Raw genomic sequence first — 56,106 nt, forward strand, 5'->3', positions numbered from 1 at the left:
CGCGGGCGCCGGCGTCTTCGGCGTACCCGGACTTGTCCATGGCCGCGACGATCCGCAGCCGGCGGGTCTCGACGCGGGCCAGGTCGGTGTCGGCCTGGTCGAGAGCGTGCGCCAGTTCGGCGTCGCTCATCAACTCAGGCGGCCTGTCCATGCAGCAAAGCCTAGACACCCCCACCGACAGTTTCAAAGCCGAATCCCCTTATTTTCAAGGGAATCTGTTATCCACAGATCTCCACAGGCTCTTGCGCTAAAGGCAGCTAGTGTGCGGTGAGGATGTCCGCGACCGAAGCTTGGCCGTTGCGGAGGGTGTTGGGGGAACGGCCAAGGTAGTAAGGGATTGCGATGATCACGAGGGACAAGGCCCAGCCGCGGGCGCGGAGCCAGGTGGCTTCGTCGACCTCAAGTGCTTCGCGGTAGGCCGCCCTAGATTCGCCTTCGAACAGCCACCACGCAGGCAGTACGTCGCCGGCCGGGTCGGCGGCACGCGCCGTACCGAAGTCGATCACCGCCGAAAGCTTGCCATCAGCAACTAGAAGGTTGCCCGCCATCAGGTCGCCGTGGATCCACCGGGGCGTACCGTCCCAGATGTCGGCCGCCAACGACTCTTCCCAGGCAGCCAGCACGCGCCCGGTGTCGAAATGGTCCCGCAGCTCGTCGAGTGCCTCGCGGAACATCTCGTCCCGCGGCGCCAACGGCGTACCGCGGCTGAACGGATCGTCGTCCGGGACCGGCGCACCGGTTGTGTCGACGTCTCGCAGGGACCGTACGAAACCAGCCAGGTCATGTGCCGCCTGTGTCCGGTCAACGGACTCCGGCGCAAATGGTGCCCCAGGCAACCATCGGTAGACGCCCCAGGTAAAAGGATAGGCCTCGGCCGGCTGCCCGAGTTCCAGCGGTTCCGGGATCGGCAGCGAGACGTGCGGCGCCAGGCGCGGCATCCACTCCAGGTCCATCTCGACCTGCCCCAGGTTCCGCGGCGTCCGCGGTAGCCGGACCGCCAGGTCGTCGCCTACGCGAAACGTCACGTTGTCGGTCCCCGACCGATCCACGACCCGCACCGGCAACCCAGCCCAGCGCGGGAACTGCTCGGCCAGCAATCGCTCCACCACCGCGGAGTCGATCTCCACCTCGTCGTCATGCAGCTTAGGAACACCCGTCACGGCGCGACCCTCACACTCCGACGACGTACGGTCAACCGATTTCGGCCGGTGCGTCGGATAGCTAGAGTATTGATTCCATGACCCATCTCCCGCTCCCCGAGGCGTGGCAGCGCGCCGAGGTTCCTCCGCTGCCGGCCATCGGGCCTGATGTCGTCGGTGAGTTCGCCCGCACGATCTACGGCCGTACGCCGGAAGGTGGCGAGCTGACCGAGCTGGTACTGCGTTCGCGGGACGACGGCGTCCTCGACGGGGCGGCCGACCGTCTGCGCCATCGCGCCGTGATCACCTGCCCGCTCGGCAACCTCGAACTCGACACCGTCACTCATCTCCCGGCCGGAGCGAGCGCCGAGCACCCCGTACCGGTCGTCGTCGCCCTCAACTTCAAGGCCAACGAGGAGCCGTCCGCGAAGGTGATGGACGCCGGGTACGCCGTACTCGCGGTCGACTACCAGCAGATCGAGCCCGACGACCCAGCACCGGCCACGCCCGGCGTACGCGCGCTGTTTCCCAAAGAGTCCTGGGGTGCCGTGGCCGCCTGGGCTTGGGGACTGTCCCGCCTGCTCGACGTCGCGGGCAGGATCGACGGCGTGGATCCGGCCGGTGCCGTGGTGCTCGGGCATTCGCGGTTGGGGAAGGCCGCGCTGTGGGCCGGCGCGCAGGACGAACGGTTCGCGGTCACCGTCTCCAACGGGTCCGGTTGCTGCGGCGCCGCGCTGTTCCGGCATGCGGGTGGCGAGGACATTGCCGCGATCACCACGAAGTTCCCGCACTGGTTCGTCCCGTCGTTCTCGTCGTACGCCGGGAAGGAGAGCAGCCTGCCCGTGGATCAGCATCAGCTCCTCGCGAGCATCGCTCCGCGCCGCGTGTACGTCGCCAGCGGCGAGGACGACGACTGGGCCGATCCGATCGGTGAGTACCTGGCCGTCGTCGCCGCGCGGCCGGCCTTCGGCCCGAACGGCATCGGTTACCACGTCCGCCCCGGCACCCACGACCTCCTCGAAACCGACTGGCTGCACGCTCTGGACTTCGCGAAACGGTGAAGTCTCATCCGCGGGAGTAGTCAGTTCCCGAACATCTCGTGGATGGCGGCTTCCTGGTCGTCGGTCAGGTCGGTGTGGATGAGCTTGGCCCGGAGGCCGGTCCTCCGGAAGGTTTCGCGGACCTTGTCCGCCACCTCGTCGCTGGACAGCAGGAACAGCGCCGACGTTCCCGGCGTGACCTGGGCGCGTACTTCCTTGATGAAGTCGTCGTCGATCCCGACGTCGATCAGGGAGCCCGCCACCGCTCCGGCCGCCGCGCCGATCGCAGCTCCCGCCCAGGGCATCAGGAAGATCGTTCCGAACAGCATCCCCCAGAACATCCCACCGACCGCTCCCGGACCTGTCATGTTCCGCACCTGCCGGGTCCGCGGCCGCCGCTTCTCCGGCTGCCACGACACCGAGGCCGCGTCATGGATCCGGATCAGCTTCTGCTTCGCCAGACTCTCCAACGTCCCGATCGCCTGGTTGGCCCCGTCCCAGGTCTCGAACTTCCACACCGTCAACGTCGCCATCGCTCCGCTCTCCTCGCGCCCATCCGCCGACTCCCGCGCAGCGCGTGCGTGCCGGGGTACGCCGACCCGCACCCGAACCCCCGCCGCCAGTCCACCCCGCGTCCGCCGCACACCCACCCTGCTGTGCACGATTCCCGCCGCACCGCGCGCTCCAGAACCCACTTCACCCACCCCGCTCGCAATCCCTACATCAACACTTCACTGGACGCTCCCTCTCCCCCATCAGTTGCCGACTTTCTCCCCAGATCAGAGTCCACCACCGCAAGCCACCCGGTGCCAGGTCTCACCCGCACCCGGCTGACGGATGTCATGGGTGGGTCGTGACGAGCGATCCAGGGGTGCGAAGGCCCGCTCCAGCAGGCTTCAGGTATGACGACAACGACTGCGGTCAGCCTGCGGGGTGTGACCAAGAAGTATGCGGAGGTGCAGGCCGTCGCCGGGGTGGATCTGACCATCCGGGCCGGTGAGGTAGTGGCGTTGCTGGGGCCGAACGGCGCCGGGAAGTCGACCACGATCGAGATGCTGCTCGGCCTGGTGAAGCCGGATCAGGGTACGGTGCAGGTGTACGGCGGTACGCCGACCGACGCGATCGCCAAGGGCCAGGTCGGCGTGATGCTGCAGAGCGGCGGGATCATCGAGGACGCCAGGGTCGGCGAACTCCTGAACCTGGTGGCCGGCCTGCACACCAACCCGATGCCGGTCGAGGAGGCGCTCGAGCGGGCCGGGATCGCCGACCTCACCAAGCGGACCATGAAGGCGCTGTCCGGCGGCCAGAAGCAGCGGGTGCGGTTCGCGATGGCGATCATCCCGCAGCCCGACCTGATCGTGCTGGACGAGCCGACGACCGGCATGGACGTCGAGGCCCGCCGCGACTTCTGGGCGTCGATGCACGCCGAGACCGCCCGCGGCCGCACGGTCCTGTTCGCGACGCATTATCTCGAAGAGGCGGATGCGTACGCCGACCGCGTGGTGCTGATGCGCAACGGCAAGGTCGTTGCCGACGGCACGGCCGCGCAGATCAAGGCGAGTGTCTCCGGGCGCACGATCCGCGCCACGATCCCCGGCGTCGATCTGGCCGCGCTCGCGTCGCTGCCCGGCGTACGGAATGTCGAGACTCGCGGCGACGTGGTGCTGCTGCAGTGCGCCGACTCCGACAACACCCTGCGGCACCTGCTGGGCAACACCGAGGCCCACGACATCGAGGTCACGTCGGCCGACCTCGAGGACGCGGTCCTCGCGATCACCGACCAGAACAAAGCAGACCAGAACAAGGCACAGGAGACCCTGGCATGAACCGCGACTATCTGATCTTCGACATCCGCCGCACGCTGCGGAACCGGCGGGTGATGATCTTCTCGATCCTGATGCCGCTGGTGCTGTTCCTGATCTTCGGGCTGACGATCCCGCAGGGCGCCAACGAGGCCGGGATCTCCGCGATCGCGTACGTGATGGTGAGTATGGCGATGTTCGGCTCGATGTCCGCGGCGATGAGCAGCGGCGGCGTGATCGCGACCGAGCGCGACGGCGGCTGGAACCGGACGCTCCGGCTCACGCCGCTGAAGCCGCAGGCGTACGTCGTGAACAAGGTCATCCTGAGCCTGCTACTGGCAGTCCCGCCGCTCATCGTGGTGTTCCTGTGCGGCATGACCTTCGGCCACGTGCACCTGAGTGTCACGCAGTGGCTGACGGTCGCGCTCGTGTCGTGGCTCGGAGCGCTGCCGTTCGCGGCGATCGGCTTGGTCATCGGCTACATCGCGAAGCCCGACAGCGTGCAGCCGATCACTGGTCTGAGCACGATGCTGATCGCGGCCTTCGGCGGTCTGTGGCTGCCGGTCGACCAGATGCCGTCGGTCATGAAGCACATCGCCCAGCTCACGCCGGCGTACTGGACCGGCCAGACCTCCCGCAGCGCGCTGACCGCCGGTGGCGTGGACACCCACGCGCTGCTGGTGGTGCTCGGCTGGACCGTCGTCCTCGGGTTCATCGGGCTGCGCCGGTACCGCGCCGACACCGCGCGCGCCTGACGGCGGCTGACCATCCGTGTCCGAAACATCGGTTGCCGAGGGTACGGGCGATAGCGTGACCACCGTGAAGACTTCGCCGACCCTGATGGACGCGCTCGCCGAGCGCGGAGGCCGCCCAGGACCTGGGCGGTGGGGTTGGCTGGCCGCCGGGGTCTGGTTGTTCTACCTGAACCAGCCGTTCGAGGAGATCGTCCGCCGGGAGGGGACGACCCGGGTCCTCGGTCTGGTCACGCTCGCCCTGTTCGCGCTGTCGTATCTCGGCTTCTTCGGGTGGATCCGCTGGGTCGGCATCGGCGAGCGAGGTATGCCGACCTGGCAGCGGCTGGTGTACCTCGGCGGGATGCTCACCCTGTGCCTCCTGCTGCTGCCGTCGGCGGGTCAGCAGGCACTCACCTGCCTGGTCTACATCTCCGCGGTCGCGATGATGGCGCTCGACCTCCGGATCGCGGTCGGCGTCGTCGCACTGCTGCTCGGCGGCGTCGAGCTCGCGATGCGGTTGGTGCCGGGGTGGAGCGACGACGGCAGCTTCGGGTTCGCGATCTTCCTCGGCGCGCTGGCCGTGTTCGGGATGCGGCGGGCGATCCAGCGCAGTATCGAACTGAACGCGGCCCGCAAGGACATGGCCGAGCTGGCAGTGCAGGAGGAGCGGAACCGGTTCGCTCGCGACCTGCACGACATCCTCGGCCACTCGCTCACCGTCATCACGGTGAAGGCGGAGCTGGCCGGCAAGCTGATCGAGGCGAACCCGGCGCGGGCGGCCGCGGAGGTCGCGGACGTCGAGAGCCTGGCGCGGGCCGCGCTGGCCGACGTACGGGCCGCGGTCGCCGGGTACCGCGAGCTGAGCCTGGCCGGTGAGCTCGTTTCGGCGCGGGCCGCGCTGCAGGCCGCCGAGATCAAGGCGGAGCTGCCGACCACGGTCGACGAAGTACCCGAGGAGAATCGCGAACTGTTCGCCTGGGTGGTGCGGGAAGGCGTCACGAACGTCGTACGGCACTCCGGCGCGAAGCGCTGCACGATCCGGATCACGGCGGCGCAGATCGAAGTACTGGATGACGGCAAGGGGCCGACGCCGGGCGGGGGCGCGTCGGGTCACGGGCTGATCGGGCTGCGAGAACGGGCCGACCAGGTCGGCGCGGGGGTTCAGGTCGGCGAAGCGCCCGGCGGCGGGTTCCGGCTCGCGGTGAAGGTCGGGCCGTGAGTATCTGTGAGGCTGGGCCTGTGAGGATGGGGTTGTGACCATCCGACTGCTGATCGCCGACGACCAGGCGCTGGTACGCGGCGCTCTCGCCGCCCTGCTCGACCTCGAGCCCGACCTGGAGGTGGTGTCCGAGGTGGGCCGCGGCGACGAGGTGATCGACGCCGCGAAGAACGCCCGGCCCGACGTCGCGCTCCTCGACGTGGAGATGCCCGGGCTGGACGGCATCGAGGCGGCCGCCGCGCTGCGGACCGCCGTACCGGGGGTGCGGGTGCTGATGGTGACCACGTTCGGCCGGCCCGGGTACCTGCGCCGCGCGATGGAGGCCGGCGCGGCCGGGTTCGTCGTCAAGGACACGCCCGCGACGCAACTGGCGGACGCGGTACGGCGGGTGCATCAAGGGCTCCGCGTGGTCGACCCGTCGCTCGCCGCCGAGACCCTGGTGGCCGGCACCAGCCCGTTGACGGGCCGCGAGTCCGACGTACTGCGGGCCGCCCGGGAGGGAGGCACCGTCGCCGACATCGCCAAGGAACTGCACCTGTCCGAAGGCACCGTGCGCAACCACCTCTCTGCCGCCATCGGCAAGACCGGCGCCCGCACCCGCGCCGAAGCCGCCCGCATCGCCATCGACAACGGGTGGTTGTAGCCGGTCGCTACCTCTAGGGCATGTCTCCCAATCCAGCGCCGTAGCGAGGAGGTGCTCGGTGCGGTGCATCGGCGCGCGGGGGCGAAGGTCTCGATGCGGAGCATCGTGGCCTTTGCACCCGTGCGGCGAGGTGCCGTGCCGAGTGCCCCGCAGTAGGCGTGGGATTGGGAGACATGCCCTAGGGTTGCCTCAGGGGAGGGATCTGCGATGTCGATCGAGAATTTCAGTGTGCGGGGGCGGTTGGCGGACACGGGCGAGGGGATCACGGCCGACGAGCTGCAACTCGCGGCCCGGAACCACGGGATGCCGCTCGAGGGTCTGCGGTACGACGTGACGCCGCCGGGACTGCACTACGTGCTGGTGCACTACGACATCCCGGCAACGAATGCGGGCGAATGGCTGCTGACCGTGGACGGGTGCGTCGAGCAGCCGTTGACGTTCGGGCTGACCGAGCTGCGCGCGATGGGACGGCGTACCGTCCGCGTCACGTTGGAGTGCGCCGGCAACGGCCGGGCGACGCTGCAGCCGCGGCCGATCAGTCAGCCGTGGTTGTCGGAAGCGGTCGGTACGGCGGAGTGGACGGGCGTGCTGTTGTCGGATCTGCTCCGGTTGGCCGGGATTCGCTCCGACGCCTTGGATGTGGTGTTCACCGGTGCGGACCACGGTGTGGAGCGCGGCGTCGAGCAGGATTACCAGCGCGGGCTGTCGGTGGAGGAGGCGATCGACTCCGGCGCGCTCGTCGCGTGGGAGATGAACGGTGCGCCGTTGCCGCCGCAGCACGGGTACCCGCTGCGCCTCGTCGTACCCGGGTGGTACGGGATGGCGAGCGTGAAGTGGCTGCGGTCGATCGAGGTGATCGACCATGCGTTCGAGGGGTTCCAGAACGCGGTCGCGTACCGGATCCGCACGGACGCCGACGACCCGGGCGTCGCGGTCACCCGGATCGAGCCGCGGGCGCTGCTCGTCCCGCCCGGTTTCCCGGACTTCATGAGCCGTCACCGGTTCGTTGCCGCGGGCACCGTTCCGCTGTTCGGCCGGGCCTGGTCCGGGTGGGCGCCGATCGAACGGGTCGAGGTCAGCACCGACGCCGGCGTGAACTGGCACGAGGCCAAGTTGGGTGCCCCGAGCAACGAAGACGAGCTGGCCTGGCGCGCCTTCGCCTTCGACTGGGAGGCGACACCGGGCGAGCACGTCCTCACGGTCCGCGCGTACGACGCCAGTGGTCGCGAACAACCCATCGAGGCCCCGTGGAACCGCGGCGGCTTCAGCAACAACACCGCCCAGCGCATCACGGTCCTCGTCACCTGATCCTGGGGCATCGGATCCTGGTCACCTGATCCGCCGCGTGTCGCTGGCGCGTTCCGGCGTACCTCGGTCACATCCTGGAGACGTACACGGTTCTCACTTCCAGGAGTGGTGCGGTGAACGACAATCAGCTGCACGCGCGGATCTTCCGGACGTCCGACGAGTGGTACGCCGACGTCGACGACGAGCTCGACCCGCAACCGGACAACCCCCTCTGGCACGGCTCCTACACCACCCAACGAGCCGCCCTCGACGCCGCCTGCGCCCACCTGGCCGCCCTCCAACAGGCCTCCTGACGTCACCCGAACGCGATCGCCAGGCCCATCCCCAGACACAGCAGCGTGATCACGACGCCGAGCGGCCAGCCCCACCATGGCATCGACCAGTCGACCGCCACGGCGACCACGTACTGCGGATTGTCCGGGTCGTCGACCACGTCGATCCGGTCCCCGACCGCGGGTCGCGGATCCAGTTCGTTGCCGCCGTCCACCTCGACCGGCTTACCGTCCCAGGGATCGGTCACCTTTACGGTCACGTCGTCGTACTTGGACCACTTGTCTTCCTCGACCGAGACAACCACGGCCGGCAGCACCGGGCCGTCGGCGACCAACCGCTGGTTGTAGTGGCCGGTCGCGATCCCCAGCGGCAGGATCGCCAGCGAACCCAGCGCGATCGGAAGACCGATGAGCAACCGGCCCGCCCTGATCAGTGCCTCACCCAGCCCGATCCGCCTCCGCCCCACCCGCCGATGTCTGCCCTCGGCGTCCGGCGGCCGTTGCCGGGCGGCCGCTTCCTGGGCGTCGGCCAAGTCGCGCCGGCGGCGGCGCTCGCGGCGCGCCTGAGTGCGCCTGCCCGGTTGCGCGAGGCGTCGCCACCACGTGAACCGCTCGGCGAGGAAGCGGGCGGGGTAGCACGCTCCGCCGGCGATGGCTGCGCAGATGAGTGGGTTGTCGTAGAGGAAGCTCGGGCGGGTCAGCCAGCCGACGAAGTACAGGCCGCCACCGACCACACCGAAGAAGGCCAGCAGCACGAACAGTTGCCGGCCGTGGAGGTCGTCTTCGGGACTGCTCACCGGAACATCATGTGGGATGGACGCGGCCGGGGGCCGCGCGGTTTCATTCCGGTTCGTTGTGGGAGTCGCCGCCGACGCGGTACGGGGTGGTGATGCCTTCGTACATGAGGTGGGTCATCAGGCCTTCGGAGGCGTGCGGGAGGTTGTGGCAGTGGTCCATCCAGAGGCCCGGGTTGTCGGCGACGAAGGCGATCTCGTACGTCTCCTTGTTGCCGACCTCGAGGGTGTCGACCCACCACGGTGAACCCGTCGACGCGACGCCGTTGCGGGACAGGACGACGGCGTGGTGGCCGTGCAGGTGCATCGGGTGCGCCTGGCCGCTGGTGTTGGAGATCGTCATCCGGACCACGTCCCCCTCGGCGACCATGAACATCGGTACGTCGGGGAACTTGTGGCCGTTGATCGTCCACCACAACCCGGGCACACCGTCGAGGAACCCGGGCTGCCGCCCGATCCGGTACTCGAAGTTACGGTCCGCCTTCGCCGGGTCGAACCCGATCGGCGCCGCCGTACCGTACGTCAGCAGATCCACCGTCTCCCCCGGCAGCTCACCGTTCGGCGGGTCGACCGGCCCGATCCCGACCGACAACGCCGACGTACCGGCCACCAGCCGCATCCCGCCCGCCGGGACCACGGCCTCGAGATCGACCCGCGCACCGGCCGACAGCGGGAACGCCGCCGTGACAGCCGTCGGCCCGTGGACGTCGCGACCGTCTACCGCGACCACCTTGTACGGCGTCCCGATCAGCCCGACCCGGAGGATCGCGTTGTCGGTGTTGATCACCCGCACGCGCGCCGTCGTACCGGCCGGCAACTCCACCCGCCCGGTCCCGCTGCGCCCGTTGATCGTCCGCTTCCCGTCGTACGTGTGGATCGCGGTCACCACCTCACCAGGCGAAGGCGGCGCGATCACGATCGGACCGAACAGCCCGCCCTTGACCTCGTCGCTCGACACCTGATGCGAGTGGTACCAGTACGTCCCGGCCTCCTCGGCCTTGAACCGGTACACATGCTTCCCACCCATCGGTACGGCGTCCTGCGTCACCCCGGCGACCCCGTCCTCGGCGTTCGGTACGTCGATCCCGTGCCAGTGCAACGTGGCGCCGTCCTTCACGGACTCGTTCACGAACGTGACCTGCACCAGGTCGCCCACCTGCGCGCGGATCAGCGGACCGGGCGACGTCCCGTTCACCGTGTACCCGTCGATCGTCTCCCCCGCCGCGAGCTGGAACTTCTGCTTCCGCGCCACGAGCGTCACGTCCACGTCCGGCGTACCCGTCGTGGGTCCCCTCAGGTCCGCGACGCTCATGCCGCTCATCGCATGGTGCTCATGACCCATCGACGGTCCGCCGCCATAGTCGGCGTACCCCATCTCCGCCGGGTTGTACTCACCCGGGACCAGGCTGGTCACCCAGAGGTACCCCAGCGGTACGAGTACCGCCAGGGTCACCCCCAGAGCGATCAGCCGGCCCCACCGACGGTTCTTGCCGTCAGCCACTGGTCACAGGCTGATTCGGTACGGCGGCCCGCCGCGCGCCCGCACTCGCCACACCGGCGATCACGAGCCCGTTGATCCCGTGCAGTACGCCGAGCGCCGGCAGCCCGAAGGACACCACCGCGAGCAGGAACTGCACGACCACCAGACCGACCACGATCCCGGCCAGCCCACGGCCCCGCGGTACGTCGGTCAGGAACGACACGATCAGGAACACCAGCGCGAGCAGCGCGATCACCGAACCGGCGATGCTGTGGTAGCTCTGCCCGAAGTTGCTGTAGTCGGCGCCGATCGAGGTGCCGTCGTCGGCGTCCTTCGCGATCGTGAACCCGGAGAGCGCGATCGAGGCGACCTGCAGCACGACCGCGATCGCGATCAGCATCCCCACGATCCGGTACACGTTCCTCATGCGCGCCGCTCCGTCCGGCGCTTCCGCACCACGAACACGGCCGCCACGATCAACGCCAACGGCAGGACCGGCGGATGCCCGCCACCCACCACACACGCAATCGAAGCCAGTACGCCGAACACCCCAAGCAGAATCAGCAACGGAAAGGGAACCCGCCCCAAGACCCCCCGACCCGCCCAAGCCGGCCGCCCCGGCCGTGCGGCGTTCTCCGGTGCTGTCCACGGGGGCCTGCGCCAGCCCCACGGACCGGCCCAGCCCTCGCCTTCCTGACCACCTTCACCAGCACCTGCCGTCTGGTGTGCGCCCGGCAGGTCCGCGAACAGGCCCTCCAGGTCGGCGCCGGTGCGCGCCCTCAGTGCCTGCTCGACGCGCTCGGAGTGTTCGTCCGCGCTCAGCCGGCCGGCTTCGTAATGCTCGCCCAGACGCCGGACGGCGTCCTCACGCTCACTGTCGCCGATACGGATCGATCCGCCCGGCCTTTCGTCGCTCATGACACTCCTCGGTGCTCGTAGGTCTTCCAACGGCACCAAGACTGTCTTTCGAACCCCTTTCACCGCGTCGCCTCAGCGGCGGCTCCTCCCCTACCCCCGGAGGAGCACAGTGCACCACTGGACGCAGTACGACGTACTCCCGCTGGCGTACGCGTCCCCCGGGGAAACCCCGATCCACCTTGAGCACCCACCAACCAGATTCCGGCGGCCGAAACGGTTGATGGGTGCTCAAAGCTGGTCATGCGTTGCGTCAGCTGTTCGCGGCGAGGATCTTGTTGACGTCGTTGTTGGCCTTGATCAGCGACGGCGGATCCGCCTCGAAGGACAGCACCGCGTCCATTGCCGGTGTCATCACCGCGGACACGTCCGCGGCGTTCGGGTTGGCCGGGTACGGGAACACGTCCCCGGCCTCGACCGGCTCCAGGAACGGTGTCACGTCCCACCCGTCGGCCGCGAACGCCGCCTTGGCCGCCGGCATACTGGCGGCCACCGCCGGGAACACCACGCCCGCCTTCGCCACGATGTCCTGGGCGGTCTGCGAGCCGAGGAACTTCACCCAGGCCCAGGACGCGTCCTGACGAGTGGTGCCCTTCCAGATCGTGTCGGCCAGCCCGTTCATCATCGACGTCCGCTTCCCGATCGGCCCGATCGGCAGCCGGGCCAGCTTGGTCTTCACCTGCTTCAGCCCGGCGTACGTCCCGAGCATCCAGGAGCCGTTCGGGGTGATCCCGTACTTACCCGCACCGAAGGTCGTGGTCACGTCGATCCCGGACTTCGCCTGCGCGTACGACGGCATGTACCCCTTGGTGATCAGGCCGCGCCACCAGCCGATCGTCTCGGTGAACTTCGGGTCACCGTAGAAGAACCTCGTCCCCCACGGCTCGCCCTCGGAGTATTTCCAGCCGTTGCTCGCGGTGTACCAGCTCCAGCTGGTCTGACCGTCCGAACCTCCGGCGTCGCCGTACCCGAGGCCGTAGACCTTGACGTTGCCCTTGTCGAACCCGGGCTGGTCGCCGCGGCGGCCCTTGGTGTCGACGGTCAGCCGGCGGACGATCTGCTCGAAGGTGCCGCCGTCCTGCGGGTTCCAGGTCATCGAGTTCAGCTGCTCGGTGCTGATCCCGGCCGCCTCGGTCAGGGCGCTGTTGTAGAAGTAGACCTCGGTGTCCCAGTCCTTCGGCAATCCGTACCGGTGGCCGTCGGCACCGATCCAGCGATCGGCGAGCCCTTTCTGGTAGATGCTCAGATCAACGTTGTCCTTGGCAACGAACTCGTCGATCGGCAGCACCTGGCCCTTGGCCGCGAACAGCGGGTACTTCGCCGAGTGCGACGTGAACACGTCCGGCGCGGTGTCCGAGATGAACCCGGTGACGAGTTTCGACCAGTAGTCGTTCCACCCGTACTGCTCGATCTTCACCGAGTACTGCGGGTTCTGTTCGTGGAAGAGCTTCGCGCATTCGGTGTACATCGGCAGCTGGGCCGAATCCCAGAGCCAGTAGATGATCTCGCCGTCGCCACGCGCCGCGGCACCGTTGTTGCAGGCGGCAACAGCCGGTACGGCGAGTGCGCCAAGTCCTGCCTTCAGCAGGGTCCTTCGTGAGAGATTCATCATTTGATCCCCGAGAAGCCGATGGAGTTGGTGATCCGCTTGGCGAACGCGAGGAACAGGATGATCATCGGCAGCGCCGCGATCAGCGTCGCCGCCATCAGCCCGGCCCAGTCCGGACCGCCCTGCGGCGTCTGCGACCGGAACACTCCGAGCGCGACCGTCAGCACCCGCACGTTCTCCTGCTGACCGACGAGCAACGGCCAGAAGTAGTCGTTCCACGAGTTGATGTAGGTCAGGATCGCCAGCGTCGCGATCGGCGCCGCGCTCAGCGGGATGATCATCCCGAAGAAGATCCGTCGGTGCCCGGCGCCGTCGATCATCGCCGCCTCCTCGAGCTCGCGGTTGATGCTGAGGAAGAACTGCCGGAGGAAGAAGATCGCGAACGGCGTCATGAACGCGCCCGGCAGGATGATGCCGGCGAAGCTGTTCAGCAGCCCGAGGTTCTTGATCAGCACGAAGTTCGGCAGCGTCGTGAAGATCGGCGGCACCATCAGCGCGGCCAGGAACAGCGCGAACACCTTGTCCCGTCCGGGCCAGCGCAGCCGGGCGAACGCGTACGCCGCCATCGCGCTGAAGAACACCTGGCAGACCGTCGTGATGGTTGCCACTACCAACGAGTTGCGCAGGTACAGCCAGAAGTTCACGGCCGCGCCGGAACCACCCTGCGCCTGCGCCTCCTCGATCGACGCCAGTCCGAGCACCCGCTTGAACGCGCCGAGCGTGGTCTCCACGGGCAGCAGCGAATGCGGGTGGCCAGGCAGTTGCGTGTTGTCGGAGAACGCCGTACGCAACATCCAGTAGAAGGGGAACAGCGTGACGATCAGCAGCACGAACAACAGGATCCACGCGACCGTACGCCCGACACTTGCCTGCCGCGTCATGCGAGATCACTCTCCTTCGCGCGCAGCAGCCGCAGCTGGAGCAGCGAAACGAGCGCGAGGATCGCGAACAGCACCAGCGCCATCGCGGACGCGTACCCGAAGTCGAAGCGCGTGAACGCTCGCTCGTAGATGTAGTAGTAGATTACCCGGGTCGCATTGATCGGACCGCCCTGCGTGGTCACCGCGACCGTGTCGAAGATCTGGAACGACCCGATCATGGTGACCACCAGGACCATCACCAGAACAGGCCGGAGCAGCGGTAACGTGATCCGCCAGAACGTCTTCCACTCGGTCGATCCGTCGACTTCAGCAGCTTCGTACACGTACGACGGGATCGTCTGCAGCCCCGCGAACACGAGCAGCGCGGTGTACCCCATGTGCCGCCAGACGTTGATCCCCGCGACCGTCGGGATTGCCCAGTGCGAGTCCCCGAAGAATGCGACCGGGTCGACCCCGACCCAGCCGAGGAACGTGTTCACGATGCCGACCTGGAAGTCGAGCATCCAGTACCAGACCAGCGCGACGACCACGTTCGCCACCAGGTACGGCGCGAGGATGATCGCGCGGACCGTGATCGACTTCGTCAACCGGTACATCAGCATCGCGATCCCGACCGCCAGCACCGTCTGCACCCCGATGTTGATCACGACGTACTCCACCGTGACCCCGAGCGCGTTCCAGAAGAAGCTGTCCTGGACCATCCGCTCGTAGTTGGCCAGCCCGTTGAACTTCGGTGCCTCAAGCAACGAGTACTCGGTGAAGCTCAGGTACGCGCCACGCAACGTCGGCCAGATGTAGAACACGACGAACCCCAGCGTGGCCGGGGCCAGGAAGATCATAGCGACCTTGAGGTCTCCCAGGCTGCGCCGCTTCCCTGGCGGAGCGGCCTGTCCCCCGTGACTTCGTGCGGTTTCCGGTGGAGCGTTGGTTGTGGTCACGGGGGATCTCCTCCTGTTGTCTCGCGATCGAGCGGGCTTACCCGATCGCAGTCACATCCAGCAAGATCGCGCTCTCGGGCCACTGCGCGGGCATCAGCACACCGACCGAGGCGAGGGCGGCGCCGTTCAGTTCCACGCTTCCACCGTCGGCCGACCAGGCCGCGGACCGCGACTCGGGTCCGGGTGTCGCGACCTTGCTGATCCGGTACGTCCGCTGCGGGTCGAGGCCGGGCAGCCTGACCCTTCCGACGGCGGACGTCACGGACTGCTTCATCTGTACGACGCTGAACACGCCCCGCTCGCCGTCCTGCGCAACGACTCCATGCACGAGCACGTCCTCCGGCCCGCGGTCACCGCGGACTACGCGACCGGTGTGCAGCAGCGGTCGCAGCTCCTTGTGCAGCGCAACCCAGCCTTTGAGTTCCTCGCGCTCCTCGGCGCTGGCCGACGCGATGTCCCATTCGATGCCGAAGTGGCCGAACAGCGCGGTGATCGCGCGGAACGACAGTGTCTGCGTACGGCCGGTGGTGTGCGCCCGCGGCGGGCCGACGTGGCAGCCGATCAGCTCCGGCGGCAGCAGCAACTGCGTGTAGCGCTGGATGGTCTGCCGCTCGAGCGCGTCGTTGCTGTCGCTGCCCCAGACCCGGTCGGTGCGCTCCAGGATGCCGAGGTCGACCCGGGCGCCACCGGAGGAGCAGGACTCGATCTCCAGACCGGGATGACAGCGCTTCAGCTCGTCGATCAGCCGGTACACGGCCAGGGTCTGCTCGTGAATACCCGCCGTACCCGTGTGCTGGTTGCCGCCGTCAACGAAGTCGCGGTTATGATCCCACTTCAGGTACGCGATGTCGTACTCGCTGAGGATGCTGTCCAGCCGCTCGAGGATGTAGTCGTACGCCGCCGGCACGCCGAGGTTCAGGCCCTGCTGGTGACGTGCGGTCGGCGGCATCCGGTCGCCGGTCGCGAGGATCCAGTCCGGGTGCTCGCGCGCCAGGTCCGAGTCCGGGTTCACCATCTCCGGCTCGACCCACAGCCCGAACTGCAGGCCGAGGCTCTTCACGTGGTCGACCAGCGGGTGCAGGCCCTTCGGCCAGATCCCCTCGTCGACGTACCAGTCGCCGAGGCCGGCGTGGTCGTCGCGGCGGCCGCGGAACCAGCCGTCGTCCAGCACGAACCGCTCGGCCCCGACCTCGGCGGCCGCGTCCGCGAGCGCCTTCAGCTTGTCCAGGTCGAGGTCGAAGTACACGGCCTCCCAGGTGTTCAGTACGACGGGACGCTCGGTCTGCGGGTGGTTGGAACGCGCGCGCAGGAAGTCGTGGAACCGGTGCGAGACCTGGTCGAGGCCGACGCCGTACGAGCCGTAGATCCACGGGGTGCTGTAGGTGCCCGCGGGCTGGAGGCGGCCTTCGCCCGGGAGGAGCAGTTCGCCGCCGCCGATCACGCCGTACCCGCTCATGCCGCGCTCGGCATACGTTCGGTGGTTGCCGCTCCACGCGGTGTGCACGGCCCAGATCTCGCCGTCGCGGAAGCCGAAGCTCTCGGTGCCGGCCAGCAGGAGGAGTGTTGCGTCGGCGCCAGTGCGGCCGCGGCGGTTGTCGCGGATGTGGGCGCCCTGCGTGAACGCGTGCCGCTGCGGGTGCCGCTCGCCGATGTGCCGGCCGGTCAGGTCGAGCAGCTCGGTCGCCTCGGTCGGCACCGGCAGCGCGAGGTGCAGCCCGTCGACCGTGTACGGCGTCGCGCCGGTGTTGATCAGGTCGGCCTTGGTCCGCACGAGACCCGAGTCAGTGAGCTCGACGGTGAGCCTGAGCTCGAGGCCGGCCTCGGTGTCGGCGGCGTCGATCTGCACGGCGTTGTCGGTCTGGGCGACGCTGGTGAGGGTGAAACTCGCCGAGAAGTCCTGGCCGTCGCGGTGACCGTTCAGGCCGGGGAGGCCGAACCAGCCGGACGAGTACTCGGGCACGATCGCGATCGGACGGTTCTCGTCCAGGCCGTTGCCGTCCTGGACCGCACCCGCGCCGCGACGCAGTTCCAGCAGAGCGTTCTCGGTCAGCTCACCCAGGTCCGCACCCCAATGCAGGACGGACGGAAGGGCCGGACCGGAGCAGTCGAGCACCAGGCTGACACCACCGGCGCGGAGCTGCAGAATCTCGATGTTCGACACTGTTGATTCACTCTGCTTTCTGATTGATTTCAGGACGGAACTATTTACCCCGCGAGCCCCGTTGTCAATGCTTCACGAAGTTAAGTAAATACCCTAGAGCCCTTTACAACGAAGGAAAAGAGGGCCTCGCCGCCATCAGCTCCGGCGGCACGACTCCGGTCCGCGGCTCGGCGGGGCGAGCCCGCGCAGGTCACGCGTCGCCGACGCTCCGCTTGCGGACTCGTAGCGGCGCCGGCCGGGGTGGGTGCACCGCGTCAGGGGCGGGGACACCTCGGTGACACGGCGGTGACAGGGCGCAAAGGTGTCAGTACTCTCGGTCTACCGGGCGTGGTTACCGGGAAGTACATTCTTGCCGACGGTGATCTGGTGGGGGTCCTGAGATCACCGACCTCCGGCGAGAGAGGCCTTCCGGATGAGCATTCCGCGAAGTCGTCGAGTGTCCGCAGCAATCCTTCTACTCTCCCTGACCGGGCTAGGCCTGGTCGCTCCCCCGGCACACGCCGACGGTCCCGGTTCGGGAACGCCGTACGTCGTGACCGTTGGGGACTCCTACATCTCGGGTGAGGCCGGCCGCTGGGCCGGGAGCTCGAACGACTCCGAGGCACCGGCCGACGTGCTCGGTGCCCACGCGTACCACGACAACGCGACCCACACCGCCGAGCTGATCCCGAAATGCCACCGCAGCCTCTCCGCCGAGGCGTACGTCGGTGGCGGGGTCGGCGGACTGAACCTGGCCTGCTCGGGCGCCCGCACCACGACCGGTACCGGCAGCGACTTCAAGCCGGGTATCGACTTCTACGACGACGGCGCGGGCAAGCAGGGCCAGGCGAAGATGCTGCAGACCTTCGCCGCGACCCACAACGTCAAGCAGGTGGTCGTGTCGATCGGCGGCAACGACTTCAACTTCGCGTCGATCGTCACCCAGTGCGTGCAGGACTTCCTGCTCTCACCGTCCTGGAACCCCGACTACTGTCGCGACGACTCGTCCGTCGTCGCCAACTTCACCGCCGCCAACATCAGCACGGTGCAGGGCAAGATCGCCACGGCGTTCCAGAACGTCCGGTCGGCGATGCGGAACGCCGGGTACGGCGACAGCGCGTGGAATCTCGTCGTACAGACGTATCCGTCACCGATTCCGGCCGCCAGCGGGTTCCGGTACGGGCAGAGCGGTTACACCCGGCAGAGCGTCGGCGGATGCGGCTTCTGGAACGCGGACGCCGACTGGGCGAACGGCACCGCCCTCGTCACGATCAACAAGACGGTCCGCGCCGCGATCGGCCAGTCAGGACTGTCCAACGCCCGCCTGCTCGAACTCCAGTCCGCGTTCAACGGCCGCCGGCTCTGCGAGAACACCGTCGGCCTGTACGAGGAGGTCGGCCTCAGCTCGTGGACCCAGCCCACCGCCGTCGACAAGACCGAGTGGATCAACCAGATCCGCACTGTCACGACGGTCGGCTCGAACTACTTCATCCAGGAATCCCTGCACCCCAACTACTGGGCCCAACTGGCACTGCGCAACTGCGTCCGCCAGACCTACACCCAGAACCGCGGCGGCACCTGCAGCATCGCCGGCACCGGCCTGGTGAACGGTGAGCCGCGCATGACCCTCAGCTGACCCTCAACTGACGCGAGACAAAGGCCGGCCGCCGCACCCCCGAAGGTGCGGCGGCCGGGTTCTCTTTCAGTGCATCAGCTCAGGTTCAGGCCCGTGTCGTCGATGACGAACGAGGTCTGGAGCGAGCTGTCCTCGGTGCCGGTGAAGCTGATCGACACCGTCTGGCCGGCGAACGACGAGACGTTGAACGACTTGAGCGAGTAGCCGCTCGCCTTGTTCAGGTTCGAGTACGTCGCCAGCGTGGTCGAGCCCGCCTTCACCGTGAGCGTGTCGTACTGCGTCGACGTGGTGGTCTCCGCAGAATCGATGTGCAGGTAGAAGGAGAGCGTCGCCGAGCATCCGGCCGGGATCGCGACCGACTGGCTCAGCGTGTCGGTGTGGGTCGAGCCGTAGCCGTCCAGCCACGCCTTCCAGGTGCCGCCGTGCGCGGCCTGGGAGGTGCTGTTGTCGATCACCCCGGCCGAGGCCGTCCACGGTGCCGCCGTACCGGTCTCGAAGCCCGGGTTGCCGAGCTTCTGGCCGGAGCAGTTGCCGGTGCCACCGCTGACGGTGATGGTGAACGACGTGCTGCCCGAGCCGCCGGCACTCGCGGTCGCCGTCGCGGTGACGTTGAACGTGCCGCTCGCGGTCGGGGTACCGGACACGGTGCCGGTGGACGAGCCGATGGTGACGCCGGCCGGGAGACCGGTCGCGGACCAGGTGTACGGCGCGGTGCCGCCCGACGCGGTCAGCGTGAACGACGAGATCGCCGTACCGACCGTGCCGGTCTTGTTGCCCGGGTTCGTGACCGTGACGCCACCCGACGTGGAGCAGGTCGGGTCGGCCGTCTGAGCCGGCACGCTGACCGCGTCCCAGGCCGCCTTCACGGTGTTGAACTCGGTGCAGCTACCCGGGTACAGGTTCTTGGCCGCGGTCAGCGTCCAGGTCCGGTACTTCAGGTACGAGCTGCTGCTGGTCTTCATCAGCATCGCGTTGTACATGATCCGGGCGGCCTTCTGGATGCCGAGACCGGTGACGGACGAGCTGTTGCAGGTCGTGCTGGTGGGCTGTCCGTTGGTCGGGTTCGTGCCTTCGGCCAACAGGTAGTACCAGTGGTTGCCGGGGCCCGCCGCGGCGTGCACCTCGGTGCCCGGGATCGAGCTCGAGTAGCAGTTCGGGTCGCCGAGGGCCGACGGGTTGTACATGTTCCGGATCGGGCCCTGGCCCACCAGGTTGATCTCCTCGCCGACCAGGAAGTCCGGCGGGTCGTACGCCGACGACTGGTTGCTGTACCACTCGGTGGTCGCGCCGAACACGTCCGCCACGAACTCCTGGGTGCCGTTGCCGGAGATGCCGCCCGGTGTGTGGTCGTCGATGCCGTGGCCCATCTCGTGCGCCACCACGTCGATCGAGCTGATCCACTGGTTGGCGTTGTTGTGGCCGATCTGCACCTGGGACCCGTCGTAGTACGCGTTCACGTCGGCCAGGCCGACGCGGATCGGCCATGCGCCGCCGTTGCCGTCCATGCCGTTGCGACCGAGCCAGTCGGTCAGCATGTGCTTCTCGGTCTCGGCGGAGAACAGTGCGTCGACGCAACCGGTCTCCCGGCTGGTGGCATTCCCATTGCCCCAGAGGTCGTCAGGACCGGAGAACGTGGTGTTGTTCGCCGCGTCCTGGCAGGACAAGTTGGTGGTGTTCGGGTCCTTCAGCGAGTACGTGCTGCCGGACAGCGTGGTGTCCAGGTGGACCGGGTTCGGTCCGCTGTACGCCGCCGTACCGTCGCCGGCCATCACGTGTTCCTTGGTACCGAGCACCTTGCCGCTCTGCGCGTCGACGTACACCGACAGACTCGACGGCTCGTGGCCGTCGCTGCCGCTGACCCGCGACTGCCACACGAGCTTCGGGGTGCTGTTCAGGGCGTAGACCGCGAGCGTCGGCGTGGTCGACGAGTCGACCCGCTTCAGCTGCGACTTGGCGGTCTTCTGCGCGGCCGCCGGGGTCACCTTCGCGGTCGTCGACAGCTCGGGTACGGCGGTGGTCTGGGCGACCGAGGTGTACTTCACGGCCCCCTTCGCGTCGGTGACCACGACGAAGTCACCACCGACGACCGGGAGACCCTTGTACGAACGCTCGTACGGGACGTACTGCAGACCGGACTGCTCCGAGACCACCGGCTTCGCGGTGAACTTGTCGTCCTTCGACGCGTGCAGGGAGCTCGGCCGCCCTGCCACCAGTGAGGAGGCGGAGTCGGCGGCGAACGCCTTCGACTGCGCCTGTGAGGGTCGCGGCGGAGGTGCCGCACTCGTCGCCGCGCCGGCCGACGAACCGAAGCCGGCGAATGCTGCCGCAGTGAGGCTGGTCACCCCGATAACGACGGCAGCTTTACGGGAACGCTGAAACAAGACCATTGATGTGGTCCCTTCGCGAGGTACTGAATTGATGAACTCGCTTCGCTCGTTCATCGGGTGCCTGGGCGGGTTGCGCCTCGCCGGACTGCAGACGGTGCACCACTCCGCCTGGAACCTCCGGCCTACCCATCGACCTCGGCTGTCCGGAAGACCCCTTTTCCATCCAGCCCCGATGGACCGCGCGGACGGACACTATGTCCCAGCCCGCACCCGAGCAAGGCGCTGTCGTGCCGTTGGCACCCCGATGACAACTGACCGCGTTGTCATCACTACCAAGCGCTGACAAACCCCCACGAACCTGAGAATCATCACAACCCGACCCACCCCGCAGCGAGCCCGCGTGGGCTCGTTGCGGAGGGTAGTCGGGCCGGGTGCGGGGCTGGTTGCGGACTGTGGTGGGGTTGCGGTGGGGTGGGTCTGCTGGTGGTCTGGGGCTGGTGCGAATGGCAGAATCGCGCAAACGGGTTGGCTGCCGCGGGGTGCGACACCCCGGCGGTGGGACCGGATCGCGATCAGGACGACGCCGGCTGGGGTGTGAGTGGAAACCGAATTCGTGCTGTCGCTCGGCGAGCAGCAGTGGACGCTGCCGGCCGGGACCGACACGATCACCATCGGCCGCGCCTCCAACGCCGACATCCGGCTGCAGGCGGACGACCAGATCTCCCGCATCCACGCCCGCCTCAACCGCGACGGCGCCACCTGGACCCTCCACGACGAGTCCCGCAACGGCACCGGCCTCAACGGCCACCGCCTGGCCGCCCCCACCCCCCTCACCACCGGCGACCGAATCCACATCGGCCGCTCAGTCCTCACCTTCCACAAATCCACCACCCCCACCCCCCACCCCGCAGACTCCCCTCCTCCTCCCGCTCCCGCCCTACGCCCCTCCCCGGCACCTCCCGCCCCACCCGAGCAGTCCGTGCAGCTCGCGCCGTCCGTGCAGTCCGCGCAGCCCGCCCCGCCTGCGCAGCCCGCCCCATCCGCGCAGCCCGCCCCGCCCCCGCAGTCCGCACAGTCGACACAGTCCGCGCCACCCGCACCGTCCGACGCGGACCTCCGTCAGCCCTCAGACGCACTGAACCGCCCCGCTGCCAGCACGCCCGCCAGCGCCCCCGCCCCGCCCCCGCTCCCCACCCGCCCCGCTCCGACCGCGTTCCCCAGCGCGCCCACCCCCGGAGCCCCGTCACCCTCCGTCGCACCCGGCACCGGATCCACCGCGCCGGCCGCAGAGGCGCCGTACGCCGACTCCCCGCCCACCAGCCGCCACAGCACCGAACCGCCACGGCCAGCTCAGCACGGCACACCTGACACGGCGAACGACCCAAACCCGTTCACCCCACCCAACCAACTCCCCGCCACCAGGACCCCCTCCCCACAACCAACCCAGCCACCCAGCGCCAGCCCGTTCGCCCAACCAGACCAGGCGGCCAGCGCGAACCCGTTCGGGCAGGTAGAGCAGGTGTCGGGTGGCAGTAACCCGTTGGCGCCGGTCGAGGGTGCAGAGGACGGGTCGACCAGGCGCACCGGTGGTGCGGCGGCGTACGACGCACCTTCGAACCTGCAGTACACGCCCAGCGCAGACGCTGACGGGTACGTGGTCGGCGCGGAAGCTGGTGGGCAGGACAACGACCGGGGAGCCGACGGCTACGGTCGCGGGACAGACGCGGACGGGTACGCGCCTGGTGCGGACCCCGACGAGTACCAGGTCGGGGCAGACGGATACGGCGCGGGAGCCGACGGGTACCAGGTCGGTGCCGACGGGCACGACGCGGCAGCCGACGGGTATCAGGTCGGGGCGGACGCGGACGGGTACGGCGGTGGCGCGGGAGCTGATGGGTACGGCTCCGACGCCGATGGGTACCCGGCTGGGGCGGATGTCGGCGGGTATGAGGCGGATGGTGGGTATGGGGCTGCGGGAGTGGTTCCTGGGTTTGAGGTGGGGGACGGGGGGACGTGGGCGGCTTATCCGTCGGCGGACAATCCGGAGCCGGTGCGGTCGCCGTGGGAGATTTCCGCGCAGATCGACCAGTCGGAAGCGAACTGGAATCAGCCCGCGAGCTGGCCGGACCCATCCGCTGCGGGCGCCGACCACCGGGTGGGTCGCGACCCGCGGACGGGTGGCGAGCAGCGGGCCGGTGGCGAGCAGCGATCGGTCGGGCGGGAGCGTCGTACAGCGGGACGCGACCGGCAGACCGAGGGAGGCGAGCGCCAGGCCCCGGGCGGCGAGCGTCAGGCGGCAGTCGGCGAGCGTCGGGCCCCGGGCGGCGAGCGTCAGGCGGCAGTCGGCGAGCGTCGGGCCGCGGGTGGCGAGCGTCAGACGTCACGGGGCGACCGGCGTGCGGTTGGGCGCGAGCGGCGGTCGGCTAAGGCGGGTCAGTTGGCTGGTGGCGACGACCGGAGGTCGGAGCAGGCTGGGGTGGAGCGGGGTGCGGGCGCCGGGGACGATGCCGTCGGGACGGTGCGGTTGTCGCGGGTGTTGATTGCTGCTGGTGCGGTGATTGTGCTCGGGGTGGTTGTGAACCTTGTCGTCACGTTCCTCGCCGACGGACCCGGCGGCGTGCTCCGGTGGTTGGTCCCGCCGGGTATCGCGCTCGTGGTCGCGATGGTTCTCGCAGTGGTTGATGCGGCGCTCCCGAAGTACCACCGACCGGGCCGGCTCGACGTGTCGGTAATCGTCGCGATCGCCGTGGTGCTCGTCGGCGTCGGGGTCGGCGGGTTCGCGCTGACGGCAGGCGCGCAGTCCCTCGGCGGTTACCTGACCGGCAACGAGACCGGCGAGGACCGCCTGATCAAACCGGTCTCGAAGCCCGGCACCGGTGTCACGATGACCGTCGAGAACGTCACGTATACGAGCCACTTCACCCGCGTCGAGGTCAAGCTGGTCAACACCGCCAAGCAGGCGATCACGGTCCCGATCGACGGTACGACGTTCACCGCCGCCGACGGCACCGCGCTGCGCGTCGACCCGGGCCGCAGCGCCTGGCCGAGCAAGATCGCGACCGGCGGCACCGAGCACGGCACGCTCACGTTCAAGGGTCACCTTCCGGACAGAGCCACTACGGCGGTGCTCACGTTCAAGTCCGGCACCACGTCGTTCGCCATCTCCAAGATCGCCCTCAGCAGCTGACCTCGAGCACCCTCCCAGCCGACTTACATCGAAAATTGATATAGTCGGCTGCAATGCACCGCCATGGTGCGCAGGGAGGAGCGACGTCATGCTGGACGTCGACCGGTTGACCACGGTCATCGAGGACTTCAACACGATCTTCATCCGCCTCCCGTCGGTACGTCGGCTCAACTTCTCGGCGCTCTCGGTCCTGCACACGCTCCACCGGCGCGGACCGCTGCGCCTCACCGACCTGCTGGCGACCGAGCAGCTGAAGCAACCCGCCCTCACCAGCCTGGTCGCGAAACTCGAGCAGGACGGTCTCGTCCAGCGCCGCCCCGACCCCGCCGACGGCCGAGCCAGCCTGCTGTCACTGACCGACACCGGCCAGGAGCTCGTCCGATCCCGGCACGCGAACCGCGTCGCGAAGCTGGCCGCGCTCGTCGAGCAGCTCACCCCCGACGAGCGCGCAGTACTCACGGGCTCGATCGACGTACTCCACCGCCTGACCACACTCGCCGAGGACACCCCATGATTCCCACGCCCATCGCCGTACCCGAGGAGGTCCTCGACGACCTCCGCCGCCGCCTGCGCGCGACCAAGTGGCCGCGCGACGCCGGCAACGACGACGGTTTCTACGGAGTACGCCGTACCCGCCTGCAGCCGCTCGTCGAGTACTGGGCGGACGGTTTCGACTGGCGCGCGGCCGAGCGGGCGATCAACGCGTACGACCACTACCGCGTCGACGTCGGCGACGTACCGGTGCACTTCCTGCGCCGGCCAGGTGTCGGTCCGCGGCCGATCCCGTTGATCCTGAGTCACGGCTGGCCGTGGACGTTCTGGCACTGGTCGAAGGTGATCGACCGGCTCGCGGACCCCGCGTCGTACGGCGGCGATCCGGCGGACGCGTTCGACGTGATCGTCCCGTCGCTGCCAGGGTTCGGGTTCTCGACGCCGACCCGGCCGGACATGAACTTCTGGAAGATCGCCGACGTGTGGCACGAGCTGATGACGGGCGTCCTCGGGTTCCCGAACTACGCCGCGGCCGGCTGTGACGTCGGCGCGCTGGTGACGGGGCAGCTCGGCCACAAGTACGCCGATGAGCTCTACGGGATCCATATCGGGTCGGCGCTGAAACTCTCGTTCTTCAACGGTGACCGCGGCTGGGACTTCAGCGGCGGCAAACCGATCCCGGACGGGCTGCCGCCGGCGCTCCACGCCCGCGTCATCGAGTTCGACCGCCGTTTCGCCGCGCACCTCGCCACGCACGTACTGGACCCGAGCACCCTCGGCTTCGGTCTCGCCGACTCCCCCGCCGGTATGCTCGCGTGGATCCTGGAACGCTGGCAGAGCTGGTCGGACGGCAACAAGGCGTTCACCGACGACGACCTGCTCACGCACGCGACGATCTTCTGGGCGGGCAACGCGATCGACACCTCGATCCGCACGTACGCCAACAACAACCGCTACCCGTGGACGCCGTCCCACGACCGTACGCCGGCGATCGAGGCCCCGACCGGCATCACGTTCGTCGGCCACGAGGACCCGCCCGGCGTCCACACTCCTGAGGAACGCGTGCAGAACTTCCTCGCGAGCGACCGCGCCGCCTGGTACAACCACATCAACATCACCGCCCACCCGAACGGCGGCCACTTCATTCCGTGGGAGCTGCCAACGGAATGGACCGACGACCTCAGGCGGACGTTCCGCGATCTCCGGTGAAGAACTGCATCGTACCGGCGTCCGCGGGCAGGTAGGTCTCGACCGCAATCTCCTCGAGCGTGATGTCGAACGCGGTGCCGAACGTGGCGACGGTGCCGAGGAACGCCAGGTCGGTACCGCGGTGCGGGTACGGCTCGTGCGCCCGGACGAACTGTTCGAGTGCCGCGCGGACCCGCGTCATGTCCGGAGCGTCCAGCGGTGTTTGCCGGTACACGGGCGCGTGGCCGGCCGCGACCAGCAGGCGGTTGCCACGTGGTCGTCCATTACCTGATGAGCACGCCCGAACCCACCCGGGCCATCACAATTGGGCGCCCGCCGCGAACCCCACGCTCGAGCGTGCCGACGGTGGGCAATTGTGATGGCCTGGCGATCCCGCGGTCAGTGATCGCGCAGCGCGCCGTGGTCGTGGCGTTCGCCGCGGACCAGGTGCAGGCGGAGCTGCTGGGCGATCGTGTCCGGCGCGTTCTCGTCGGGCGCGTTGTGGTCGAGGTCCGGGAGGATCCGGAACTCGGCGTTCGGCAGGATCGTGGCGAGGCGCGGCAGGACGCCGGTCAGGTACGCGGGCGACTTGGCGCCACCGAGGAGCAGTGCCCTCGACGCGATCCCGGCGTACCGGCTGCCGTCGGAGTCGAGGCGGAGGATCTCACCGATCTCGCCCGGGGTCGTCGGCATCATGTCGCGCATCTCACGGCTACCGGGCCCGCGGACGAGCAGCAGGGCGACCGCCCACAGCAACGGTACGGCGCGGAACGGCAACAAATCCGTGCCTTTCAGGAACGTGGCCATCGCGGCCACGCGCCGGCCCGCGTCGAGTTGCCGGGTGAACTCACCCAGCCAACTCCCGTCGAACGACCCGTCGATACTCACGCCGGGCTCGTACGCGATCAAGGAATCCAACGGCCGCCGCAACCCCACCTGAAGCGCAACCAACCCGCCGTAGCTGTGCCCGAACACCGCACGGGCCCCCGTGTGTTCCAGCACCGCGAGTACGTCGTCAACGTCGGTCTCCACGCTGTACGCCGGACCGCGCGCGGCACTCGCCCCACGCCCACGCCGCTCGACCACATGCACCGTATGGGCCCCCGCCAACGCCCGAGCCAGCCGCCCGTACTGATGCGCCCGACGATTGTTCCCCGGCACCACAACCACCCCGGGCCCAGCCCCCATGCTGAGGACCTCTATCGTCGCCCCGTCATCGCCCACGACGGCCGTCCGCTGCCACTCACCTGTCGGCACCCCACTCATGCGCGTCCTCCCCTTCTCCACGCCCCAGGGTCTCCCGGCCCACTGGCACCCGACTGACATCTGTCTGGCACAACGCGCCAGCAACCCGATATCTGCCCGGATCGGACACATTCATCGCCCGGGAGACCTTCCAGCGGCGGCAGGTAGGACTCGGCGCGAACTCAGGCGGTCGCGCCGAGCTGGCGGAGCAGGCCCAACTGGTCGACCAGCCCCCAGTGCTCGACGATCTGGCCGCCGGCGATCCGGACGATGTCCATCACCTCGAAGCGAACCTTCGCCCCGGTCGGCGCGACACCCAGGAAGTCCCCGGTGTGGACGCCCGTGACCACCTTGTACGTGACGACCCTGTCGCCCTCTGCGAGCTGCTCGAGCACTTCGGCGCCGAAGTTGTCGAAGGCCGCGTGGAACAGGTCGAAGATCGCCTTGACCTCGGCGGGCCCACCGGGCGCGTCCGGGAACATCGGGGTGTGGTTGACGAGCGACGGCGACACCGTTGCGTAGAGCACCTGCTGGTCGTCGCCGACCTGGTAGTCGTTGATGAAGCGCTTCATGATCGCCTTGTTGGTCTCGAGCAAACCGGTACGCACGGCGTCCGGCAGACCCAGCCGGCGAGCGACGGCCGCAGCCGTTTCACAATTCGCCAGCGTGTAGCCGGCCGTCATCCCGCGCGAGTGCAACAAGCCCGATCGAACCGTTCGCAACCGCTCGCCGGGCGGCGACTCGCGAGTGATCTCGGGCAGGTAGCCGAAGCATGATGTCCCGCGGCCGGGTGAAGTCGGCGGCCATCGAAGCGCGCTTGATCGACATCTCGTCCGCGAACAGCGCGGTCACCTCGTGTGAGTACGCCGTACACCCGATGTGCTGTAGAAGCGCGGCATAGAACACGTGGCTCACCGCGTCCTCGGACCACCCGCAGTTGCGAGCGAGCTGAACGGCGATCAGTGCCGTCCGGGCGGCCGAGCCGACCGGCAACCCCATCCCGAGATCTGCCACCGACGACAGCGCGACCACCAGCTCCGCCAGCCGAACCGCCGTCCCCCGATCGTCGCCCCTCGTCTTCTCCCCCACGCCGCCAGCGTGCGCCCCGTCCCGCGGCGGCCGCAATGCAGGAGCGTCAGCGGATCGCGGCCGCCTGTTGCTGGTACGCCGGAACGAGTTCGGACCAGCGCGACTCGAGGTCGGGGGGATCTTGGTGGGTGAGGTAGGCGGCGAGGTTCTCGGCGTGGACCTGCCAGCCGGCGCCGTAGTACTCGAGCTTGTCGAGGGGGAGGCCGCGGACCTCGATGGCGAGGATGGTTTGCGGGCCGTCGGGGGTGAGGGTCGCTTCGATGGTCTGCTCGAAGGGCGCCGGGCCGGTGCCACGGCCGGCGGACTCCTCCGACTCACGGCTGGTGATCCGGAGCCGTCGCGGCGGTTCGCAGGTGTCGACGCGGCAGATGCCCTCCAGGTCGGCGGACTCCAGGTACACGGTGAACGCGCCGCCGGGACGCAGGTTTCCCTCGACCTTCCCGTACCACCGGGCAAGCCGCTCCGGGTCGGTCACCGCCGCCCACAGGTCGTCGATATCGGTGTCGTAGCGGGCCTCGACCCGCACCACACCCTTACCCTCAGTCACTCCCAGTCGGCCCAGGATCCTGTTCGTCATCGCCCAACTCCCTCCGTCGGTCATATGTAACCACTCGCATACGTAACCGTCAAGGTACATACATGCCGGACCAACGAAAAACGCGCAGCTCAGCTCGGCTGACCTGCGCGTTCTCTAGGGGTGGAGGTGGCGGGAATCGAACCCGCGTCCTTCGGCGTCGCTTCAAGGCTTCTCCGGGCGCAGTCTGAATGGCGCTTTTCTCAGCCCCAGCGTTTGTACAGACGTCTCGCTGACAGGCTCAGTCACTGTAAATGTCCCGTACTAACCCCGTGACCGGGCTAGCAAAGCAAGCTCTCTAAATGAGGCCAGGAACCGGGGCGAGAGCATCCCCGGGCTGACCGCTTCTTTAAGTGCTCAGGCCGTCAGGCGGCGAGAGCGAAGCTACTGCGCTGTGAATTGGCAGTTATTGGTTTCCAGAGATCGTTTACGAGATAACCCTGGATCCTCGGCCCGCTTCCCTTGGAACGTACGTCCAAAGTCGAAACCGTTCACCCCCTGTTGAGTTGTCAAACTCCCACCCGTACCGCGGTGGAAGATCCACACTACCAAGTCCAACAGGCTGCCCGCACCTGACATTCCCCTACTTGATCAGCCGCACGGTGAAGGGGTAGCGGAACTTGCCGCCCGCTGCGGTGGCGAGGCCCCCGAGGCCGGTCAGCAGGAACCAGAGGATCCCGAGCACCGGGAACAGGAACGACAGGAAACCGTGCGTGACGCCGGTCGCGATTCCCAGCAGCGCGAACGCCCCGAACGCGGTCAGCTGGAAGTTCAGCGCCTCGACGGCGTGCCGGCGTACGGCGGGATTCTTCTGGCCGGCGACGACCAGGGCCGGGCCGACGAACGACGTCGGGTACCCGAGCCAGTGCGCGATCGTGCCCATCCCACGCCCGTCGCCGCGGTAGGTCTGCAGCGGCGCCGGCCGGGTGAAGGCGGCCGGGGCGAACGTCGGGACCGGCCGGGAGACCAGCCCGTCGAACGAGCTGTTCAGCTCGGCCCGAGTGCGGGACTTCAGGGCCTTCTCGAGCCGGAGGTCGAACTCCATGTGGTCCAGCCGACCGTCGGCGTACATTTCTTTCAGGATCTCGACAGCCCGGTCCCGTTGGGCCGGCGTCACCAGCAGCTCTGATGTGGACATGCTTCCACTGTGCGCGCCGCCGGCCGCCCACCCCATCGGGTTCGCCCCGGAGCGAGCCCTGACCGAACCCGGAAGGCGCTAAAGACCTCGCACTAGAGCCCTCTACTGCCGTCTGCGGTCCGAGAGGGCGCGTTGGGCCTCGCGGTTTGCCTGGCGTTCGGCGAGGGCGTGGCGTTTGTCGTAGTCCTTCTTGCCGCGACCGGTGCCGAGCTCGACCTTCGCGTAGCCGTCCTTGAAGTACAGCGACAGCGGGATCAGCGACACCCCTTGCTGCTCGACCTCGCGGATCAGTTTCTGTACTTCGTCCTTGTGCAGCAGCAGCTTGCGCGTACGACGGGGCTCGTGGTTCGTCCACGTGCCGTGCTTGTACTCCGGGATGTGCATGCCCTGCAGCCAGAGCTCGTTCCCGCGGACGGCGGCGAACGCGTCGACGAGGGAGGCCCGGCCCTGCCGGAGGGACTTGACCTCGGTCCCTGTCAGCACCAGCCCGGCCTCCACCACGTCCTCGATGTGGTAGTCGTGTCGCGCCTTACGGTTCTGCGCGATCGGCTTCTCCCGGCCGGACTGTTTCACCATCCGCCCATTATCGCAGGTAGCTCACAGCCACTTCATCGGATTAACCACGCGGCCGTCCTGGTAGACCATGAAGTGCAAGTGGCAGCCGGTGGAGTACCCGGTGGTTCCGGCGTACCCGATGATCTCGCCCTTGCTGACCCGCTCGCCGACGTGCGCCTTGTACCGCGAGAGGTGGTTGTAGACGGTGGTGATGGACGACCCGTCGATCACACCATGTGACACGAACAAGCGGTTCCCGTAACCACCGTTGTAGTACTTGTCCGTCACCACCCCGTCGGCTGCCGCATGGATCGGCGTACCGCAGGGAGCGCGGAAGTCGGTGCCGTCGTGCAGCTTCCAGTAGTGCAGAACCGGATGAAAACGCATTCCGTACGGCGACGTGATGTAGCTGCTGACCGGGTAGCTCAACCCGCCGCCTCCGGAGGACGGCGGATCGTCCGGGATGTTCCGCGGCTTGCGGTTCTCCTTGCGTGCCTTCGCCCGCTCCGCCGCCTCGGCGGCAGCCTTCCGGCGCGCGGCGGCCGCCTTCTCCGCCTTCGCCCGCGCGATCAGGAGCTGTTCGACCCGGTTCCGCTCCCGCAGCAGCGAGTTGTACTGCGCCAGCTCGGAGTTCTTCTCCTTCTCGGCGGCCTTGAACGCGGTCAGCTTGACCTTCGCGATCGCCGCGGCCTCGGCCCGGTCGGCCGCGACCTGCTTGGTCAGCTCGGTGACCCGCTTCACCGTTGCGGCCGCCTCGGCGCGCGCGGCCTCGGACTCCTTCTCCGCGGCCGCGACCTTGACCCGCTTGCTGGCCAGTTGCGCCTGCGCGTTGTTCAGGTTGGTGATCGCGTTGCTCTGGATGCCGAAGACGTTCCGCTGGACCTGCATGCCGGTCGCGATGTCGGCCGGCGCAGCACCACGCAGCGCGATCGACAGCCCCACCAGGCCGTTCTGCTGCTGGTACGCCGACCGTACGGCGCGACCCGCGACGGACCGCTTCTCCGCGATCAGCTTCTCGCCCGCCTCGACGTCGGAAACCGCTGTACGCAACGCCGCCTCGGCCGCGGCAAGCTTGCCCGCGGCAACCGCATCGGCGGCCTTCGCGGCGGCGAGCTGCCCCTGCGCGGCGGCGTACCGGACCTGGACGGCCTGGTACTTCACGACGGCTTGGTTGTATGCGGCAACGGACTTGCCGAGCTGGTCGGACGCGTCGTCGAGATCGGCCTTCTGCTGGCCGAGCTGCGCGTCGAGTTGCTTCTTCTTGGCGGCTGGATCGGGCGGTTTCGCCTCCGCGGACGGAGCGGACGGAACCGCCGCCAGGACGCCGGCGGACAGGGACAGGACAAGGCAGCAAGCGGCAACCACAGTCTGCCGGCCCGGCGGTCGCTTGCGTGATCGCGGGTACGGCGTGGTGGAGGTGCCGGTGCTGTCGTCTCGCTTGATGCTCCCCCGCTCACGCGGGTTCGCACCGGGGAAGTGCGGGACCACAGGTCGACCCCTTGCTCTGGATGAAGTTTTGAATTAACAACGGGTGTGCGGTGCAGGAGTGACTGCTGTTACTCCTGTTACTGCACGATAGGTCACCCGGGTCAGACTTTGAGGTATTTCCGCGTTGTCAGGAATGTCGGGATCACGGCCAGGACCAGGCCGACGACGACCATGATCAGCGTGGCGCGGAAGGTTTCGGTCGCGCCGACCCACTGCCAGACGCGGAACGTCTCCGCGGCCCGCTGCATGACCACGAAGTACACGCCGATCCACAAGGTGCCGCAGGCAAAGACCGCGCCGATCAGCGCCGCCAGCACCGCTTCGAGCAGGAACGGCAGCTGGATGTAGAAGTTCGAGGCGCCCACCAGGCGCATGATGCCTATCTCCCGTCTCCGGGCGTACGCCGCCAGCCGGATCGTGTTGGAGATCTGCATCAGGGCCGCGACCAGCAGCAAGCCGGCCGAGATCAGCGCGCCGACCTGCAGCCCGTTGAGGGCCTTGAAGAGCGGATCGAGGTACTGGCGGAGGTCCTGGACGGTGTCGACTCCGGGGAGACCGGCGACGGCGCTGACCAGGTTCTGATATCGCTGTGGATCTCGCAGCTTGACCCGGAAGGACTCCTGCATCTGGTCCTCGGTGACCGTGCTGACGATCGGCGAGTCCTTGTACAGCTTCTTGAACGACTCGAACGCTTCCTTCTTCGACTCCGCGAACACGCCGTCGGGCGCGGTGTCCGGGTTCGTCTGGATGACCTGCTGGATCCGGTTCTTCTGCTCCTGGGTCACCTCGGCGCCGGAACAGCCGCGGCCGCCGGAGTCCTTGGTGCACAGGAACACCGAGATCTGGATCTTGTCGTACCAGTTCCCCTTCATCAGGTCGACCTGCTCGCGGGCGAGCAGCGCGCTGCCGAACAGCGACAGCGAGACCCAGATGGTGACGACGACCGCGATCGTCATCGAGAGGTTCCGCTTCAGGCCGATCCCGAGGTCGGAGAGGATGTAGTTCAAGCGCATCAGTCAGTCAGTCCCCTGGTCAGTGCTGGTAGCCGTAGACGCCACGCGACTCGTCGCGGACGACATGGCCGTTCTCCAGCTCGATCACGCGCTTGCGCATCTGGTCGACGATCGAGACGTCGTGGGTGGCCATCACCACGGTCGTCCCGGTCCGGTTGATCCGGTCCAGCAGCTTCATGATGCCGACCGACGTACCGGGGTCGAGGTTTCCGGTGGGCTCGTCGGCGATCAGGATCATCGGCCGGTTCACGAACGCGCGGGCGATCGCGACGCGCTGCTGCTCACCGCCGGACAGTTCGTCCGGCATCCGGTCCTCCTTGCCGTCCAGACCGACCAGCTCGAGGACCTCGGGAACCGTCTTGCGGATGTGCGCGCGAGGCTTGCCGATCACCTGCAGCGCGAACGCGACGTTCTCCGCGACGGTCTTGTTCGGCAGCAGCCGGAAGTCCTGGAACACGGTGCCGATCTGGCGCCGCATCTGCGGGATCCGCCAGCTGGCGAGCCGGTTCAGGTCCTTGCCGGCCACCATGATGTGGCCCTTGGACGTCCGGTGCTCACGCAGTACGAGCCGGAGGAACGTCGACTTGCCGGACCCGGAGGTTCCGACCAGGAAGACGAACTCGCCCTTCTCGATCTCGACGTTGACGTTCAGCAGAGCGGCCTTGGACTGGCCCTCGTACGTCTTGGACACATTCTCGAAGCGGATCACGGGATCATCCGGCCGTGGTCGGGAACAGGGAGCGGCGCGACGGTAACCACGAAGTGCACCGTACGCCACCGGAGCGGCCGGCGATCAGTCTAGGCGCTCCACGGCGTGCCGCCGACCAGACGTGCCGGTCCGTACACGCCCGTCCGATACCCGGTGCGTTTGAAACGGGTGTCTGTCAGGCCGGGGCCGGGGAGGGCGAGCCGTTGCCGTTGTCGGGGCGGGCGTCGGCGATCCGGGCCACGCCGGCGTCGGGTTTGCGGCCGGCCCGCCGGGCGGCCTCGACGTGCAACCTGGCGATCTCGACAGCCTGGCGGGAGACCGTCACGGTCTTCTTCTCAGCCATGGTCACTGTCTCCCTCGACGACCTCGATGTCTGCGTCCGCGATATCAGCGTACGCGGCCGCGCCGACCCGGTCGATCGCTACCGCGGCGGTCAGCGCGGCGACCAGATCGTAGTCCTCGGGCTGTAACAGCTCCGACCTCATGAGTGAACGCAGCGTCACCACACCGGCATCCGTCCCGGCGTCCTCGCCCTCGAGAATCTGCTCCACCGCCCACCGGACCATCCGCATGGTCTCCTCACGGTGCCGCCAGGTGTCGAGCTCCCGGTCGGACTTCCGCGTCAGGTACGACCCCAGGAACACGCCGCCGAGCGCGAGCAGTGGACTCAGCACCGTCATCACGACGCCGACGATCGAGATCCAGGTAGGGATCACGGACACGTCCTCCCAATTCCGTGGTCTTGATCGGTTGATGATGCTACGAAGGAGCATCCCACCCACCACCGACAAGGGTGTGGCGCCCAGGAGACACACCCTCACCAGGATGACAAGGAGCAAGGTCACTGTGACGGACGAGCAGGACTGCTACGACGTGTTCGTGCAGGGGACGGTGTTCCTCGACATCGTGATGACCGGTCTGACGACCGCGCCGACCACCGGCACGGAGATCTTCGCCGAGGGTATGGGGTCGTGCCCGGGCGGTGTCGCGAACTTCGCGATCGCGGCCGCGCGGCTCGGTCTGCAGACCGGACTCGCCTCGGTGTTCGGCGACGACGCGTACGCCGACTTCTGCTGGCGGACCCTCGCGGACCAGGAGGGCGTGGACCTGTCGCACTCGCGGCGGATCGGCCACTGGCATTCGCCGGTCACCGTGTCGATGTCGATCGATCGGGACCGCGCGATGGTCACGCACGCACACGAGGCGCCGGGCGATCCGAGCAAGCTGGTCGGGCCAGGCCTGAAGACGCGGTCCGCCATCGTTCCGGTGGCGGAGGAGCTACCGGGCTGGACGGTCGAGGCGCGGCAGTCCGGAGCGCTGCTGTTCGGCGACGTCGGCTGGGATCCGACCGACGAGTGGTCCCCGGCCGTGCTCGACGTACTGGAGGGCTTCCACGCGTTCACGCCGAATGCGGGTGAGGCGATGGCCTACACCCGCACCGACACCCCGAAGGCCGCGCTGCACAAGCTGGCCGACCGCGTTCCGCTCGCGGTCGTGACGAACGGCGCGGACGGCGTACTCGCAATCGACTCGGAGACCGGCGAGGAGGAGCAGGTGCCGGCGCTGCCGGTGCGTTCGTACGACCCGACCGGCGCCGGCGACGTGTTCCTCGCCTCGCTCGTCCTCGGCACCCTCCGCGGCTGGCCGCTCGCCCACCGCCTTGCCTTCAGCAACCTGTGTGCGGGCCTGTCGGTCCAGCACTTCGGCGGCTCCCTCGCGGCGCCCGGCTGGGGCGACATCATCGACTGGGTCCGCGACCACAGCCGGCACCGCCCCGGCGACGTCGACCCCGCCGTACTCCAGCACTACGCCTTCATCGGCGACGTCCTCCCCGCCGGTCCGGTCCCGATCGTCCGCCGCGCCTCAGCCACGATCGCGCGCCTGTCGGACGCCTGAGGCGCTGACCGTCACGGCGACGAGGGCGAGCAGCAGGCCACCGGCCAGGAACCCCAGCGACGGCGCGGCGTGTTGGAGCACCAGCCCGGCGGTCGCCGATCCGGCGGCGGAGCCGAGGTTGTTGGCGGTGTTGATCCAGGTGCTCGCCTCGGTCCGTTGGTGCGGCGGCGTCACGTCGTCGGCCGCCAGGTACGACACCACGAACAGCGGGGCCACCGCGGCACCGGCAAGGCCCAGCACAGCCCCGAGCACGATCAGGTCGGTCACGAACGACGCCGCGAGCAGCCCGGTGCCCAGTACAGCGATCAGCCCGCCAAGGTGAGCCGACCAGGAGCGGGTATGACGCCGGCGCGCCCAGAGCATACCGCCGACCACACTGCCGGCCGCGATCGCCGCCTCGACGTACCCGGCCGCTCCGGGGCGTCCCGCGTGCTGCGCGACGCCCGCCACGCAGACGTACGCCGCGCTGATTCCGGACGCGGTGACCATGATGACGAGCAAGATCCGGCGCAGACCGGAGATCACCAACGGCCCCAACGGATGCCGCGCCGGCGCCGATCCTGACATCGCAGTCGTCACCGGACTCGTCACCATCGCAAACGTGCCGACGACCATCAAAGCGGCCGAGCAGCCGAGCGCGGCAGGCGCTGATACGAGACTGATCAGCGTGCCGGCGATCAGCGGTCCACCGAGGAACAGACATTCCTCGGAGACCGCGTCGAGGGCGTACGCGCGTTCTTTCAGCGCGGAGCCCTCCGTGAGGAGTCGCCAGTTCGACCGCATCGACGGCCCCAACGGCGGCGCGAGCAGGCCGGTTGCGCCGACGAGGAGCAGTACGGCGACATCCGTCGTACCGGATGCTGCGATGGCAACCAGACCCGCGGATGCCCCGAGTGCGAGGAGCGGCAGGACGCGGCGCTGGCTGTACCGGTCGGCGAGGCGCGCCTTGTAGGGCATCGACAGCGACGCGAAGCCGAACACCGCGACCGCGGCGCCTGCCGTCGCGAAGGAATTGGTGGACTGCTGGACGGTGAAGAGCAGAGACAACGGGAGCAGGCCGTACGACAGCCGGCCGAGCAGCGCAGGCACGAACGTGCGCAGCGCCGACGGCAACAGCAGGACGTCACGGTAGCTCCCGGCACGAGTTGTGCCGGACACGAGAACGCTCCTAGAGATTCACGACGGAATGGGCTCGAGACCACGCAAGGCGTGGGAGCCGTCTCTAGTCACGTGGGGAGAACATGCGGACCAGCTTACATCGTAGGGTCTGGGGTGGTGCGCGGGCTGTGGGACCGCGCTGGACGGAGAGGTGCAGGCGATGACGATCAGTCGGCGGCAGGTACTCGGGCTCGGAACTGGATTGGCCGCGATGGCCGTGGCGGGATGTGGATCGAACTCCGGGCGGCCGTCGTCCGGCGGATCGGGCGGGTCGAAGCCGGCGCTCCAGCAGTGGTACCACCAGTACGGCGAAGCGGGCACGCAGCAGGCGGTGGAGAAGTACGCGAAGGCCTACCCGGATGCCACCGTCACGATCCAGTGGTCGCCGGGTGACTACGAGAAGAAGGCCGCGACGGCGCTGCTCACCGATCAGGGCCCGGACGTGTTCGAGTACCCGAACGGGCCGACGATCGACATGGTCAAGAGCGGTCAGGTCGTCGAGCTGACCGACCTGCTCGGCGACGCGAAGAGCGACTTCAACGCGGCGCTGCTCGAGCGGATGTCGTACCAGGGCAAGCTGTACGCGATCCCGCAGGTGATCGACATGCAGCTCCTCGTGTACCGCAAGAGTCTGCTGAGCGCAGCCGGCGTACAGCCGCCGCAGACCGTCGACGAGCTGCTGGCCGCCGCGAAGAAGCTCACGAACAACAAGACCAAGGGTCTGTTCGTCGGCAACGACGGCGGCGTCGGCGTGCTGGGCGGCCCGGCGCTCTGGTCGGCCGGTGTCGACTACCTGACCAAGGACAACCAGTTCGGTTTCGACGACCCGGCCGCGTTCGAGTCACTGCGCAAACTGCGCGAGTTCTGGACGTCGAAGGTGTTGTTGCTCGGGGCACCGACCGACTGGTCGGACCCGTCCGCGTTCACACAGGGTCTGACCGCGATGCAGTTCACCGGCCTGTGGACGCTTCCGGTGATCGAGAAGGCGCTGCCCGGTGACTACGGCGTACTCCCCTGGCCGAAGCTGAACGCCACCACCGGCGCGCCGAGCGTCCCGGTCGGTGCGTACGGCGCCTGCGTGAACGCCAAGTCGAAGAACCTCGACGCCGCGAAGAAGTTCGTGAAGTGGCTGTGGGTGGATCAGACCGACGACCAGCTCGACTTCGCGCAGTCGTACGGCTTCCACGTCCCGGCCCGCAAGAGCCTGTCGGCGAAGGCGGACAAGCTGAAGTCCGGCCCAGCTGCGGACGCGGTCAAGCTGCTGAACGAGAACGGCCGCCCGCAGAACCCGATGCTCTGGTCGCCGAAGGCCAGCTCGGCGTACTCCGACGCGCTGAACAAGATCATCCGCAGCGGCGCCGACCCGGCCGCCGAGATCAAGACCGTCAAGTGGGTGACCGAGGCCGAGCTCAAGCGCATCACCGGCTGACAACCGGACGCGGCCCCCCACCGACAGGTGAGGGGCCGCGTGCCGAGCTGAAATCAGACGACGTTGACGTTCTCCGCCTGCTGACCCTTCGGGCCCTGGACGACGTCGAACTCGACGCGCTGGTTCTCGTCGAGGCTACGGAAGCCGTCGGTCTGGATGGTGGAGTAGTGGACGAACACGTCCGCTCCGCCGCCGTCGACGGTGATGAAACCGAAGCCCTTTTCGGCGTTGAACCACTTCACAGTTCCCTGTGCCATGTTGTTGCTCCTTCAATGAGGATGGGGCGCACCGCGGTCGCGGTAGACCCGGCCGTTGTCGCACCGGCGGCACACCATCTCTCACAAGGAAAGATCGTAAGAAACCACAGCTACTGAAAATCGACCTGCCCCATCCAACCACGGATCCGGCCCATTCATTCCCATCGGGCGCGCCGGGCGTGGCAAGGTAGGCCGCATGGTGACCCTGCAACCGCTGTCCGAGGACGACCGCGAGCTGATCGAGCTGGCCCGCCGTACGGTCGACGCGAACACCGACGGACCCGACGGCGTCTACACGATGGGCGCCGCGGTCCGCGGGGCCGACGGCCGGATGTACGCCGGTATCAACCTGTACCACTTCACCGGCGGCCCCTGCGCCGAACTGGTCGCCCTCGGCCGCGCCCGCGCCGAAGGGGCCCGCGAACTCACCACGATCGTGGCGGTAGGCAACGAAGGCCGTGGCGTCGTCGGCCCGTGCGGCCGCGACCGCCAGGTCCTGGTCGACTACCACCCCACGATCCGCGTCATCCTGCCGTCGCCCGACGGCCCGGGATCGCTCCTCGCCACCGACCTGCTCCCCAGCGCGTACCGCTGGACGCCGACCCTCTAGAGGAGACACAGCGGAAGGGCGGACGAAGGGGCCTCATGTCAGGCCGAGTTTCAGGCGACCTTCCAGGTCCTGTCGCCAAGGGTCGCCACCAGGTCGACGGTGCCGCCGAGCGCGGTGACATAGGCACGAATGACATCGACACCAGAGATCTCACCGTGCTCGATCTTCGAGATGCGGGCCTGCGAGACCTTCAGCTTCGCCGCCAGATCTGCCTGCGTGACGCCTGCCGCCTTTCGCATCTCGGCCAACTGATGGCCGCGGACGTAGGCATCCAGCCGCTCCCGAGCCGCCTGCTTGCTCTCCGCACGCTCTGCATCACTCCGGGGATCGACGGCACGGCCCTTGGCCTTGGCGTGTTCCCACTTCACGTAGCCACTCATCGTCGCCCTCCTCCTTCAACGCGATCAGATGTTCGGCAAACCGCTCATCTGCCAGCGGAATCGCCGTCCGGTACCAGCTCTCCCACCGCCCAGACTTGTCACCTGCCACCAAGACGATCGCCTCACGAGCCGGATCGAACGCAAACAGCAGCCGGATCTCACTCCGCCCCGACGACGGCGGTCGCAGCTCCTTCATGTTCTGGAACCGGCTGCCTTTCACCCGGTCGACCAGTGGCCGCCCCGCTGTCGGTCCCTCATCAGCCAACTGATCAATCGCAGCCTCGATCAGCGTGCCCGTCTCCGGCTCGCTCTCGCAGATCGCCAAATACCAGGACTCGACATCCTGATGAAGGCTGATCTCCCATCTCACCCGTCAGAGTATAACTGATCTGTCATATCTGGGGCTCAGAACGCTGGGATGATGTCCTTGCCGTACGACGCCAGGGTCTGCTCCTTGGCGTCGTGCTGGAGGTACAGGGCGAACTGGTCGACGCCGAGGTCCTTGAGCTCGGCCAGCCGCGCGAGGTGGTTCTCGACCGGTCCGAGGATGCAGAACCGGTCCACGACGTCGTCCGGCACGAAGTCGGTATGCGTGTTCCCGGCGCGCCCGTGCTCGGCGTAGTCGTACCCCTTGCGCCCCTCGATGTAGTCGGTCAGCGCCTGCGGCACGGCGCCCGACGTCCCGTACCGCTCGACGATGTCGGCGACGTGGTTCCCGACCATTCCCCCGAACCAGCGGGTCTGCTCCCGCTGGTGCTCCAGGTCGTCCCCGACGTACGCCGGAGCCGCGACGCAGAACTTGATCGCCATCGGATCCCGCCCGGCCTGCTCCGCGGACCGACGTACCGCGGCGATCATCCACTCCGCGATATCCGGATCCGCCAGCTGCAGGATGTACCCGTCGCCGACCTCACCCGTCGCCTTCAGCGCGCGCGGGCCGTACGCCGCGACCCACACGTCGAGCGCGCCGTTGTCGACCCACTCGAACTTCAGCTGCTGCCCGCGGTAGGAGACGGTCTCGCCGCGCGCGAGTGACCGCACCACTTCGACGCACTGCTTCAGCTCGTCGATCGTCCCCGGCTTCGCGCCGAGCGTCCGCAGCGCCGAGTCGCCGCGCCCGATCCCGCAGATCGTCCGGTTGCCGAACATCTCGTTCAACGTGGCGAACTGGGACGCGATCACGGTCCAGTCCCGCGTCCCCGGGTTCGTCACCATCGGGCCGACGATCACCCGCTGCGTGCTGGCCAGGATCTGGCTGTAGATCACGAACGGCTCCTGCCAGAGCAGGTGCGAATCGAACGTCCACACGTACGAGAACCCGGCGTCCTCCGCCTTCCGGGCCAGCTCCACGACCGTGGACGCGGGCGGATCACACTGGAACACCACACCGAAGTCCACGCCAACCCCCTACATCAGATACGACGACAGGCCGCGCTTCAGGAACTTCCCCCGGCCCTTCCGGCCATGGTAGTTGCCGTCAGCCACGATCACCTCGCCGCGCGATACGACGGTGCCCACCCGGCCCTGGATCTCGACCCCTTCGTACGCCGAATGGTCCATGTTCATGTGGTGCGTCGCGACACCGATCCGCGTCGTACCGTTCGGGTCGTAGATCACCAGGTCGGCGTCCGATCCCGGCTGCACGATGCCCTTCTGCGGATACAGCCCGAACATCCGGGCCGGCGTGGTCGCGATCGTCTCGACCCAGCGCTCCAGCGACAGCTTCCCGTCCACCACGCCCTGGTAGACAAGGTCGACGCGGTGCTCGACGCCGCCGATACCGTTCGGGATCTTGGAGAAGTCGCCGAGGCCGAGTTCCTTCTGGTCCTTCATGCAGAACGGGCAGTGGTCGGTCGACACGATCGCCAGCTCGTTGTTCCGCAGGCCCTTCCACAGGTCCCGCTGGTGCGGCTCGTGCTTGCTGCGCAGCGGCGTCGAGCAGACCCATTTCGCGCCCTCGAACCCGGGCGCGCCGAGCTGGTCCTCGAGCGTCAGGTACAAGTACTGCGGACAGGTCTCGGCGAATACATTGCGGCCCGCATGCCGCGCCTCGGCGACCTTCTCGAGCGCCTGGCTCGCGGACAGGTGGACGATGTACAGCGGGCAGTCCTGCGCGACCTCGGCGAGCGCGATCGCCCGATTCGTCGCCTCCGCCTCGAGCGCGGCCGGGCGAGTGATGCCGTGGTAGATCGGGTCGGTCTGACCCCTCGCGATCGCCTGCTGCACGAGGACGTCGATCGCGATGCCGTTCTCCGCGTGCATCATGATCATCGCGCCGTTCTCGCGCGCGGTCTGCATCGCGCGGAGGATCTGCCCGTCGTCGGAGTAGAAGACGCCCGGGTAGGCCATGAACAGCTTGAAACTCGTGATGCCCTCGTCGGCGACCAGCTGGTCCATCGCCTTCAGCGCGTCCGCGTCGACACCGCCGAGGATCATGTGGAACGCGTAGTCGACGTGGCACTCCCCGTCGGCCTTCGCGTGCCACGCGGCAAGCCCGTCCTGCACGACCTCCCCGGTCCGTTGTACGGCGAAGTCGATGATCGTCGTGGTCCCGCCGTACGCCGCCGCACGGGTGCCGGTGTCGAACGTGTCGCTGGCCGCCGTACCGCCGAACGGCAGCTCCATGTGCGTGTGCGCGTCGATCCCGCCCGGTATCACGTACTTGCCGGAGGCATCGAGTACCTCGTTGACCGTGATCGTCGGCGTGAACGACGGGTCGAGGACCGCGACGATCTTCTCGCCCTCGACCAGCACGTCCGCTGTTCTGGTTCCGGTCGGTCCGACGACGGTTCCACCCTTGATCAGCAACGACATGTGCGTCCCCTTAAGGCTTCGTCAGGTCTCCGTACGCGTCGGGACGGCGGTCGCGGTAGAACTGCCAGCGGTCCCGGACGGTGTCGAGCAGGCCGAGGTCCAGATCGCGGACGATCAGTTCCGGATCGTGGTCGTGCCCGACGTCGCCGACGAACTTCCCCTCCGGGTCGACGAAGTACGACGTACCGTAGAAGTCGTTGTCGCCGAACTCGGCCTCGATCCCGACCCGGTTGATCGCACCGATGTAGTACTCGTTCGCCACCGCACTCGCGGGCTGCTCGAGCTTCCACAGGTACGCCGACAGCCCGCGACTCGTCGCCGACGGGTTGAACACGATCTTCGCGCCGGCCAGGCCGAGCGCCCGCCAGCCCTCCGGGAAGTGCCGGTCGTAGCAGATGTAGACGCCGATCCGGCCGACGGCGGTGTCGAAGATCGGGTACCCGAGGTTGCCGGGACGGAAGTAGAACTTCTCCCAGAAACCCTTCACCTGCGGGATGTGGTTCTTCCGGTACTTGCCCAGATAGGTGCCGTCGGCATCGACGACCGCGGCGGTGTTGTATAGCACGCCCGGCTGCTCCTGCTCGTACATCGGCAGCACCATCACCATCCCGAGCTCCCGCGCCAACGCGGCGAACCGCTCGGTGGTCGGTCCCGGGACGGACTCGGCGTACTCGTAGTACTCGGCGTCCTGCTTCTGGCAGAAGTACGGCCCGTAGAACAGTTCCTGAAAACAAATCACCTTGGCGCCGGCAGCGGCAGCCTGCCGCGCATAGTCCTCGTGCGCCTTGATCATGGACTCCTTGTCACCCGTCCACGACGTCTGCACCAAAGCAGCCCTGACAACGTCCGCCACAAGACCTCCCCAAGTAGAGGTCCCATGCTCTATCCGCCCCGGCCCACCCGTCAACGGATGCGGGTAACGCGATCAGATCGTGAGGGTTCTTGGTTCGGCGGGGAGGACTTGGCCGCCTACGGTGGCGTGGGTGGGTGGGTGCCAGGTGGTGTGGAGGCGGGAGCCGTTGCCTTGGATGACCAGGAGGTCGCGGGCTAGCTGGGCGGTGAGTTGGGTTACCGCGGAGCCGGTGGCCTCGTCTTCGACTACGCCCATGGCGGGGGCGAAGGCTCGGGCTCGGATGGTGCCGGCGGATTCGTCCTGCCAGGACCAGAGATAGGTGTGGCCGGACGTGTAGGAGGTCGGGTCGGCGGCCAGGACCTCCTCGGGTGAGGAGAGTTCGTGCCAGTCCCAGGGGCTGCCCCAGGTCGTGTCGGCTCGGACGGCGAAGAGGTCGCCGGAGCGGGTGACGGGGATCGGGCCGGCGGGGACGTGGAGGGTGTCGACGGGGTGGCCGTGGGTGTGGAGCCAGGCGGCGGCGCCGACGGTGGGATGGCCGGCGAAGGGCATCTCGCCGGTGGCGGTGTAGATACGGAGCGTGCCGGTGGCGGGGTCGTCGACGTACACGGTCTCGCTGTAGCCGAGGGCCGCGGCGATCTCCCGCCGGTCGGCGGGTCTGACGAGGCGGCCGGCGACGATGCCCAGGGGGTTGCCGAAGCGGCCGTCCGGGTCGGTGAAGACCCGTACGACCTCGACTTGGAGATCTACCAACTAGAGAACGGCGATCGCGGCGATGATCGCGATCAGCAGGACCGCGGCGCCGACGATCGCGAGGACGCGCCCGTTCACCTTCGGTTCGCTCGCGGCCTCGGTCTGGCCCTCGTTGACGAAGGCGCGGAACATCTGGGTGTTCGCGCCCGGGTCCTGCTCGTTCTCCACGTTCTGCGGGACGTTCTGGTCAGCCATGGGCCAAGACCCTACCGGCACCCCGGACCCCAGCCACTCACCAAGGGCCCGGTTTTACCGAGTACTCACGCTCCGTTCAGAGTCGGGCGACGGTCGGCAAACGCGTTGGTGAGTGCCTCAGGTCCATGTACCATTTGGTACATGCGCTTCGATCATTCCAGTACGATCCAGGCCCCGGCCGACCGGGTCTGGGAGGTTTTCAGTGACGTCGAGCGGTGGCCCGACTGGACCCCGACCGTCGATTCCGTCGAGCGGCTGGACGCGGGCCGGATCCACGTCGGCGCCCGCACCCGGATCCGCCAGCCCAAGCTCCCGGTCGCCGTCTGGGAGGTGACCGAACTCAAAGAGGGCGAGTACTTCGAGTGGGTCTCGAAAGCCCCCGGCATCAAGACCACCGGCCGCCACCGCGTGATCAGCACACCGGAAGGCACCGTGGCGACCGCGACGATCGTCCAGGAGGGCCCGCTCGGCTGGCTGTTCGGCAGGCTGTACGCCAAGCTCACTCGGGACTACATCGCCACCGAAACCGCAAAGCTGAAGGAAGTCAGTGAGTCGAGCAAGCCTGCTGGGTGAGGCCGTCGAGCATTTCGCGAAGAACGGGATCGGCGACGCAAGCCTGCGCAGTATCGCGACCTCGATCGGCACCAGTCACCGGATGCTGATCTACCACTTCGGCTCCCGCGAGGGCCTGCTTGCCGAGGTGGTTCGCACGGTCGAGCAGCAGCAGCGGGACCTGCTCGCAACGCTCTCGGATCTTCCGATCGCGGAGCAGGCCGAGGAGTTCTGGCGCCGCGTCACCGAGGCCGCGCTCGTCTACGGCCCGCTGTTCTTCGAGCTCAGCGCGCATGCGATGCAGGATCTGCCGCACACCGAGTCCCTCAAGGCCGACCTGATCAACGTCTGGCTGCCGCCGTTGGTCGAGCTCTGCGTACGCGCGGGCATCCCGCCGGCCGAGGCCCCGGCGTACGCGCGGCTCGGCCTGGCCGCCTCGCGGGGCCTGCTGTTCGACCTGCTGCTGACCGGTGATCGCGCGGGCGTCGACGAGGCGTCCGCGCTGCTCAACCGGCTGTTCACGCTCCCGGCTCAGTAGGCCGCTCGACCCGGCCCGCCACGATCGGGAGTCGCGAGTCCCGCAGTACGGCGATGAACGCGAACGGCCTGTCCAGCGTGAGCTCGAGGCGACGCTCCTGGCGGGTGACCATCGCGGCCCGCGTCATCGCGATCGCGGTCACCGCCGCGGCCTCGAACCCGGTCGCGAAGAACCGCGCGAGCACCTTCTGCTTCGCCTGCCCGACCTGGAGCGGGGTCGGGCTGAGCGCACTGAAATGCCCGTGCGCACCTGGATCCGAGGTGACCGCGGTCAGCCCGAACAGCTCACGATACTTGAGCAGATCGTGCTCGACCTCGATGCTGAACGACGGCAACGACACCTTCACATCCGGCCGCGACGCGGTGTTCCGCCCGATCCGCAACCCCGGCCCGGGCTCGTCTTCGGCAATCAGCTGACTTCCAGGTACGCCGTCGTTCGGCCGGGCGGCTGCGTCGAGCAGAGCCGGAAGGGCATCGTCACCGATCCCCAGCAGTACGTCGACATCCGCGTCGCCGCGCACCGTGACCACGGTCAGGTCGTCGTACCGCCGTACCGAATCCAGGTCGAAATCCGTGCGCTCGAGCCAGTGCCACGAGCCCGCCCACGGGCCGTTGGCGACCCGGCGGATCTGCTCGGTGAACGGGCGGACCCAGGTGGTGCGGAGCAGGATTGCCGAGGCGAGTACGAGCATCACGTCGCCGTCGAGGTCGAGGGGCATCTTGCGGATCAGGTCGTCGGTGTGTTCGGCGGCCCAGGCGTCGAGTTTCGCCTTGTCGACGGCCGGGTTGCCGGTCAGCAGGCCGACGAGTGGCGCGGGCATCACGGTGTCGAACGACTCGGCGAGCTTGAGCTGCTCGCTGACCCACACGCCGAGTGCGGCGTTCAGATCGGCGGAGGCTTCGATCGCCTCGATCAGGCGGACAGCGTCGGTCGATCCGGTCGACGGATCCACTCCGGCGGCTGCTGCGAGTTCGGTGCGGCCGGGCTCGTCCGCACCGGTCGCTAGCAGCGCTAGCAGGGGCCAGAGGCCGAGGCCGGCGACCACGGTGTTCTCCGCCGGCAGTGTCCGTGCCCAGCGGGTGGTGAGGTCGTTGACTGCGCGCACCACGTCGGCATCCATACCCCCAGCCTGCCACACGCGAGTATTTGCCGGAATGACGCTGATTTTCATTTCAGGGATGCTGTGGGTGGTCGTCCGGGCGCACTCTGTTGTGTCAGTATGCGCACCGTGAGTACGCCAACCGAGGTCGAGGAATTGCCCGAAACGACGGAGAAAGAGCCGTCCGGGTCCTCGATCGCGTTCACCGGAACGCTCGTGCTGCTGGTGGGACTCGCGCTGTTCGGGCGGCGCTTGTTCAACGCGTGGTTCACCGGCGACGGGATCCGGACCTGGGCGACGATGTTCGTCGGCGTGACCGTGCAGGCGCTGCCGTTCCTGGTGCTCGGCGTACTGCTCTCGGCCGCCCTCACCGCGTTCGTCCCGGCGTCGTTCTTCGCGAAGGCGCTCCCGAAGCATCCCGCCCTCGCCGTACCGGTGGCCAGCGCGTCCGGCGTCATCCTCCCGGGCTGCGAGTGCGCGTCGGTCCCGGTGTCGGCGGCGTTGATGAACCGGGGCGTCACGCCGGCCGCGGCGATCGCGTTCCTGTTGTCGGCGCCGGCGATCAACCCGGTCGTGCTGGCGTCGACCGCGGTGGCGTTTCCGGGGCAGCCGAAGGTCGTGGTCGCCCGCGCGGTGACCTCGCTCGCGGTGTCGATGATCCTCGGCTGGTTGTGGTTGCTGACCGGCAAGGGCGGGTCGTGGCTGAAGATGCCGAAGAACCGGCACGCGCACGACGACGGCAAGTTCGACGTGTTCCGGTCCGCGATGCTGCACGACTTCCTGCACGCCGGCGGCTTCCTGGTGGTCGGCGCGGCGGCCGCGGCCACGTTGAACGTCGTCGTACCGCGCGCCTGGCTCGACCACGTGGCGGGGAATTTCCTGCTGTCGGTGCTGCTCCTCGGGCTGCTCGCCGTACTGCTGGCGATCTGTTCCGAGGCGGACGCGTTCGTGGCGGCGAGCCTGACGCAGTTCTCGCTGACCGCGCGGCTCGCGTTCATGGTGGTCGGCCCGATCGTGGACGTGAAGCTGATCGCCTTGCAGACCGGGACATTCGGCCCGAAGTTCGCCGTACGGTTCGCGCCGGCCACCTTCGTGGTCGCGCTCCTTGCCAGCCTGCTCATCGGATGGTGGTTGTTGTGAAGCGCAACGTTGCCGGGTTGGTGATCGTGTTCGTCGGGGCGGCGATCGTGCAGCTCGCGACGTCCGGGACGTACTTGCGGTACGTGAAGCCCGGGATGCGGTGGATGCTGCTCGCGGCCGGCATCGTACTGATCGCGCTCGCGGTCACCGACGTACTCGTGAAGTCCCGTCAGGCCCATGACCACGGGCTGCCGCGGGCTGCCTGGCTGCTCCTGGTCCCGGTCTTCGCACTGCTCGTCGTGGATCCGCCCGCGCTCGGCGCGGATGCCGCGCAACGGCAGTCACCAGTAGCCGCGAAACCGGCCGCGCCGCAAGGGAATGCGTATTGGGAGGGCGACGAGTCGCACGGCCCCAAGCCCATCGCGGTCCGGGACTACGCGGTCTGGGCGGTGTGGGAGAAGGAGACGATGCAGGGCCGGTCGTTCCAACTGACCGGTTTCGTCACGCCGGCGAAGAACGGCGTCTGGTACGTGACCCGCATCGGGCTCACCTGCTGCGTCGCGGACGGTACGGCGTTCATGGTCGAGGCCCGCGGTCAGGTCGCGCCACCGAAGAACCAGTGGGTCACGGTGACGGGCAAGTGGGCCGAGCCGACCCGGCGCGTCGACGGCGATGTCGCCGCACTCACAGTCGAGACGGTCAACCCGGTGGCCGCGCCGGTCAACCCCTACGAGTAGTTCACCCAGCCAACGACGATGGGCACTCCGGTCGGCCGATGTACGGCGATAAAGCCGAACGGCCGCTCGAGATTCACGGACAACGCTTTCGCGCCCAGCGCAGCGCCCGCGGCCATCGCCATCGCCGTGACCGCGGCCGCCTCGAACCCGGTCGCCGAGAACCGCGCCATCACGACCTGCCGTGCCTGCCCGATCGCCAACGGCTGCGGGCTCAGTCCCGGGAAGTGCCCGCTGCTCGCGTCCGATGCGGCCGTCAGCCCGAACACCTCCGGATGCTGCAGCAGATCATGCTCCGCTTCGATCTCGAAGTACGGCATCGACAGTACGACGGTCGGCCGCGTGGACTCGATCACCTCGACACCAGGCGCCGATCGGTTCGCCGCCAGCAACTCGGTCCCGCTCACGCCCTCCCCGTCGAGCTCCAGCGCCGCGGACAGCACGGCCGCACGCCCACCATCACCGACCACCAGCCGTACGTCGAACTCGCCGGTCCCCTGCACCGTCACCACGGTCAGCGGGCCCGCCGCGCTGTCGTACACCTGCAAGCTGTCGAGGTCAGTATCCGCCCGGCTCAACCACCGCCGATCGTTCCGCGGGTACTCCTCGAACGGCAGCACCCACTCCGTCTTCAGCACCAACGCCGACGCGAGCACCAGCAACACCTCAGGCGTGAGCTGGACCGGCATCCGTTGCAGCAACCCGTCCGTCTGCTCGACCACCCACGCATCGAGCGCGGCGCGATCGGTCAACGTCCCACGCACCTCGGGCGGCAGGAACCGGTCCACGCCCGGCTGCAGTTCGATCTCCGGTCGCGTCCACAGCCCCAACGCCATCCGCAGTTCGGGCGCCTGCAGCAGACCGCCGTACCGACCGCCCGCAGCCTCGGCCAGTTCGGTGTGGGCAGGCTCGTCCGCGACCTCGGCGAGCATCGCCAGCAACGGCTGTACGCCGAGCCCGGAGATCACGGTGCTGTCCTCGCCGGGCAGTTCGGCGATCCAGCGCGCGGTCAGGCGAGCGACTTGAGAAGCGTCCACTCACACATCCTGGCGCATCGCCGTTTAATTCACATGAAACGCACAGTCGAGCCCAAGGTCCTGTACTTCGGTACGCCGGTAGTCCTGATCAGCTCCCGCAACCCCGACGGCACCACGAACCTCGCCCCGATGTCGTCGGCCTGGTGGCTCGGGTACACCGCGATGCTCGGGATGGGGACGAGCGCGCAGACCGTGAAGAATCTCGTCGAGCGGCCGGAGATCGTACTGAACCTGGTCGACCCCGACATGGTCGCGGCGCTCGACCGGATCGCACTTCTGACCGGGTCGGAGGAGATGTCCGACGCGAAGCGGGCGCGCGGGTACCGGTACGTGCCGGACAAGTTCGCCGCCGGCGGGCTGACCCGCGAGCCCAGTGAGCTGTCGAGTCTGGATTCCGTCGAGGAGAGCCCGATCAACCTCGAGGGCCGGATCGAGGCGATCCACGAGATCGGCGGGCCGGATTCGCACCTGTGTGCGTTGGAGATGAAGGTCGAACGGGTCCGGGTTCGCGAGGACCTGCTAATGAGCAACGACCGCTACATCGACCCGATCCAGTGGGATCCGCTGATCATGAAGTTCACCGAGTACTTCGCGGGCGGCGCACCGGCGTACCCCTCGTCGCTCGCCCGTGGCTGGCAGATGCCACCGCTCAAGCAGCTGACTTGACCAGTTCGCCGGACTCCGTCGCCCGCGGGGTCCGGCGCCGGATGATCGTGCAGGCCATGCCGCCGATCACCAGCACTGCCGCGATCGCCTGTTGCAGGCCGACGGCCTCACCGCGCAGGATCCACGCCGCGGACATGCCGACGATCGGCACCAGCAGCGAGAACGGTGCGACCGTGCTGGCGTCGTACTGCCGGAGCAGGTAGCCCCAGGTGCCGAACCCGAACAGGGTCGCGGCGAAGGCCAGGTACGCGATCGCGCCGATGCCACTCAGATCGATCGCGCGGATCGCGTCGACGTCTGTCTTCGGCCCTTCGGTGAGGAGGGAGAGGATCAGGAGCGGTACGACGGCGACGGCGCTGACCCAGACCATGAAGCGCAACGTGTCCGGCGGCTTCGCGTACCGGGTGATCGTGTTGGCCACACCCCAGAACCCGGCCGCGACGATCACCAGCATTAGCGCTGCCAGCGGCGCCGACAGCTTGCGGTCGAGGACGATCAGCAGGATCCCGACGCACGCGATGGCGATGCCGATGATCTGCGCGGGCCGCGGCCGCTCCCGCAGTACGGCGATCGCGAACAGGACCGTGAAGATCACCTGGCTCTGCAGCACGAGCGACGACAGCCCGGCCGGTACGCCGTGATCCATCGCGATGAACAACAGCCCGAACTTCGCGACGCCAAGGGCGAGGCCGACGCCCACGACGTACCGCCAGGCGACGCGTGGTTTGCCGAGCAGGAAGATCGCGGGGACGGCGGCGAAGAAGAACCGCAGCGCGGACAGCAGGAGCGGCGGGACGCCTTCGAGGCCGACCTCGATCACGACGAAGTTGATGCCCCAGACAACGACGACGGCGAGCGCGAGGAGCAGGTCACGAGGCTTCATGCGGTCCAGTGTGTGCCGGAGTACACTTAAGGACCAGCACTGATTGCTACCGCTAACGATGTAGGAGTGCTTCATGATCGATCTCGGGCGGCTGCGCGCGCTGCACGCGGTGGAGCAGTACGGATCGGTCAATCGGGCCGCCGAGGTGCTCGGCTACACACCGTCCGCGGTGTCGCAGCAACTGGCGAAGCTGGAGCGGGAGACCAGGACGACGCTGATCGAGCGGCAGGGGCGCGGGATCGTGCTGACCGACGCGGCCCGGCAGCTGGCGGCGACGGCGGCGAGGATTCTCGAGCTGGTCGAGGATGCCGAGCTGACTTTGGAAGAGCAACGCGGTCAGGCGATCGGGACGCTCGGCATCGCCGCGTTCCCGACCGCGGCGCGCGGACTGTTGCCGCCTGCGCTCGCGCGACTCGTCGACGATCATCCTCAACTGGATGTCCGGGTGCTCGAGACGGACCCGTTCGAGGCGGTGGCCGCCGTTAACCGCGGCGAGATCGACGTCGCGATCGTCCACGACTGGCACAACACCCCGCTCGGTCTGCCCGAGGGGTTGTCGCGGGTGAAGCTCGGCAGCGATCCCGCCGACGTACTGGTGCCGGCGACGCATCGCCTGGCCGGCAAGGAGTTCGTCCGCGCGGAGGATCTCGTCGGCGAGCGGTGGATCTGCCAGCCGGTCGGGTCGATCTGCCACGAGTGGCTGATCCGGACGATGCGCCGCGCGGGTGTCGAACCAGAGGTCGCGTACTCGGTCGCGGAGTACCAGACCCAGCTCGCGATGCTCGCCCGCGGCCTCGGCATCGGCCTGCTCCCCCGACTCGGCCGCGGCCCGGTCCCCGACGGCGTGGTCGTCGTACCACTGCAACCTGCGCCGAGCCGCCGCCTGTACGCCGTCTGGCGCACGACCACCTCGCGCCGCCCGGCGATCACGGTCACGCTCGCGACCCTCAAAGCAGCCTGGCCGGACCGAGACACTGCCTAGCCTTCGGAAATGATCACCTTGCGCAACCGGTTGACAGCGTTCCGCACCTGCCGTTAGGTTCGGCTGAACTGTTAGGAAACATTCCTATTCATCCTCCCCGACGCCCCTCGGAGGAAGTTCATGATCCGTTCGCTCTTGGCCGGCGTACTGCTGGCCGCTTCGACCCTGCTGCCGACACCGGCTCAGGCCGTTCTGGATGACACCCCGGTCGGCCGCAACGGCCAGCTGCATGTCTGCGGCACCAAGCTCTGCAACGAGCGCAACGAGCCCGTCCAGCTGCGCGGCATGAGCACCCACGGCCTGCAGTGGTACGCCAACTGCGCCAAGACCGCCTCGCTGGACGCGCTGGCGAATGACTGGAAGGCCGACATCCTGCGCATCTCGATGTACGTGCAGGAGGACGGCTACGAGACCGACCCGGAGAAGTTCACCAACCTGGTGAACAACTACATCGAGGAGGCGACCAAGCGCGGCATGTACGCCCTGGTCGACTGGCACCAGCTCGACCCGGGCGACCCGAACGCGAACCTCGCCCTCGCGAAGACGTTCTTCACCGAGATCGCCGAACGGCACAAGGACAAGTTCAACATCATCTACGACATCGCCAACGAGCCGAACGGCGTCAGCTGGGCCGGCATCAAGTCGTACGCCGAGCAGATGGTGCCGGTGATCCGGGCCAAGGATCCCGACGGCGTGATCTTCGTCGGCACCCACGGCTGGGCGTCGCTCGGCGTCTCCGACGGCGGCAGCGAGGCCGACGTCATCGACAACCCGGTGAACGCGACGAACCTGATGTACACGTTCCACTTCTACGCGGCGTCGCACAAGCAGGAGTACTTCGACGCCCTGTCCCGCGCCGCGGACCGGATCCCCTTGTTCGTCACGGAGTTCGGCACGCAAACGTACACCGGTGACGGCGGCAACGACTTCACCTGGTCGCAGAAGTACCTGGACTTCCTGGACAGCAAGCAGATCGGCTGGACGAACTGGAACTTCTCCGACGATTTCCGCTCCGGTGCTGTCTTCAAGGAAGGCACCTGTGCCGGCGAGGATTTCACCGGCACGTCGATGCTCAAGCCGGCCGGCGTGTGGATCCGCGACCACATCCGCAACCGCACTGCGTCGACAGTGACCACCGACGTCAGCAACGCCACCGAGCTCAAGGCGGCCCTGACCAACGCGAAACCTGGCGACGCCATCAAGCTTGCCGACGGCACCTACACCGGAAACTTCAAGACAACGGTTTCCGGAACCTCCTCGGCGCCGATCACGCTGACCGGCTCCGCGAACGCCGTACTGAAGGCCAGTGGGGGGTACGGCCTGCACCTGAACGGCGCGTCGTACTGGAACGTCCGTGGCATCACCGTCACCGGCGGCCAGAAGGGCATCATGATCGACAGCGCCACGCACGTCACGGTCGACGGCGTGACCGTGCACGGGCTGGACATGGAAGGCGTGCACTTCCGCAACAGCAGCACGTACGGCGTGCTCAAGAACTCGCGCATCTACGACACCGGCAACGACGGTCGCGGGATGGGCGAGGGCGTGTACGTCGGCAGCGCGGGCAGTACCTCGGACAAGTCCGACCACGTGCAGATCCTCGGCAACACGATCGGCCCGGACGTCGGCGGCGAGGCGGTCGACCTCAAGGAGGGGACGACCGGCGGACTCGTCTCCGGGAACAGCTTCGACGGCCGCGGCCTCACCGGCGCGAACTACGACGACAGCTGGATCGATGTCAAGGGCAACAACTACGTGATCGAGAACAACACCGGCAAGAACACCACGAACAACGGGTACGAGACGCACACCCAACAGTCCGGCTGGGGGTGCGGCACGGTGTTCCGCGGCAACAAGTCCGACCTGACCGGCGCGACCGGGAGCGGGCGGTACGCGTTCAACATCACCAACTACAACGCCTCCAGCTGCAAGGTCACGGTCGACCGCAGCAACACGATGACCGGCGGGAAGGCGTTGACCAACCCGGGGATCCCGGTCACCTAAGGAAAGCTCCCCGGCCGCCCCTGCCCGGGCGACCGGGGCCCTTAGGTCCGGCTGACCCGCCCCGTCAGCCGGGCCGACAGGCAGCGTTGCGGTCCGGCGCGTCGACGATCTGCCGGAGTTTGACCTCGGTCTCCTCGTCGAGCGCGGTGTACACGGTCGCCCGGGTCGGCCCGAGTTGCGACAGCCACAGGTTGACCGGCTCGATCCGGAGGATGCCGTACCCGTCGATCTCCAGCATCTTCGTCCGCGTGCTCGGCGCCGCCACGTCGTACCGCTCCCAGAGCTCCGCGAAGTACGGCGAGCCGTTGAGCAGGCCTTGGATCAGGTCCTGCCAGAGCGCCTCGCCGACGTGCTCCGCGGACGCTGCGCGGAACGCCGCGACCATGTGGTGCTTGGTCATCTCCGCATCGACGAAGCTGCACATCCAGCCGTCGGAGACGAAATTCAGCCAGAGCAAGTTCCGCTCCTCGACCGGCACTTCGTTGAGGTCGAGGACCACTTTGCAGTACGCGTCGTTGAACGCGAGGATGTCGTACCGCGTGTTCAGCACCAGCGCCGGGTACGGCGAGACAGCGTCGAGCGTCTTCTGGACCGACGAGGGCAGCGCCGTACACGGGCCCGGCGACGGGCCGAGCCGGAGCCCGGCCAGCCGGTACAGATGGTTGCGCTCCTGCCGGTCGAACCGCAGCGCCGTCGCGATGGCGTCCAGGACCTGGGCGGACACGTTGATGTCGCGGCCTTGCTCGAGCCACGTGTACCAGGTGACGCCGACTCCCGCGAGCAGCGCGACCTCCTCGCGCCGCAGTCCCGGCGTACGGCGGCGGCCACCTGGGGCGAACCCGACCTCGTCGGGCCGGATGCGCTCCCGCCGGCTGCGCAGGAACACCCCGAGCTCCCGCCGCTGCGCCGTGACGGTTCTGTCGGTGGCTACTGGGACAGTGGTCATGGTTCCATCATGGACACTGGCGCAACCGGGTGCCAGGTGCTGCGAGTAATAGGATAAGCAGGCTCTCACCACCAGGCTCGGAGCGCGCGCAGGCTGGACCCATGACAGACCAGCTCCACGCTGCCACCACACCGGTCACCGCCCGGCCGCAGGCCGCTGCGGTGCCGCTGAAGCCGGTGGCACTCACGACACTCATCTTCGGCGCCTTCCTGCCGATGCTCTCCTTCTTCGTCATCAACGTCGCCCTGCCCGCGATCGGCTCCGATCTGCGTGCCACCTCCGGTGAGCTCCAGCTCGTCGTCGGCAGCTACGGCATCGCAGTGGCGACCTTGCTTGTGGTCGGTGGTCGCCTCGGTGACACGTTCGGCCGCAAGCGCCTCTTCCTGATCGGCCTGATCGGTTTCACCGTGATGTCGCTCATCTGCGCCATCGCCCCGACCATCGGCGTACTTCTCGTCGCACGGGTCGTGCAAGGCGCCGCAGGAGCGGCTGTGACACCACAGGTGCTGGCAACGATCACCAGCCTGCTGACCGGCGAACACCGCGCCCGCGCTATGGCCATGTACGGCGTGGCGGGCGGCGCTGCGGCAGCGTTCGGGCAGATCCTCGGCGGCGTACTCGTCGAGGCAAACGTGTTCGACCTCGGCTGGCGGGCCGTGTTCCTCGTCAACGTACCGGTGGGCCTGTTGGGCGTGGCTGCCGCGATCCGGCTGATCCCGGAAACCAAGGCAGACAAGGCACAGCGCGTCGACCTCGTGGGGGCCGCACTACTCGCTCTGACGCTGGTCCTGCTGCTCCTGCCACTTACTGAGGGCCGCCCGCTCGGCTGGCCGCTCTGGACGTGGCTCTGCCTCGCAGCAACGATTCCGGCCGTCGTACTGCTCGGTGTGCACCAGCACCGGTCTGAGCGGTCCGGTGCCGCTCCGCTGATTCCACCCACGGTCCTGCGGCTGAGGGCCATGCGGATCGGTCTCCTGCTGGCAGTGGCGTTCTTCACCACGTTCGGCGGCTTCATGTTCGTTTTCGCGCTCGCCACCCAGGGTGAGGCTCGCATGTCCCCGCTGGAAGGCGGTCTGAGCCTGCTGCCGATGGCTGTCGGCTTCCTGATCACCTCGATCTACGGGCCGCGCCTGCAGGTACGGTACGGCGCGGGCCTCATCGTGCGCGGCTGGATCATCCAGGGCGTCGGGTACGCCGTCCTCGCGGTCGTCGCCCTCACCCTGTGGCCGGACGTGAACCCGCTGAAGCTCGCCGTACCGATGCTGATCGCCGGCTTCGGCTCCGGCCTCGTCATGGTCCCGCTGATGGGCGTAGTCCTCAGCCAGGTCCCACCAGCACAAGCAGGCCTAGGCAGCGGCATCCTCCTCACCAGCCAGCAAACCTGCCTGGCCCTAGGAGCCGCCACAGTCGGCACGGCCTACCTAGCCCTATCCAGCACCCCCTGGGACCAGGGCGGCGCACTAGCCGCGGTAGCCCTCGCAATCACCGCAATCTCGCTGCTGATGGTTCCGGTCACCCACCAGCTGCGTCGATAGAGTTGACCGACAACTCAGCCGCAGCGGGAGCCCCAGTTGGACAGTGGTCGCCGACTTCGCAGGCGGGTCGCCGCCGTCGCCAGGACCATCCTGAGCGCTTTCTATCTGGCCGTAGCCGTCTTCATCCTCGTGATCGCCCTCGTCGACCTGCCC

At 68.1% G+C, this 56,106-nt stretch carries 59 protein-coding genes and 1 other RNA gene (1 of these 60 only partly in view); 23 read left to right on the forward strand and 37 right to left on the reverse strand.

The genetic code is table 11. The features are described 5' to 3' along the window. Positions 1–257: 257 nt before the first annotated feature. Complete coding sequence (locus tag ACWF0M_RS05980; RefSeq protein ID WP_452234491.1) at positions 258–1,160, reverse strand: aminoglycoside phosphotransferase family protein; 903 nt, start codon at positions 1,158–1,160, stop codon at positions 258–260. Positions 1,161–1,237: 77 nt separating this feature from the next. Between ACWF0M_RS05980 and ACWF0M_RS05985 the strand changes: the two genes are divergently transcribed. After that, complete coding sequence (locus ACWF0M_RS05985) at positions 1,238–2,200, forward strand: glucuronyl esterase domain-containing protein (RefSeq protein WP_452234492.1); 963 nt, start codon at positions 1,238–1,240, stop codon at positions 2,198–2,200. A 20-nt stretch (positions 2,201–2,220) separates the two neighbouring features. Here the strand turns inward: ACWF0M_RS05985 and ACWF0M_RS05990 are convergent, their stop codons facing one another. After that, positions 2,221–2,712 carry a DUF1269 domain-containing protein gene (locus ACWF0M_RS05990; protein ID WP_452234493.1) on the reverse strand — a complete coding sequence of 164 codons (492 nt, stop codon included), beginning with the start codon at positions 2,710–2,712 and terminating at the stop codon, positions 2,221–2,223. Between the two features lie 369 nt (positions 2,713–3,081). Here ACWF0M_RS05990 and ACWF0M_RS05995 point away from each other — a divergent pair, with 369 nt between their 5' ends. The 6 genes from ACWF0M_RS05995 (at position 3,082) to ACWF0M_RS06020 (ending at position 8,178) form a co-directional block, all read left to right on the forward strand. Continuing rightward, a complete protein-coding gene (locus tag ACWF0M_RS05995) occupies positions 3,082–4,005 on the forward strand; it encodes an ABC transporter ATP-binding protein (RefSeq protein WP_452234494.1) in 924 nt (307 codons plus the stop codon). Further along, the gene (locus tag ACWF0M_RS06000; protein ID WP_452234495.1) at positions 4,002–4,736 is read left to right on the forward strand and encodes an ABC transporter permease; all 735 of its coding nucleotides are present in this window, start codon (positions 4,002–4,004) and stop codon (positions 4,734–4,736) included. Before ACWF0M_RS05995 ends, ACWF0M_RS06000 begins: the two co-directional genes overlap by 4 nt. A 64-nt stretch (positions 4,737–4,800) precedes the next feature. Continuing rightward, positions 4,801–5,934 (forward strand): sensor histidine kinase, encoded by a 1,134-nt coding sequence (locus ACWF0M_RS06005; RefSeq protein ID WP_452234496.1) that lies wholly within the window; start codon positions 4,801–4,803, stop codon positions 5,932–5,934. A gap of 34 nt (positions 5,935–5,968) precedes the next feature. Continuing rightward, on the forward strand, positions 5,969–6,577 hold the full coding sequence (locus tag ACWF0M_RS06010) for a response regulator (RefSeq protein ID WP_452234497.1): 609 nt from the start codon (positions 5,969–5,971) through the stop codon (positions 6,575–6,577). A gap of 207 nt (positions 6,578–6,784) precedes the next feature. After that, a complete protein-coding gene (locus ACWF0M_RS06015; RefSeq protein WP_452234498.1) occupies positions 6,785–7,885 on the forward strand; it encodes a sulfite oxidase in 1,101 nt (366 codons plus the stop codon). Between the two features lie 113 nt (positions 7,886–7,998). After that, positions 7,999–8,178: a hypothetical protein gene (locus ACWF0M_RS06020; protein WP_452234499.1), complete on the forward strand. Its 180-nt coding sequence runs from the start codon at positions 7,999–8,001 to the stop codon at positions 8,176–8,178. A gap of 2 nt (positions 8,179–8,180) precedes the next feature. Here the strand turns inward: ACWF0M_RS06020 and ACWF0M_RS06025 are convergent, their stop codons facing one another. The 8 genes from ACWF0M_RS06025 to ACWF0M_RS06060 form a co-directional block, all read right to left on the reverse strand. Then, positions 8,181–8,954: a hypothetical protein gene (locus ACWF0M_RS06025; RefSeq protein WP_452234500.1), complete on the reverse strand. Its 774-nt coding sequence runs from the start codon at positions 8,952–8,954 to the stop codon at positions 8,181–8,183. Positions 8,955–8,997: 43 nt separating this feature from the next. Further along, positions 8,998–10,452 (reverse strand): multicopper oxidase family protein, encoded by a 1,455-nt coding sequence (locus ACWF0M_RS06030; RefSeq protein ID WP_452234501.1) that lies wholly within the window; start codon positions 10,450–10,452, stop codon positions 8,998–9,000. Beyond that, complete coding sequence (locus ACWF0M_RS06035; protein WP_452234502.1) at positions 10,445–10,858, reverse strand: hypothetical protein; 414 nt, start codon at positions 10,856–10,858, stop codon at positions 10,445–10,447. Before ACWF0M_RS06035 ends, ACWF0M_RS06030 begins: the two co-directional genes overlap by 8 nt. Further along, entirely contained in the window at positions 10,855–11,349 is a 495-nt protein-coding gene (locus ACWF0M_RS06040) for a DUF1707 SHOCT-like domain-containing protein (protein WP_452234503.1), read from the reverse strand. Before ACWF0M_RS06040 ends, ACWF0M_RS06035 begins: the two co-directional genes overlap by 4 nt. Positions 11,350–11,599: 250 nt before the next feature. Continuing rightward, on the reverse strand, positions 11,600–12,955 hold the full coding sequence (locus ACWF0M_RS06045; protein WP_452234504.1) for an ABC transporter substrate-binding protein: 1,356 nt from the start codon (positions 12,953–12,955) through the stop codon (positions 11,600–11,602). Further along, positions 12,955–13,836: a carbohydrate ABC transporter permease gene (locus ACWF0M_RS06050; RefSeq protein WP_452234505.1), complete on the reverse strand. Its 882-nt coding sequence runs from the start codon at positions 13,834–13,836 to the stop codon at positions 12,955–12,957. Before ACWF0M_RS06050 ends, ACWF0M_RS06045 begins: the two co-directional genes overlap by 1 nt. Then, a complete protein-coding gene (locus ACWF0M_RS06055; RefSeq protein ID WP_452234506.1) occupies positions 13,833–14,675 on the reverse strand; it encodes a carbohydrate ABC transporter permease in 843 nt (280 codons plus the stop codon). The genes ACWF0M_RS06050 and ACWF0M_RS06055 overlap by 4 nt, the downstream gene beginning before the upstream one ends. Before the next feature lie 136 nt (positions 14,676–14,811). Beyond that, positions 14,812–16,935: an alpha-galactosidase gene (locus tag ACWF0M_RS06060; protein ID WP_452234507.1), complete on the reverse strand. Its 2,124-nt coding sequence runs from the start codon at positions 16,933–16,935 to the stop codon at positions 14,812–14,814. 412 nt (positions 16,936–17,347) lie between these two features. Here ACWF0M_RS06060 and ACWF0M_RS06065 point away from each other — a divergent pair, with 412 nt between their 5' ends. Beyond that, positions 17,348–18,550: a hypothetical protein gene (locus tag ACWF0M_RS06065; RefSeq protein ID WP_452234508.1), complete on the forward strand. Its 1,203-nt coding sequence runs from the start codon at positions 17,348–17,350 to the stop codon at positions 18,548–18,550. Positions 18,551–18,624: 74 nt separating this feature from the next. On the opposite strand, the gene ACWF0M_RS06070 is transcribed toward ACWF0M_RS06065, so the two are convergent. After that, on the reverse strand, positions 18,625–20,892 hold the full coding sequence (locus ACWF0M_RS06070; RefSeq protein WP_452234509.1) for a M4 family metallopeptidase: 2,268 nt from the start codon (positions 20,890–20,892) through the stop codon (positions 18,625–18,627). A 583-nt stretch (positions 20,893–21,475) separates the two neighbouring features. On the opposite strand from ACWF0M_RS06070, the gene ACWF0M_RS06075 reads away from it, so the two are divergent. The 3 genes from ACWF0M_RS06075 to ACWF0M_RS06085 all read left to right on the forward strand — a co-directional run bounded on the left by ACWF0M_RS06075 (position 21,476) and on the right by ACWF0M_RS06085 (position 25,765). Next, the gene (locus ACWF0M_RS06075; RefSeq protein WP_452234510.1) at positions 21,476–24,064 is read left to right on the forward strand and encodes an FHA domain-containing protein; all 2,589 of its coding nucleotides are present in this window, start codon (positions 21,476–21,478) and stop codon (positions 24,062–24,064) included. A gap of 88 nt (positions 24,065–24,152) precedes the next feature. Next, a complete protein-coding gene (locus ACWF0M_RS06080) occupies positions 24,153–24,578 on the forward strand; it encodes a MarR family winged helix-turn-helix transcriptional regulator (protein ID WP_452234511.1) in 426 nt (141 codons plus the stop codon). Then, a complete protein-coding gene (locus tag ACWF0M_RS06085) occupies positions 24,575–25,765 on the forward strand; it encodes an epoxide hydrolase family protein (RefSeq protein ID WP_452234512.1) in 1,191 nt (396 codons plus the stop codon). The genes ACWF0M_RS06080 and ACWF0M_RS06085 overlap by 4 nt, the downstream gene beginning before the upstream one ends. Here the strand turns inward: ACWF0M_RS06085 and ACWF0M_RS06090 are convergent. The 13 genes from ACWF0M_RS06090 to ACWF0M_RS06150 form a co-directional block, all read right to left on the reverse strand. Next, complete coding sequence (locus tag ACWF0M_RS06090; protein ID WP_452234513.1) at positions 25,737–25,946, reverse strand: hypothetical protein; 210 nt, start codon at positions 25,944–25,946, stop codon at positions 25,737–25,739. The genes ACWF0M_RS06085 and ACWF0M_RS06090 overlap by 29 nt on opposite strands. Positions 25,947–26,143: 197 nt before the next feature. Then, positions 26,144–26,932: an alpha/beta fold hydrolase gene (locus ACWF0M_RS06095; RefSeq protein WP_452234514.1), complete on the reverse strand. Its 789-nt coding sequence runs from the start codon at positions 26,930–26,932 to the stop codon at positions 26,144–26,146. 239 nt (positions 26,933–27,171) lie between these two features. Beyond that, positions 27,172–27,672, reverse strand: a complete 501-nt coding sequence (locus ACWF0M_RS06100; RefSeq protein ID WP_452234515.1) for an ester cyclase — start codon at positions 27,670–27,672, stop codon at positions 27,172–27,174. After that, positions 27,641–28,078 (reverse strand): hypothetical protein, encoded by a 438-nt coding sequence (locus ACWF0M_RS06105; RefSeq protein ID WP_452234516.1) that lies wholly within the window; start codon positions 28,076–28,078, stop codon positions 27,641–27,643. Before ACWF0M_RS06105 ends, ACWF0M_RS06100 begins: the two co-directional genes overlap by 32 nt. A 46-nt stretch (positions 28,079–28,124) precedes the next feature. Then, a complete protein-coding gene (locus ACWF0M_RS06110) occupies positions 28,125–28,655 on the reverse strand; it encodes an SRPBCC domain-containing protein (RefSeq protein WP_452234517.1) in 531 nt (176 codons plus the stop codon). A gap of 118 nt (positions 28,656–28,773) precedes the next feature. Continuing rightward, positions 28,774–29,151, reverse strand: a transfer-messenger RNA (tmRNA) gene (ssrA, locus tag ACWF0M_RS06115). Between the two features lie 84 nt (positions 29,152–29,235). After that, positions 29,236–29,790, reverse strand: a complete 555-nt coding sequence (locus tag ACWF0M_RS06120) for a DUF4870 domain-containing protein (RefSeq protein ID WP_452234518.1) — start codon at positions 29,788–29,790, stop codon at positions 29,236–29,238. A gap of 102 nt (positions 29,791–29,892) precedes the next feature. Beyond that, the gene (gene smpB, locus ACWF0M_RS06125) at positions 29,893–30,366 is read right to left on the reverse strand and encodes an SsrA-binding protein SmpB (protein WP_131347985.1); all 474 of its coding nucleotides are present in this window, start codon (positions 30,364–30,366) and stop codon (positions 29,893–29,895) included. A gap of 21 nt (positions 30,367–30,387) precedes the next feature. Next, complete coding sequence (locus ACWF0M_RS06130; RefSeq protein ID WP_452234519.1) at positions 30,388–31,833, reverse strand: M23 family metallopeptidase; 1,446 nt, start codon at positions 31,831–31,833, stop codon at positions 30,388–30,390. A 101-nt stretch (positions 31,834–31,934) separates the two neighbouring features. Next, a complete protein-coding gene (gene ftsX, locus ACWF0M_RS06135; protein WP_452234520.1) occupies positions 31,935–32,846 on the reverse strand; it encodes a permease-like cell division protein FtsX in 912 nt (303 codons plus the stop codon). 19 nt (positions 32,847–32,865) lie between these two features. Continuing rightward, positions 32,866–33,555 carry a cell division ATP-binding protein FtsE gene (ftsE, locus tag ACWF0M_RS06140; RefSeq protein WP_452234521.1) on the reverse strand — a complete coding sequence of 230 codons (690 nt, stop codon included), beginning with the start codon at positions 33,553–33,555 and terminating at the stop codon, positions 32,866–32,868. A 175-nt stretch (positions 33,556–33,730) separates the two neighbouring features. After that, positions 33,731–33,898, reverse strand: a complete 168-nt coding sequence (locus ACWF0M_RS06145) for a hypothetical protein (RefSeq protein ID WP_452234522.1) — start codon at positions 33,896–33,898, stop codon at positions 33,731–33,733. After that, entirely contained in the window at positions 33,891–34,271 is a 381-nt protein-coding gene (locus ACWF0M_RS06150; protein ID WP_452234523.1) for a hypothetical protein, read from the reverse strand. The genes ACWF0M_RS06145 and ACWF0M_RS06150 overlap by 8 nt, the downstream gene beginning before the upstream one ends. Positions 34,272–34,380: 109 nt before the next feature. Between ACWF0M_RS06150 and ACWF0M_RS06155 the strand changes: the two genes are divergently transcribed. Then, the gene (locus ACWF0M_RS06155; protein WP_452234524.1) at positions 34,381–35,451 is read left to right on the forward strand and encodes a carbohydrate kinase family protein; all 1,071 of its coding nucleotides are present in this window, start codon (positions 34,381–34,383) and stop codon (positions 35,449–35,451) included. Here ACWF0M_RS06155 and ACWF0M_RS06160 read toward each other — a convergent pair. Continuing rightward, complete coding sequence (locus tag ACWF0M_RS06160; protein ID WP_452234525.1) at positions 35,419–36,609, reverse strand: MFS transporter; 1,191 nt, start codon at positions 36,607–36,609, stop codon at positions 35,419–35,421. The two genes, ACWF0M_RS06155 and ACWF0M_RS06160, sit on opposite strands and share 33 nt — an antisense overlap. Before the next feature lie 160 nt (positions 36,610–36,769). Between ACWF0M_RS06160 and ACWF0M_RS06165 the strand changes: the two genes are divergently transcribed. Then, positions 36,770–38,038, forward strand: coding sequence for an ABC transporter substrate-binding protein (locus ACWF0M_RS06165; protein WP_452234526.1), 1,269 nt, complete (start codon positions 36,770–36,772; stop codon positions 38,036–38,038). A gap of 53 nt (positions 38,039–38,091) precedes the next feature. Here ACWF0M_RS06165 and ACWF0M_RS06170 read toward each other — a convergent pair whose 3' ends face one another. After that, positions 38,092–38,295, reverse strand: coding sequence for a cold-shock protein (locus ACWF0M_RS06170; protein ID WP_130382162.1), 204 nt, complete (start codon positions 38,293–38,295; stop codon positions 38,092–38,094). Positions 38,296–38,491: 196 nt separating this feature from the next. Here ACWF0M_RS06170 and ACWF0M_RS06175 point away from each other — a divergent pair, with 196 nt between their 5' ends. After that, positions 38,492–38,905 carry a cytidine deaminase family protein gene (locus tag ACWF0M_RS06175; protein ID WP_452234527.1) on the forward strand — a complete coding sequence of 138 codons (414 nt, stop codon included), beginning with the start codon at positions 38,492–38,494 and terminating at the stop codon, positions 38,903–38,905. 50 nt (positions 38,906–38,955) lie between these two features. Here the strand turns inward: ACWF0M_RS06175 and ACWF0M_RS06180 are convergent, their stop codons facing one another. From ACWF0M_RS06180 to ACWF0M_RS06210, 7 genes are all read right to left on the reverse strand, one after another. After that, positions 38,956–39,285 carry a helix-turn-helix domain-containing protein gene (locus ACWF0M_RS06180; protein ID WP_452234528.1) on the reverse strand — a complete coding sequence of 110 codons (330 nt, stop codon included), beginning with the start codon at positions 39,283–39,285 and terminating at the stop codon, positions 38,956–38,958. Further along, positions 39,221–39,655, reverse strand: coding sequence for a type II toxin-antitoxin system RelE/ParE family toxin (locus ACWF0M_RS06185; RefSeq protein ID WP_452234529.1), 435 nt, complete (start codon positions 39,653–39,655; stop codon positions 39,221–39,223). Before ACWF0M_RS06185 ends, ACWF0M_RS06180 begins: the two co-directional genes overlap by 65 nt. 35 nt (positions 39,656–39,690) lie before the next feature. Further along, positions 39,691–40,683: a TIGR03842 family LLM class F420-dependent oxidoreductase gene (locus ACWF0M_RS06190; protein ID WP_452234530.1), complete on the reverse strand. Its 993-nt coding sequence runs from the start codon at positions 40,681–40,683 to the stop codon at positions 39,691–39,693. Between the two features lie 9 nt (positions 40,684–40,692). Beyond that, complete coding sequence (gene hydA, locus ACWF0M_RS06195; RefSeq protein ID WP_452234531.1) at positions 40,693–42,099, reverse strand: dihydropyrimidinase; 1,407 nt, start codon at positions 42,097–42,099, stop codon at positions 40,693–40,695. Positions 42,100–42,109: 10 nt separating this feature from the next. Further along, a complete protein-coding gene (locus ACWF0M_RS06200) occupies positions 42,110–42,952 on the reverse strand; it encodes a nitrilase-related carbon-nitrogen hydrolase (RefSeq protein WP_452234532.1) in 843 nt (280 codons plus the stop codon). A 72-nt stretch (positions 42,953–43,024) separates the two neighbouring features. Continuing rightward, positions 43,025–43,702 (reverse strand): PhzF family phenazine biosynthesis protein, encoded by a 678-nt coding sequence (locus ACWF0M_RS06205; protein WP_452234533.1) that lies wholly within the window; start codon positions 43,700–43,702, stop codon positions 43,025–43,027. Further along, complete coding sequence (locus ACWF0M_RS06210) at positions 43,703–43,897, reverse strand: hypothetical protein (RefSeq protein ID WP_452234534.1); 195 nt, start codon at positions 43,895–43,897, stop codon at positions 43,703–43,705. Positions 43,898–44,038: 141 nt separating this feature from the next. Here ACWF0M_RS06210 and ACWF0M_RS06215 point away from each other — a divergent pair, with 141 nt between their 5' ends. Both ACWF0M_RS06215 and ACWF0M_RS06220 read left to right on the forward strand, forming a co-directional pair. After that, on the forward strand, positions 44,039–44,470 hold the full coding sequence (locus ACWF0M_RS06215; protein ID WP_452234535.1) for an SRPBCC family protein: 432 nt from the start codon (positions 44,039–44,041) through the stop codon (positions 44,468–44,470). Next, positions 44,445–44,987: a TetR/AcrR family transcriptional regulator gene (locus tag ACWF0M_RS06220; protein ID WP_452234536.1), complete on the forward strand. Its 543-nt coding sequence runs from the start codon at positions 44,445–44,447 to the stop codon at positions 44,985–44,987. The genes ACWF0M_RS06215 and ACWF0M_RS06220 overlap by 26 nt, the downstream gene beginning before the upstream one ends. Here the strand turns inward: ACWF0M_RS06220 and ACWF0M_RS06225 are convergent. After that, the gene (locus ACWF0M_RS06225; protein WP_452234537.1) at positions 44,968–46,107 is read right to left on the reverse strand and encodes a serpin family protein; all 1,140 of its coding nucleotides are present in this window, start codon (positions 46,105–46,107) and stop codon (positions 44,968–44,970) included. The two genes, ACWF0M_RS06220 and ACWF0M_RS06225, sit on opposite strands and share 20 nt — an antisense overlap. Before the next feature lie 108 nt (positions 46,108–46,215). Between ACWF0M_RS06225 and ACWF0M_RS06230 the strand changes: the two genes are divergently transcribed. Both ACWF0M_RS06230 and ACWF0M_RS06235 read left to right on the forward strand, forming a co-directional pair. Further along, positions 46,216–47,226 (forward strand): permease, encoded by a 1,011-nt coding sequence (locus tag ACWF0M_RS06230; protein WP_452234538.1) that lies wholly within the window; start codon positions 46,216–46,218, stop codon positions 47,224–47,226. Next, complete coding sequence (locus tag ACWF0M_RS06235) at positions 47,223–47,903, forward strand: TIGR03943 family putative permease subunit (RefSeq protein ID WP_452234539.1); 681 nt, start codon at positions 47,223–47,225, stop codon at positions 47,901–47,903. The genes ACWF0M_RS06230 and ACWF0M_RS06235 overlap by 4 nt, the downstream gene beginning before the upstream one ends. On the opposite strand, the gene ACWF0M_RS06240 is transcribed toward ACWF0M_RS06235, so the two are convergent. Beyond that, on the reverse strand, positions 47,894–48,937 hold the full coding sequence (locus tag ACWF0M_RS06240; protein ID WP_452234540.1) for a serpin family protein: 1,044 nt from the start codon (positions 48,935–48,937) through the stop codon (positions 47,894–47,896). The two genes, ACWF0M_RS06235 and ACWF0M_RS06240, sit on opposite strands and share 10 nt — an antisense overlap. Positions 48,938–48,970: 33 nt before the next feature. Between ACWF0M_RS06240 and ACWF0M_RS06245 the strand changes: the two genes are divergently transcribed. Further along, on the forward strand, positions 48,971–49,603 hold the full coding sequence (locus tag ACWF0M_RS06245; RefSeq protein ID WP_452234541.1) for a flavin reductase family protein: 633 nt from the start codon (positions 48,971–48,973) through the stop codon (positions 49,601–49,603). Here ACWF0M_RS06245 and ACWF0M_RS06250 read toward each other — a convergent pair. Continuing rightward, positions 49,587–50,486, reverse strand: coding sequence for an EamA family transporter (locus tag ACWF0M_RS06250; protein WP_452234542.1), 900 nt, complete (start codon positions 50,484–50,486; stop codon positions 49,587–49,589). The two genes, ACWF0M_RS06245 and ACWF0M_RS06250, sit on opposite strands and share 17 nt — an antisense overlap. A gap of 73 nt (positions 50,487–50,559) precedes the next feature. On the opposite strand from ACWF0M_RS06250, the gene ACWF0M_RS06255 reads away from it, so the two are divergent. Together ACWF0M_RS06255 and ACWF0M_RS06260 are read left to right on the forward strand one after the other, a co-directional pair. Further along, entirely contained in the window at positions 50,560–51,468 is a 909-nt protein-coding gene (locus tag ACWF0M_RS06255) for a LysR family transcriptional regulator (protein WP_452234543.1), read from the forward strand. Positions 51,469–51,588: 120 nt separating this feature from the next. Next, the gene (locus tag ACWF0M_RS06260; RefSeq protein ID WP_452234544.1) at positions 51,589–53,472 is read left to right on the forward strand and encodes a cellulase family glycosylhydrolase; all 1,884 of its coding nucleotides are present in this window, start codon (positions 51,589–51,591) and stop codon (positions 53,470–53,472) included. Between the two features lie 64 nt (positions 53,473–53,536). Here ACWF0M_RS06260 and ACWF0M_RS06265 read toward each other — a convergent pair whose 3' ends face one another. Then, positions 53,537–54,418 carry a helix-turn-helix transcriptional regulator gene (locus ACWF0M_RS06265; protein ID WP_452234545.1) on the reverse strand — a complete coding sequence of 294 codons (882 nt, stop codon included), beginning with the start codon at positions 54,416–54,418 and terminating at the stop codon, positions 53,537–53,539. A gap of 101 nt (positions 54,419–54,519) precedes the next feature. On the opposite strand from ACWF0M_RS06265, the gene ACWF0M_RS06270 reads away from it, so the two are divergent. After that, positions 54,520–55,953, forward strand: a complete 1,434-nt coding sequence (locus ACWF0M_RS06270; protein ID WP_452234546.1) for an MFS transporter — start codon at positions 54,520–54,522, stop codon at positions 55,951–55,953. A gap of 36 nt (positions 55,954–55,989) precedes the next feature. Next, a protein-coding gene (locus ACWF0M_RS06275) for a hypothetical protein (RefSeq protein ID WP_452234547.1) crosses the window boundary here: on the forward strand, positions 55,990–56,106 show its start. Its footprint extends 375 nt past the window's final position; the window shows 117 of its 492 coding nt (coding positions 1–117); it begins with the start codon at positions 55,990–55,992; its stop codon lies off the right edge, out of view.

This window comes from Kribbella sp. NPDC055110, assembly GCF_053607525.1.

Coding starts and splice junctions, on each gene's coding strand:
- ACWF0M_RS06035 (WP_452234502.1), bottom strand. CDS start 10,858: ATGAGGAACGTGTACCGGATCGTGGGGATGCTGATCGCGATCGCGGTC.
- ACWF0M_RS06110 (WP_452234517.1), bottom strand. CDS start 28,655: ATGACGAACAGGATCCTGGGCCGACTGGGAGTGACTGAGGGTAAGGGT.
- hydA (WP_452234531.1), bottom strand. CDS start 42,099: ATGTCGTTGCTGATCAAGGGTGGAACCGTCGTCGGACCGACCGGAACC.
- ACWF0M_RS06270 (WP_452234546.1), top strand. CDS start 54,520: ATGACAGACCAGCTCCACGCTGCCACCACACCGGTCACCGCCCGGCCG.
- ACWF0M_RS06015 (WP_452234498.1), top strand. CDS start 6,785: ATGTCGATCGAGAATTTCAGTGTGCGGGGGCGGTTGGCGGACACGGGC.
- ACWF0M_RS06180 (WP_452234528.1), bottom strand. CDS start 39,285: ATGAGTGGCTACGTGAAGTGGGAACACGCCAAGGCCAAGGGCCGTGCC.
- smpB (WP_131347985.1), bottom strand. CDS start 30,366: ATGGTGAAACAGTCCGGCCGGGAGAAGCCGATCGCGCAGAACCGTAAG.
- ACWF0M_RS05985 (WP_452234492.1), top strand. CDS start 1,238: ATGACCCATCTCCCGCTCCCCGAGGCGTGGCAGCGCGCCGAGGTTCCT.
- ACWF0M_RS06100 (WP_452234515.1), bottom strand. CDS start 27,672: ATGACGGCCGGCTACACGCTGGCGAATTGTGAAACGGCTGCGGCCGTC.
- ACWF0M_RS06255 (WP_452234543.1), top strand. CDS start 50,560: ATGATCGATCTCGGGCGGCTGCGCGCGCTGCACGCGGTGGAGCAGTAC.
- ACWF0M_RS06095 (WP_452234514.1), bottom strand. CDS start 26,932: ATGGGGGCTGGGCCCGGGGTGGTTGTGGTGCCGGGGAACAATCGTCGG.
- ACWF0M_RS06210 (WP_452234534.1), bottom strand. CDS start 43,897: ATGGCTGACCAGAACGTCCCGCAGAACGTGGAGAACGAGCAGGACCCG.
- ACWF0M_RS06120 (WP_452234518.1), bottom strand. CDS start 29,790: ATGTCCACATCAGAGCTGCTGGTGACGCCGGCCCAACGGGACCGGGCT.
- ACWF0M_RS06055 (WP_452234506.1), bottom strand. CDS start 14,675: ATGATCTTCCTGGCCCCGGCCACGCTGGGGTTCGTCGTGTTCTACATC.
- ACWF0M_RS06145 (WP_452234522.1), bottom strand. CDS start 33,898: ATGGCTGAGAAGAAGACCGTGACGGTCTCCCGCCAGGCTGTCGAGATC.
- ACWF0M_RS06175 (WP_452234527.1), top strand. CDS start 38,492: ATGGTGACCCTGCAACCGCTGTCCGAGGACGACCGCGAGCTGATCGAG.
- ACWF0M_RS06260 (WP_452234544.1), top strand. CDS start 51,589: ATGATCCGTTCGCTCTTGGCCGGCGTACTGCTGGCCGCTTCGACCCTG.
- ACWF0M_RS06090 (WP_452234513.1), bottom strand. CDS start 25,946: ATGACGCGGGTCCGCGCGGCACTCGAACAGTTCGTCCGGGCGCACGAG.
- ACWF0M_RS06080 (WP_452234511.1), top strand. CDS start 24,153: ATGCTGGACGTCGACCGGTTGACCACGGTCATCGAGGACTTCAACACG.
- ACWF0M_RS06225 (WP_452234537.1), bottom strand. CDS start 46,107: ATGGATGCCGACGTGGTGCGCGCAGTCAACGACCTCACCACCCGCTGG.
- ftsX (WP_452234520.1), bottom strand. CDS start 32,846: ATGCGCTTGAACTACATCCTCTCCGACCTCGGGATCGGCCTGAAGCGG.
- ACWF0M_RS06040 (WP_452234503.1), bottom strand. CDS start 11,349: ATGAGCGACGAAAGGCCGGGCGGATCGATCCGTATCGGCGACAGTGAG.
- ACWF0M_RS06085 (WP_452234512.1), top strand. CDS start 24,575: ATGATTCCCACGCCCATCGCCGTACCCGAGGAGGTCCTCGACGACCTC.
- ACWF0M_RS06045 (WP_452234504.1), bottom strand. CDS start 12,955: ATGAATCTCTCACGAAGGACCCTGCTGAAGGCAGGACTTGGCGCACTC.
- ACWF0M_RS06250 (WP_452234542.1), bottom strand. CDS start 50,486: ATGAAGCCTCGTGACCTGCTCCTCGCGCTCGCCGTCGTCGTTGTCTGG.
- ACWF0M_RS05995 (WP_452234494.1), top strand. CDS start 3,082: ATGACGACAACGACTGCGGTCAGCCTGCGGGGTGTGACCAAGAAGTAT.
- ACWF0M_RS06245 (WP_452234541.1), top strand. CDS start 48,971: ATGAAACGCACAGTCGAGCCCAAGGTCCTGTACTTCGGTACGCCGGTA.
- ACWF0M_RS06170 (WP_130382162.1), bottom strand. CDS start 38,295: ATGGCACAGGGAACTGTGAAGTGGTTCAACGCCGAAAAGGGCTTCGGT.
- ACWF0M_RS06215 (WP_452234535.1), top strand. CDS start 44,039: ATGCGCTTCGATCATTCCAGTACGATCCAGGCCCCGGCCGACCGGGTC.
- ACWF0M_RS05990 (WP_452234493.1), bottom strand. CDS start 2,712: ATGGCGACGTTGACGGTGTGGAAGTTCGAGACCTGGGACGGGGCCAAC.
- ACWF0M_RS06000 (WP_452234495.1), top strand. CDS start 4,002: ATGAACCGCGACTATCTGATCTTCGACATCCGCCGCACGCTGCGGAAC.
- ACWF0M_RS06165 (WP_452234526.1), top strand. CDS start 36,770: ATGACGATCAGTCGGCGGCAGGTACTCGGGCTCGGAACTGGATTGGCC.
- ACWF0M_RS06050 (WP_452234505.1), bottom strand. CDS start 13,836: ATGACGCGGCAGGCAAGTGTCGGGCGTACGGTCGCGTGGATCCTGTTG.
- ACWF0M_RS06065 (WP_452234508.1), top strand. CDS start 17,348: ATGAGCATTCCGCGAAGTCGTCGAGTGTCCGCAGCAATCCTTCTACTC.
- ACWF0M_RS06265 (WP_452234545.1), bottom strand. CDS start 54,418: ATGACCACTGTCCCAGTAGCCACCGACAGAACCGTCACGGCGCAGCGG.
- ACWF0M_RS06155 (WP_452234524.1), top strand. CDS start 34,381: ATGACAAGGAGCAAGGTCACTGTGACGGACGAGCAGGACTGCTACGAC.